Origin of the sequence: Planococcus sp. A6 (assembly GCF_028823615.1) — a bacterium.
GTDB lineage: Bacteria > Bacillota > Bacilli > Bacillales_A > Planococcaceae > Planococcus.
The window spans coordinates 1-51,220 of record NZ_JAPEHT010000005.1; the positions used below are offsets into that span (position 1 = coordinate 1).

Annotated in this window: 52 protein-coding genes, 1 pseudogene and 2 riboswitches; of the genes and pseudogenes, 5 read left to right on the plus strand and 48 right to left on the minus strand. The window is 49.8% G+C overall.

Annotated elements, in window-relative coordinates; all coding sequences use genetic code 11:
- Positions 1–91: 91 nt before the first annotated feature.
- The 3 genes from ON064_RS01470 to ON064_RS01480 all read right to left on the minus strand — a co-directional run bounded on the left by ON064_RS01470 (position 92) and on the right by ON064_RS01480 (position 3,003).
- Complete coding sequence (locus tag ON064_RS01470; RefSeq protein ID WP_274623324.1) at positions 92–574, minus strand: DinB family protein; 483 nt, start codon at positions 572–574, stop codon at positions 92–94.
- Positions 575–653: 79 nt separating this feature from the next.
- On the minus strand, positions 654–1,202 hold the full coding sequence (locus ON064_RS01475; protein ID WP_274623325.1) for a GNAT family N-acetyltransferase: 549 nt from the start codon (positions 1,200–1,202) through the stop codon (positions 654–656).
- A 1-nt stretch (position 1,203) separates the two neighbouring features.
- A complete protein-coding gene (locus tag ON064_RS01480) occupies positions 1,204–3,003 on the minus strand; it encodes a M3 family oligoendopeptidase (protein WP_274623326.1) in 1,800 nt (599 codons plus the stop codon).
- Between the two features lie 186 nt (positions 3,004–3,189).
- On the opposite strand from ON064_RS01480, the gene ON064_RS01485 reads away from it, so the two are divergent.
- Positions 3,190–3,930, plus strand: coding sequence for a tryptophan-rich sensory protein (locus ON064_RS01485; RefSeq protein ID WP_274623327.1), 741 nt, complete (start codon positions 3,190–3,192; stop codon positions 3,928–3,930).
- Between the two features lie 45 nt (positions 3,931–3,975).
- Here ON064_RS01485 and map read toward each other — a convergent pair whose 3' ends face one another.
- Together map and thiT are read right to left on the minus strand one after the other, a co-directional pair.
- A complete protein-coding gene (gene map / locus ON064_RS01490) occupies positions 3,976–4,728 on the minus strand; it encodes a type I methionyl aminopeptidase (RefSeq protein ID WP_211653615.1) in 753 nt (250 codons plus the stop codon).
- Between the two features lie 161 nt (positions 4,729–4,889).
- The gene (gene thiT / locus ON064_RS01495; protein WP_058381377.1) at positions 4,890–5,465 is read right to left on the minus strand and encodes an energy-coupled thiamine transporter ThiT; all 576 of its coding nucleotides are present in this window, start codon (positions 5,463–5,465) and stop codon (positions 4,890–4,892) included.
- Between the two features lie 65 nt (positions 5,466–5,530).
- Positions 5,531–5,630, minus strand: a riboswitch (TPP riboswitch).
- A gap of 139 nt (positions 5,631–5,769) precedes the next feature.
- Here thiT and ON064_RS01500 point away from each other — a divergent pair.
- Together ON064_RS01500 and ON064_RS01505 are read left to right on the plus strand one after the other, a co-directional pair.
- Positions 5,770–6,852 (plus strand): M20 family metallopeptidase, encoded by a 1,083-nt coding sequence (locus ON064_RS01500; RefSeq protein ID WP_274623358.1) that lies wholly within the window; start codon positions 5,770–5,772, stop codon positions 6,850–6,852.
- Positions 6,853–6,916: 64 nt separating this feature from the next.
- A complete protein-coding gene (locus ON064_RS01505; protein ID WP_167456542.1) occupies positions 6,917–7,066 on the plus strand; it encodes a hypothetical protein in 150 nt (49 codons plus the stop codon).
- A gap of 60 nt (positions 7,067–7,126) precedes the next feature.
- Here the strand turns inward: ON064_RS01505 and ON064_RS01510 are convergent, their stop codons facing one another.
- The 4 genes from ON064_RS01510 to ON064_RS01525 all read right to left on the minus strand — a co-directional run bounded on the left by ON064_RS01510 (position 7,127) and on the right by ON064_RS01525 (position 11,983).
- Complete coding sequence (locus tag ON064_RS01510) at positions 7,127–8,059, minus strand: SGNH/GDSL hydrolase family protein (protein ID WP_274623328.1); 933 nt, start codon at positions 8,057–8,059, stop codon at positions 7,127–7,129.
- 12 nt (positions 8,060–8,071) lie between these two features.
- Positions 8,072–9,295, minus strand: coding sequence for an aminopeptidase (locus ON064_RS01515; protein WP_121301238.1), 1,224 nt, complete (start codon positions 9,293–9,295; stop codon positions 8,072–8,074).
- Positions 9,295–10,407, minus strand: a complete 1,113-nt coding sequence (locus ON064_RS01520) for a DEAD/DEAH box helicase (protein ID WP_274623329.1) — start codon at positions 10,405–10,407, stop codon at positions 9,295–9,297. The genes ON064_RS01515 and ON064_RS01520 overlap by 1 nt, the downstream gene beginning before the upstream one ends.
- A 109-nt stretch (positions 10,408–10,516) precedes the next feature.
- Positions 10,517–11,983 (minus strand): MDR family MFS transporter, encoded by a 1,467-nt coding sequence (locus ON064_RS01525; RefSeq protein ID WP_274623330.1) that lies wholly within the window; start codon positions 11,981–11,983, stop codon positions 10,517–10,519.
- Between the two features lie 182 nt (positions 11,984–12,165).
- On the opposite strand from ON064_RS01525, the gene ON064_RS01530 reads away from it, so the two are divergent.
- A complete protein-coding gene (locus ON064_RS01530) occupies positions 12,166–13,005 on the plus strand; it encodes a TetR/AcrR family transcriptional regulator (protein ID WP_274623331.1) in 840 nt (279 codons plus the stop codon).
- A gap of 42 nt (positions 13,006–13,047) precedes the next feature.
- Here ON064_RS01530 and ON064_RS18375 read toward each other — a convergent pair whose 3' ends face one another.
- The 10 genes from ON064_RS18375 to ON064_RS01570 form a co-directional block, all read right to left on the minus strand.
- Positions 13,048–13,170 carry a hypothetical protein gene (locus ON064_RS18375; RefSeq protein WP_342455305.1) on the minus strand — a complete coding sequence of 41 codons (123 nt, stop codon included), beginning with the start codon at positions 13,168–13,170 and terminating at the stop codon, positions 13,048–13,050.
- Positions 13,167–14,468 carry an amidase family protein gene (locus ON064_RS01535; protein WP_342455306.1) on the minus strand — a complete coding sequence of 434 codons (1,302 nt, stop codon included), beginning with the start codon at positions 14,466–14,468 and terminating at the stop codon, positions 13,167–13,169. The genes ON064_RS18375 and ON064_RS01535 overlap by 4 nt, the downstream gene beginning before the upstream one ends.
- A gap of 69 nt (positions 14,469–14,537) precedes the next feature.
- Complete coding sequence (fbpA, locus tag ON064_RS01540) at positions 14,538–14,696, minus strand: Fur-regulated basic protein FbpA (RefSeq protein WP_083509116.1); 159 nt, start codon at positions 14,694–14,696, stop codon at positions 14,538–14,540.
- A gap of 126 nt (positions 14,697–14,822) precedes the next feature.
- Positions 14,823–15,248, minus strand: a complete 426-nt coding sequence (locus ON064_RS01545; protein ID WP_058381384.1) for a DUF1801 domain-containing protein — start codon at positions 15,246–15,248, stop codon at positions 14,823–14,825.
- A gap of 96 nt (positions 15,249–15,344) precedes the next feature.
- Positions 15,345–15,815 carry a GNAT family N-acetyltransferase gene (locus tag ON064_RS01550; RefSeq protein WP_274623332.1) on the minus strand — a complete coding sequence of 157 codons (471 nt, stop codon included), beginning with the start codon at positions 15,813–15,815 and terminating at the stop codon, positions 15,345–15,347.
- 48 nt (positions 15,816–15,863) lie between these two features.
- On the minus strand, positions 15,864–16,340 hold the full coding sequence (locus ON064_RS01555; protein WP_274623333.1) for a flavodoxin family protein: 477 nt from the start codon (positions 16,338–16,340) through the stop codon (positions 15,864–15,866).
- Between the two features lie 212 nt (positions 16,341–16,552).
- Positions 16,553–17,914, minus strand: a complete 1,362-nt coding sequence (gene rlmD / locus ON064_RS01560) for a 23S rRNA (uracil(1939)-C(5))-methyltransferase RlmD (protein WP_274623334.1) — start codon at positions 17,912–17,914, stop codon at positions 16,553–16,555.
- Between the two features lie 88 nt (positions 17,915–18,002).
- Entirely contained in the window at positions 18,003–18,113 is a 111-nt protein-coding gene (gene cydS, locus ON064_RS18430; RefSeq protein ID WP_374703198.1) for a cytochrome bd oxidase small subunit CydS family protein, read from the minus strand.
- Positions 18,114–18,127: 14 nt separating this feature from the next.
- A complete protein-coding gene (locus tag ON064_RS01565) occupies positions 18,128–19,156 on the minus strand; it encodes a cytochrome d ubiquinol oxidase subunit II (protein WP_101805304.1) in 1,029 nt (342 codons plus the stop codon).
- Positions 19,156–20,499 (minus strand): cytochrome ubiquinol oxidase subunit I, encoded by a 1,344-nt coding sequence (locus tag ON064_RS01570; protein WP_274623335.1) that lies wholly within the window; start codon positions 20,497–20,499, stop codon positions 19,156–19,158. Before ON064_RS01570 ends, ON064_RS01565 begins: the two co-directional genes overlap by 1 nt.
- Before the next feature lie 199 nt (positions 20,500–20,698).
- Between ON064_RS01570 and ON064_RS01575 the strand changes: the two genes are divergently transcribed.
- Positions 20,699–21,133 (plus strand): NUDIX hydrolase, encoded by a 435-nt coding sequence (locus ON064_RS01575; RefSeq protein ID WP_121301248.1) that lies wholly within the window; start codon positions 20,699–20,701, stop codon positions 21,131–21,133.
- Positions 21,134–21,187: 54 nt separating this feature from the next.
- On the opposite strand, the gene ON064_RS01580 is transcribed toward ON064_RS01575, so the two are convergent.
- From ON064_RS01580 to ON064_RS01720, 29 genes and pseudogenes are all read right to left on the minus strand, one after another.
- On the minus strand, positions 21,188–22,102 hold the full coding sequence (locus ON064_RS01580; RefSeq protein ID WP_058381391.1) for a diacylglycerol kinase: 915 nt from the start codon (positions 22,100–22,102) through the stop codon (positions 21,188–21,190).
- 100 nt (positions 22,103–22,202) lie between these two features.
- Entirely contained in the window at positions 22,203–22,370 is a 168-nt protein-coding gene (locus ON064_RS01585) for a hypothetical protein (RefSeq protein ID WP_274623336.1), read from the minus strand.
- Positions 22,360–22,752 carry a thioredoxin family protein gene (locus ON064_RS01590; protein WP_274623337.1) on the minus strand — a complete coding sequence of 131 codons (393 nt, stop codon included), beginning with the start codon at positions 22,750–22,752 and terminating at the stop codon, positions 22,360–22,362. The genes ON064_RS01585 and ON064_RS01590 overlap by 11 nt, the downstream gene beginning before the upstream one ends.
- 1,020 nt (positions 22,753–23,772) lie before the next feature.
- Entirely contained in the window at positions 23,773–25,203 is a 1,431-nt protein-coding gene (gene gatB / locus ON064_RS01595; RefSeq protein WP_274623338.1) for an Asp-tRNA(Asn)/Glu-tRNA(Gln) amidotransferase subunit GatB, read from the minus strand.
- On the minus strand, positions 25,200–26,669 hold the full coding sequence (gene gatA / locus ON064_RS01600; RefSeq protein WP_274623339.1) for an Asp-tRNA(Asn)/Glu-tRNA(Gln) amidotransferase subunit GatA: 1,470 nt from the start codon (positions 26,667–26,669) through the stop codon (positions 25,200–25,202). The genes gatB and gatA overlap by 4 nt, the downstream gene beginning before the upstream one ends.
- A gap of 18 nt (positions 26,670–26,687) precedes the next feature.
- Positions 26,688–26,978 carry an Asp-tRNA(Asn)/Glu-tRNA(Gln) amidotransferase subunit GatC gene (gene gatC, locus ON064_RS01605; protein WP_058381395.1) on the minus strand — a complete coding sequence of 97 codons (291 nt, stop codon included), beginning with the start codon at positions 26,976–26,978 and terminating at the stop codon, positions 26,688–26,690.
- Positions 26,979–27,078: 100 nt separating this feature from the next.
- Positions 27,079–28,209 carry a CamS family sex pheromone protein gene (locus ON064_RS01610; protein WP_274623340.1) on the minus strand — a complete coding sequence of 377 codons (1,131 nt, stop codon included), beginning with the start codon at positions 28,207–28,209 and terminating at the stop codon, positions 27,079–27,081.
- A gap of 12 nt (positions 28,210–28,221) precedes the next feature.
- A complete protein-coding gene (ligA, locus tag ON064_RS01615; protein WP_274623341.1) occupies positions 28,222–30,228 on the minus strand; it encodes an NAD-dependent DNA ligase LigA in 2,007 nt (668 codons plus the stop codon).
- A 15-nt stretch (positions 30,229–30,243) separates the two neighbouring features.
- Complete coding sequence (locus ON064_RS01620; protein ID WP_483879752.1) at positions 30,244–31,812, minus strand: 3'-5' exonuclease; 1,569 nt, start codon at positions 31,810–31,812, stop codon at positions 30,244–30,246.
- Positions 31,813–31,814: 2 nt separating this feature from the next.
- A complete protein-coding gene (locus ON064_RS18510; RefSeq protein ID WP_483879753.1) occupies positions 31,815–32,471 on the minus strand; it encodes a UvrD-helicase domain-containing protein in 657 nt (218 codons plus the stop codon).
- A 31-nt stretch (positions 32,472–32,502) separates the two neighbouring features.
- On the minus strand, positions 32,503–33,204 hold the full coding sequence (gene pcrB, locus ON064_RS01625) for a heptaprenylglyceryl phosphate synthase (RefSeq protein WP_274623342.1): 702 nt from the start codon (positions 33,202–33,204) through the stop codon (positions 32,503–32,505).
- A 129-nt stretch (positions 33,205–33,333) separates the two neighbouring features.
- Entirely contained in the window at positions 33,334–33,654 is a 321-nt protein-coding gene (locus ON064_RS01630; RefSeq protein WP_068489075.1) for a YerC/YecD family TrpR-related protein, read from the minus strand.
- 43 nt (positions 33,655–33,697) lie between these two features.
- A pseudogene (locus ON064_RS01640) lies at positions 33,698–34,746 on the minus strand (DUF3048 domain-containing protein).
- The gene (locus tag ON064_RS01645) at positions 34,743–36,482 is read right to left on the minus strand and encodes an adenine deaminase C-terminal domain-containing protein (RefSeq protein WP_274623344.1); all 1,740 of its coding nucleotides are present in this window, start codon (positions 36,480–36,482) and stop codon (positions 34,743–34,745) included. Before ON064_RS01645 ends, ON064_RS01640 begins: the two are co-directional and overlap by 4 nt.
- Positions 36,483–36,628: 146 nt before the next feature.
- Positions 36,629–37,219, minus strand: a complete 591-nt coding sequence (locus ON064_RS01650) for a GNAT family N-acetyltransferase (protein ID WP_058381403.1) — start codon at positions 37,217–37,219, stop codon at positions 36,629–36,631.
- A gap of 190 nt (positions 37,220–37,409) precedes the next feature.
- Positions 37,410–38,660, minus strand: coding sequence for a phosphoribosylamine--glycine ligase (purD, locus tag ON064_RS01655; protein ID WP_274623345.1), 1,251 nt, complete (start codon positions 38,658–38,660; stop codon positions 37,410–37,412).
- Between the two features lie 16 nt (positions 38,661–38,676).
- On the minus strand, positions 38,677–40,212 hold the full coding sequence (gene purH / locus ON064_RS01660) for a bifunctional phosphoribosylaminoimidazolecarboxamide formyltransferase/IMP cyclohydrolase (RefSeq protein ID WP_274623346.1): 1,536 nt from the start codon (positions 40,210–40,212) through the stop codon (positions 38,677–38,679).
- Between the two features lie 11 nt (positions 40,213–40,223).
- Positions 40,224–40,808 carry a phosphoribosylglycinamide formyltransferase gene (gene purN / locus ON064_RS01665; RefSeq protein ID WP_274623347.1) on the minus strand — a complete coding sequence of 195 codons (585 nt, stop codon included), beginning with the start codon at positions 40,806–40,808 and terminating at the stop codon, positions 40,224–40,226.
- Positions 40,798–41,859: a phosphoribosylformylglycinamidine cyclo-ligase gene (gene purM / locus ON064_RS01670; protein ID WP_274623348.1), complete on the minus strand. Its 1,062-nt coding sequence runs from the start codon at positions 41,857–41,859 to the stop codon at positions 40,798–40,800. The genes purN and purM overlap by 11 nt, the downstream gene beginning before the upstream one ends.
- 11 nt (positions 41,860–41,870) lie before the next feature.
- On the minus strand, positions 41,871–43,292 hold the full coding sequence (gene purF / locus ON064_RS01675; RefSeq protein ID WP_274623349.1) for an amidophosphoribosyltransferase: 1,422 nt from the start codon (positions 43,290–43,292) through the stop codon (positions 41,871–41,873).
- Entirely contained in the window at positions 43,268–45,493 is a 2,226-nt protein-coding gene (gene purL, locus ON064_RS01680; protein ID WP_274623350.1) for a phosphoribosylformylglycinamidine synthase subunit PurL, read from the minus strand. The genes purF and purL overlap by 25 nt, the downstream gene beginning before the upstream one ends.
- Positions 45,477–46,160, minus strand: coding sequence for a phosphoribosylformylglycinamidine synthase subunit PurQ (gene purQ, locus ON064_RS01685; RefSeq protein WP_274623351.1), 684 nt, complete (start codon positions 46,158–46,160; stop codon positions 45,477–45,479). Before purQ ends, purL begins: the two co-directional genes overlap by 17 nt.
- A complete protein-coding gene (purS, locus tag ON064_RS01690) occupies positions 46,157–46,411 on the minus strand; it encodes a phosphoribosylformylglycinamidine synthase subunit PurS (RefSeq protein WP_274623352.1) in 255 nt (84 codons plus the stop codon). The genes purQ and purS overlap by 4 nt, the downstream gene beginning before the upstream one ends.
- On the minus strand, positions 46,411–47,124 hold the full coding sequence (gene purC, locus ON064_RS01695; protein ID WP_274623353.1) for a phosphoribosylaminoimidazolesuccinocarboxamide synthase: 714 nt from the start codon (positions 47,122–47,124) through the stop codon (positions 46,411–46,413). Before purC ends, purS begins: the two co-directional genes overlap by 1 nt.
- A 15-nt stretch (positions 47,125–47,139) precedes the next feature.
- The gene (gene purB, locus ON064_RS01700) at positions 47,140–48,435 is read right to left on the minus strand and encodes an adenylosuccinate lyase (RefSeq protein ID WP_274623354.1); all 1,296 of its coding nucleotides are present in this window, start codon (positions 48,433–48,435) and stop codon (positions 47,140–47,142) included.
- A 16-nt stretch (positions 48,436–48,451) separates the two neighbouring features.
- Positions 48,452–49,576, minus strand: coding sequence for a 5-(carboxyamino)imidazole ribonucleotide synthase (gene purK / locus ON064_RS01705; RefSeq protein WP_274623355.1), 1,125 nt, complete (start codon positions 49,574–49,576; stop codon positions 48,452–48,454).
- A complete protein-coding gene (gene purE, locus ON064_RS01710) occupies positions 49,573–50,061 on the minus strand; it encodes a 5-(carboxyamino)imidazole ribonucleotide mutase (protein WP_274623356.1) in 489 nt (162 codons plus the stop codon). Before purE ends, purK begins: the two co-directional genes overlap by 4 nt.
- Before the next feature lie 136 nt (positions 50,062–50,197).
- Positions 50,198–50,298: riboswitch (purine riboswitch) on the minus strand.
- 85 nt (positions 50,299–50,383) lie between these two features.
- Positions 50,384–50,572, minus strand: coding sequence for an NETI motif-containing protein (locus ON064_RS01715; protein WP_058381416.1), 189 nt, complete (start codon positions 50,570–50,572; stop codon positions 50,384–50,386).
- Entirely contained in the window at positions 50,569–51,090 is a 522-nt protein-coding gene (locus ON064_RS01720) for a DUF2179 domain-containing protein (RefSeq protein WP_407951584.1), read from the minus strand. Before ON064_RS01720 ends, ON064_RS01715 begins: the two co-directional genes overlap by 4 nt.
- Positions 51,091–51,220: the final 130 nt, after the last annotated feature.

The window sequence follows — 51,220 nt, forward strand, 5'->3', positions numbered from 1 at the left end:
GGCTCGATTCCCGCCCGCGGAAAGCGAGCGATTAGCTTCGGAAAATACGACTTCTTAACTTTCTAGACAAGCTAAAAACCGCTGAGAAATCTCAGCGGTTTTCTTTTTGGAAATAAATATAATCAAGCGGGATTCCGGCTTTGCCGAACTGGCGCAATAAAGAAGTGATCTGCCCGCGGTGGTAGCTCGCGTGGTTGACGACGGTGAAAAGCATTTCTTCGCGGCTGTGGCGGAACTCGTCGCCTTTCATATTGCGGTAATCCAGCTCTTCTTGCCAGCTTTCTTCTGATAGTGAGGCGAAATACAATTCCATCTCCGCATGAAGCAAGAGCAAGGCATTTTTCGCTTTCTCGACCGTGTCTACGTCGAAATGTTCAAATTCCGGGCTCTTGACCCCATTCATCCGCTTGAACCACATCTTTTCGACGCCAATGACATGGGCAACCGTTTCACGGATCGATGGAAATGAATTTTCACCTGTTTTTGTGTAATACTCTTCGCCTGAGTCTCCCACCAATTGCAGCACCTTTTGGCTGGCCCATTGGTGATAGGCAAATAATTTCTCGGGATTCATCTGGCACCCTCTCCCTTCATTATCTTTCAAACCATCTCCGCATATCCTTCCACCATCTCAGATAGGCGGCCTTGCCCTTTCAAAAATCCTGTTCGAGCAATGCGTAATAATAATGGTCTTTCCATTCCCCATTGATGAACAGGAATTGTTTGAGCAAGCCTTCTTTTTCAAATCCCGCTTTTTCGAGCACGCGCAGTGAGCCGATGTTATCCGGGGCAACGTACGCTTCCACGCGGTGGAGGCGCAATTGCTCAAATCCGAAAGCCGTGATCAAGCGGACCGCTTCACTCGCAATGCCGCGGCCGATAAACTGTTCGTCCATCGAGTAGCCGACCAAGGCGCTGAGGAACGGCAAGCGCTTGATGCTGTATATGGAAATATGGCCAATCAGCTGATTGCTGTCGTGTGAGAAAATCCCAAAACTGTATTCCCGGTTTTCTCTCGCTTGGTAGATCGATTCACGGATTTTCTCGCGCTGTACGGCGATCGTGAAATAACTATCGCGATGCCTCGGCTCATAAATCGCCCAATAATCGCGGTTTTTCACCAGAATCCGCACCATGTCTTCAGCATCTTCTACGGTGAGTGTGCGCAGATAACACGTTTTCCCTTCAAAAAGCAGATTCATCTTATCCCTCTTCTGCAGTCAATTTGATGAATTCCTCAACATCTTTTGTACACAAGGCAATGCCTTTTTCCCAGAACCCTTTTTCGGTGATATCTTCTCCGAGATGCTTCATCGCCAGTTGTTCTGTACTCATGATCGCCGTGTCCCGGAGCAAGGCCATATATTTCTCTTCAAATCCTTGTCCTTCTTCGAGCGCTTTCGCATACACGCTGAGCGAGAACAAGTAACCGAATGTGTACGGGAAATTGTAGAACGGTACATCGGTGATATAGAAATGCAATTTCGATGCCCAGAAATGTGGATGCCCTTCCGATAAACTGCCGGCAAACGCTTCCTCTTGTGCCTGTTCCATCAATTCGTTCAAGCGGCTTGCCGGAACTACGCCATTCTTGCGTTCTTCATAGAATCTGGTCTCGAACAGGAAGCGGGCATGGATGTTCATGAAAAACGCCACGCTGCGCTGGATCTTGTCTTCCAGCAACGAGATTTTCTCTTCTTTGGTCACAGCATTCTTGACCGCTGCGTCGGCTACGATCATTTCCGCGAAAGTCGACGCCGTTTCGGCGACGTTCATCGCATAGCTGCGGTTCAAGTCATGCATCGGTTGCAGCGCGTGCGTATGGAAGGCATGCCCCAATTCATGGGCTAATGTCGCGACATTGGACATCGATCCGCTATAGGTCATGAAGATGCGCGATTCGCCGCTTTTCGGGAGCGATGTGCAAAAGCCCCCCGGCATCTTATGCGCGCGGTCTTCCGCTTCCACCCAGCCGTTTTCCAGCGCGTGGCGGGAGAATTTCTCCAATTCCGGGCCGAATTTCCCGAAATGGCGGATGATGAACTCCGACCCTTGTTCGTAGTCGAACGACTGGGAGTTTTCCACGACTGGCGCGTCGACATCGTACCAGGCAAGCTGGTCTTTACCAAGCAGTTGCGCCTTGCGCGCCAAGTAATCCGCAAATGGCTGTTTATGTTCGCTGATGGCTTGCCACATGACATCCAAGGTTTCCTGTTTCATGCGGTTCATCTGCAACGGCTCTTCTAGCACATTGTCGACGCCGCGTTTTTTATACATTTGCAGCCGGAATCCTGCGAGCGAGTTCAAAGTTTTGGCAAATAGCTCTTCTTTTTCGCCCCATGCCGCTTCCAGCTTGTCGTAGGCTTCCTTCCTTACGGTTGCATCCTGGTGGGAGCTTAAATTATTCGCTTGCCCCACTGACAAGGTCTTGTCTTCACCGTCAACATCCACTTGGACCGATACGGAGGCGATCAGCAAATCGTATAATTCGCTCCACGCGTGATAACCATCGATGCCGAGCGATGTAATAAGCCCTTCCTCTTGTTCAGACAATAACCGTTTCGCTTCTTTGCGCCATTCGTCCAAGACGAAGGCGAATTCCTGCAAGTCTTCAGTCGAAAGCAGCTCTGACCAGACATTCGGATCCGTCTCCATGAGCGCCTGCTTGAATTTCAAGAAAGCACTTTGGAAACGGGATCGCATCAATGCATGTTCACTTTGCAGCAATGCCGCTTTTTTGTCTTCGGTGTTTTGCGCCATCAAGCAGCCGATAAACGCTCCGGCTTGGCGAAGGTCCACCGATACATCACTGGTCTTTTCCAAGAAAGCCGCTATTAGTTGCGCATCGGCTGTTCGGTTTGGCACATCAAATGTAGCAGCAGCTTGTTCAAAATCGGCCAGTTTATTGCCTGTTGCGTCCAGATGCGTTCTCAATTCAGCTGAATCGCTTCCCCCTGAAAATAAACTATCGAGCTCCCATACTTCCGGATATGTATTCGTCATCTTTTTTCCCCCTGCAGTCACGAATTTTCAAAATACATTAATAAGTATAACATCTCCCTTCAAAGAACGGGAACGGCGACTGCCTGACACATTTCACGATATCGCCATTTTTCAAAAACTTCCTGCACTTTCTTGTTGGTCGTGCGGGCTGGCGAGTTTATACTGATATTTGAGGAGGGATTTCATATGATTCGCGTACTGCTGATGACGCTGGCATTTATCGCCGTCGTCACCATGAATGCCTTGGCGAATATACTGCCGATCAACGGTCAGACTACCGGTGAAATCTCCGACCGTGTGCCGGTCCTCTTTACGCCGGCCGGTTATGCATTTTCCATCTGGTCCGTTATATATATTTTATTGGCTATCTGGATCATCGGCTTTTGGCTGCGCTTGAAAAAAGGAGTGCACCCTTCAGCAAAAGTAACATTGTATTTCATCTTGAGCGCTGTTTTCAATATTGCCTGGCTGCTTTGCTGGCATTATGAGTTCTTTATTTGGTCGATTGCTGCAATGATTGCCTATCTATTGTCGCTGATCGCTTTGTACTTGGAATACGGAAACGGAGAACGGGGCTTTATGGAACGTTTGCCGGTCTCGGTCAATCTTGGCTGGATCAGTGTTGCGACTATCGCCAATATTAGCTATGTCCTGACTTTCTATAGCTGGAGCGGCTGGGGGCTGAGCGATCAGTTGTGGACGGTCATCATGCTGACCGTGGCGACCGCTTTGGCGCTTCATATACGTTTCCACCATTCAGATATCCCGCTGACTTTGGTCTTCATCTGGGCGTTCGTCGCGATCGCCGTACGCCACGGCATGGACGAGATGCTGGTCAGTACGGCAGCTTTATTTTTGAGCGGTGTTTTATTGACTGGCATCTTGTTGATTAAGAAGAAGCCCGCAAAAACAGGTATGACGCCATAAAAAAACAACCATCGGCTGATGGTTGTTTTTTTATATTCGATGATTTTATTTTTCGAGTTTCGTCAGCAAAATCGGCTCGCCTTTTGTGACAAGTACGGTATGTTCGATCTGTGCGACGAGCGATTGATCCGGCGTGATAAAGGTCCAGCCGTCGCCTGATTCGATGATATGTTCAGCCTTTTGGGAAATAAACGGCTCGACTGCGAGCACCATGCCTTCTTTCAAGATCGTCGTTTCCCATGCATCGTAATAATTAAGGATATATTGCGGTGCTTCGTGAAGCGATTTCCCGACGCCATGCCCTGTCAGGTTCTTGATGACGAACAAGCCCTGGTCTTTCGCTTCGCGTTCGACTGCCTTGCCGATCTGGTTCAGCTTGGCACCGGCTTTCACTTTCATCATGGCGCGTTCAAATGCGGATTCCGCCGCTTGGCAAAGCTTTTCTTTCGCTTCGTGCCCTTCACCGACCACGAATGAAATGCCGGTGTCCGCGAAATACTCCCCAAATGATCCGGACACGTCAATATTGACGATATCGCCGTCATTGATAACGCGCTTTCCTGGAATGCCGTGTGCCACTTCTTCGTTGACGCTGATGCATGTATAGCCCGGGAAATCATATTCCGATTTCGGAGCAGAGACACCGCCCCATTCTTTGAACAGGCGTCCGCCCAGTTCATCGAGTTCTTTCGTCGTAATCCCGGGCTTCACGGCCGCTTTCATCGTTTCACGGATTTCTGCCACCATTTGTCCGGCTTTTTTCAAACCTTCAATATCTTTTTCATTAGTCGCTATCATACTGACCCTTCTTTCAAACTATTCTATTTGGACATTATAACATAGAATAAGCCGCTCTCGCCTCTCATACCTTCCGATGATTTCCCATAAATAACCAATAAACAGCATTCATTATTTTCTTTATCCATCAAAAAAGCCGCCTATCGATAAGGCGGCTTTCATCATGAATCCGGCTGCGTCAAACGCGGCGCTGTAATGAACAACAAAGAGCACACAATCGCTGCGACAATCGCAACGGGAATCATATAAGTAGCGTTATAGACTGCTGAATAGACGAAGACATTGCCTTCCGCAAACATGCCGAAGAATAGGATCCCCGTAATGACATGGATCACATAACGGAGAAATGACCCGATCAATACGCCAAGCGCGACCATGGCAATGACTTTTCCGGTCTTTCTCGCACGCACGGCTTCCAAGTAGCGGCCGCGCATCATACCGGCCAAACCGACGACGCCATATGCCAGCAAATAATCCAAAATGACTTGCATGACCACAAAGCCGAACGACAGCGGCGCTACCGAGATAAAGCCCGTGACAATCTGCAGCAAGCCGACTAAAAGCCCCGTGATGACACCCGCTCCGATGCCCCTGCGGAATGCCATCAGCACGATTGGGATCATGACCAGGCTGACCGATCCCCCTTGCGGCATGCGAAAGGCGATAAAATCCAATACAAAGCCGAGAGCTGCAAAAATCGCAATTTCGACCATTAACAATACACGTTTATTCCTCATTCAAACTGCCTCCTTTTGGATTTGCACATCACCAGAAGGGCCGTTTTTAAAAACCATATAAAAAACGGTTTTTCCATCCACATCCCTGCGCAAGTGTTAACTTACAGGTTCGAAGGGTAAGAACTTACTCGTTCACTCTCAGCCAAAGCTCCCCTTGTGGTGTATACAATTATTCCGCTATTATGTGTATTGTACACAACGCATACTTGGCTTGCAAGGCCGTTTCAGCCAAACGGATTAGGGTAATTAGAAACTAGCAAACTTTGTGGAAGGTGGTGGAGGCAGTTTGAAAACTGCCGGATCAATGATTGATTTATTGAAGGATTTGATCAAAATCGAAAGCGATACGAAAGAAGGAGCGAACGAAGCGCTGATGTTCTGCTCTGAATGGCTCAAAGAGCGAGGCGAAGAAGTCGAAGTACACGATAACGACGGCTACCTCATGCTGACAGCAGCTAAAGGGCGAGGCGCCGAAAAGATCATCTGGAACGGCCATGTCGACGTCGTGCCGGGGCATAAAGAGCAATTTTCCCCAATCGAAGAAGGCGACAAACTATATGGCCGCGGGTCGGCAGACATGAAAGCCGGCGTCGCCGCGATGATGCAGGCATTTGTCGACCTCGATGCTTCTGCATTGCCGCGCGAAGTGCATCTACATATCGTCACCGATGAAGAGATCGGCGGGCGCAACACGTCGAAATGGCTGGTCGATCAAGGCCATTACGGCGACTTTGTCATTTGTGGTGAGCCAACCCATTTGAAGATCGGCTTGCAATCGAAAGGCATCCTGAGAATGGATTTGACATTCAAAGGCAAACCGGCTCACGGATCGCGCCCATGGGAAGGCATTAACGCCATCGAATCGGCGATGAAATTCCATGCCGGCATGAACGATTTGCCGTTCCGCAAAGAATCGACGGAATACTATGAGCAGCCTTCCGTTAACTTGCCGATCATCAATGCAGGCGACCGTTATAATGTAGTGCCTGAAATCTGCAAGATGTCCTACGATATCCGCTTCATGCCGGGACAGGACAAGGACGATATTGTCCGCCAAATGGAACAGCTGGCCAACACGCTCGATGTCGATATGGAATACAAGGCGAGCGGTTCGACCCCTGCCTTGACGACGACGGACGACCATCCGTACATCCAGACCTTGATGAAGGCCGTCGAGTCGACGCTTTCGGAACAGCCGGTGCTGTTCGGCCAGCACGGCGCTGCCGACACCCGTTATTACGCCGAGAAAATCGGCGGGCAAGGCGCTATCGAGTTCGGGCCGAGTGGAGACGACTGGCACGGCAACGCTGAATACGTCTCCATTTCAAGTGTCCATTTCTATAAGGATATCCTGATCGCACACGCCAATGCCCCGACAGAGGTTTAAAAAAGGCTGAAATCGGGAAAACTCTATTAAACCTCAATACGAAAAAATGAATGGAGCGATAAATATGGCTATTGGAAGACTTGTCAGATCTGCGATTAAATACGGGCCGATTGCATACCCGATCATCCGTAAAGTGATGAACAACCGCAAGAAGAACAATGCAAACAATGAAAACGATGCACGTAACCGCAGCGACTCACGAAAAAGCCGCTGAACAATAAAAGGCGGAGAAAATGATTCATTTTCTCCGGTCTTTTTATATTGCTTAAGCTTTTTAAATGAGCGGCAATGCCTGGCGAATCGCTAAATAATCCAGATCTTTGCCTTCAGAAGGCTTGGTGGCAGAATCGTCACTTGAAACATCTTCCGAATCGGCCTCTTCTTCATTCGCTTCACCTGACGGCTCTTCCTGTTCTTGCATTTGCTGGATTTCTTCGAACGTTACAGGCGCCGGTTCCGGAAGTTCTGCATCTTCTACTTTAAACCCTTCGCCGTATTGCTCGAAGAATGCGTTCGCCATCTCCTGATAGCCATCTACGTTCGGATGGACGTCTCCGGAATTTGGGACGAGTTCCACGGCATCCTCACCGAAACGGTCGGCTACATCGACAAATGTCGCGCCCGCCTGTTCTGCTTCCTGCTTGAGGATGTCGTTTAATTGCTCCAATTGCCCAGCCGTGCCTTGTTTTTGACTGTCACGGGCATGCGGGTAAGCAAAATAATAGCCCATTACATAGATATCCGCTGACGGCGCAAGCTCTTCCAGTTCAGAAAGAATCGTTTCGACATTTTCACGCGCCGCATTCAGTGCGTAATCCGCTTGGATCTCTTCAAAGCTCAACGCCCCTTCAGCGGCATTCGCTTGCACGAGGCGCAGCAAATCATTCGCTCCGGCAGACACCGTGATAATGTTCGCTTGGCCAAGCAGCTCTTTTGCTTCATCCGACTCGATGCTTTCCAGGACATCTCCTGTGGTGAATCCAGGGAAAGCCAAGTCTTTCGAATAGAACGCCAGCGGCTGGTTGCGCGTTAATTCCTGCGCAATCAAATCTGTATAACCGCTGTCGATTGACCGGTTCGGCGTCTGGCCTGCCGCCAGTGAATCGCCGATCGCCACATAAGCGGCAGGAATTTGCGGCTCCGCAGATGCCGTATTCCCTGCTATTAGCAATAGCCCAGCTGCTGCCGCACTCATTGTCTTTTTCATGTGCTCACCTCGTTAGAATGCCCAATTTCCTTTTCGGAAAATCGCTTCGGTCTTGCCGTCTTCTGTAATGCCGTCGATGTCCATCTCGCTCGAGCCGATCATGAAATCTTCATGGACGATCGATGTATTCAATCCGTAATCCTTTAATTGGTCGCGTTCCAAGTCTTTTCCGCCTTCGAGGCAAGTCGGGTAGGAATCGCCGATTGCCAAATGATTCGATGCATTTTCATCGAACAAGGTGTTGTAGAACAAAATGCCGGAAGCCGATATCGGCGATTCCACCGGCACAAGCGCCACTTCCCCGAGATATGCTGCGCCTTCGTCGGCTGAAAGCAATTCATCCAATAGTTCCTGGCCGATTTCTGCTTGAGCTTTTGTAATACGGCCATTTTCGAAGCGCAACGTGAAGCCATCGATGATATTGCCTTGGTAAACGAGCGGCTTCGTATTACGCACGGTGCCTTCAACTTCCAGTTTGGCCGGCACGGTATATACTTCTTCAGTCGGCATATTGGCGATGAACGGCACATGGTCCGGTGTGCGGGAAGCGCCGCTCATCCAAATATGGCCATCTGGCAAGCCGATCGTCAAATCGGTTCCTGGCGCACGGTAATGCAATTTCCGGTAGCGCCGTTCGTTCAATGCGGCCGCCCGTCGTTCCAGGTTGGCGATATGTTCCTGCCACAACGCGACTGCGTCACCGTCTCCGATGCGCACGGTCTGGAAAATCGCTTGCCACAGAGCAGCCATTTGATCCTCTTCGTCTGGGAACACTTTTTGCGCCCATTTTTCAGAGGGGATCGCAACGATCGACCAAGCGATCTTATCGGATCCGACAGCCTGGCGATAGCGTTCCAATGCTTTTCCAGCGGATTTTTGCGCATCGCTTAAGCGTTTTGCAGGAATGCCTGTAAGCAAATCCGGGTCTTCCGCATCGATCCACAAGAATGCACCTTTATGATCGATGATGGCGTCGCGCTGTTTGACGACCCAATCCGGAAATTCGTGAAACGCGGCGTCCGGTGCCAATTCGTAATGCGTCCGTATAACTGACGGGTCCGTGAACGCGACATGGACTTGCTTAGCCCCTGCTTCGTAGGCTTTCTCGACGACCAAACGCGTGAATTCCACGGTATCCGTCGTCGTCGCAATCAATAGCTCCTGCCCCGGTTGGACATTGACGCCGACACGGACAGTCAATTCCGCATATTGCGCTAACTTGTCCTGAAAGCTCATCATTTTTTCCCCTTTGCTGTAATGGTTTTGCTATTGCCTTCCACCAATTCGCCGCCATGCATGATTTTCTGCACCGGCTTATTCGGCAATTCTTTCGTCAATTTCTTATAATGCTTTTCATCGGCATAAGCCAGAAGCGTCTGCAAATATTGCTCGACTGTCATCGGTGCATCGACATGGATGACGTGCGTCAATTGGTCGATATCAAGCCCGCGCGCTGCCACTTCGGTCGCGATCAATACCGCCGTGTCGCCTTTACGGAAATCGTCCAATGCTTTCTTGCGTTCTTCTTTTTTCATTTCGGAATGCAAAGTCGCGATTTTGGCGTCGCGGAATTTCAGCTTACTTTCCTTCATCAACACTTGGTCGAGATTGTTGACGAATGCAAGTGCTTTTACGCCTGTCATATGCGATAGGCTGCGAAGCAAGTCGGTCTTGTCGCGTTCATCGACTTTAATGAACGAATGCGTCACTTTACCTTGTTTCGGCAACTGTTCAGCCGATACTTGCAAGCGTGTCGGCTGCTTCATCAGGCGTTCTGCCACCAATTCGATTTCTTCTGTAATGGTCGCCGATACCAATACGAGCTGACGATCTTGCTGCGTTCTTTCAATGAGGTCCTTCATGATGCCGCGGTGTTCCCGTGCCATCAATTGGTCGCCTTCATCAAGAACCATGATGCGTACTTCATGCATCTTAAGTTTCTTGGTTTTGACCAATTCGTTCAAGCGCCCTGGTGTACCCACGACGATTGTCGGTTTTTTCTTCAATTTGTCCAATTGGCGCTGGATATTCGCGCCGCCGATCAACGGCGTGACAGTGACATCCGTCCCCGTTGTCCATTCACGCAAGACGTTAACGATTTGCATCGCGAGCTCTTGTGACGGCGCAATGATCATCGCTTGTGTATTCGGTTTTTTCGGATCGACTCGTTCCAAGATCGGCAACAGGTAAGCCAGTGTTTTCCCCGAACCGGTCGGAGATTCCGCTACGATGTCGTTTCCTGCGAGCATTTCCGGAATCATCTGTTCCTGGATCGGCATCGCTTCTGTAAAGCCAGTTTGTTTCCATTTATCCTGCCAGACAGGACTTAGTTCTTCTATAAAATTCATGTGTCATTCCACCTTCTTTTCGATGCCTTAAGTGTACCATATCCGGCTCTTTGCCGCCTTTTTCGGCAAATGAAAAGGCGGTTCCTTTTTTAGAAGGAGCCGCCTCTTGTCAATCTGCATAGCGTTGTTTATAGACGCGTTCTTTTTGTCTTTCTGTCGCTTTCTGGTTGGGCTTTTTAATGAATAACGCCAACAGAAACGCAGCGAGTGCGATGTAAGTCGACACTGTAAACGAAAAGTTGATGCCTTCGAGCATGGCAGGAATGGTCGCTGCCTGCGCGCTTGTCCCCGAAGCGACCAGTTCTTGTGCCGTCGATTCGGTGCGCGTATTCATCAAAGTGACAAGAAACGCTGAACCGATTGCGCCGGAAACCTGCTGTAAAGTATTGTTGATGGCCGTTCCGTGCGGATAAAATTTCATCGGCAATTGGTTGAGCCCGTTCGTCATGACCGGCATCATGACCATTGATATGCCAAACATGCGCAATGTATAGATGGCCATAATTTCATAGTAACCCGTATCCAGCGTCAGATTGCTGAACAAATAGGTAGTAATGACAACAAGAGCCAATCCAGGCAATGCCAGCACTTTAGCTCCATATCGGTCAAAAATGCGGCCTGTAATTGGAGACATAACCCCCATGACGAGCGCTCCCGGCAGCATCATCAAACCGGATTGGATCGGGGAGATGCCTTTAATGGTCTGGATGTAGATCGGCATGAGGATCATGGCCGAAAACATTGCCATCGACAAAGTGACTGAAATAACCGACGACAATGCGAACATCGGATGCTTATAGACGCGCAGCTCCAATAGCGGTTCTTTTAACTTCATTTGTCGGAACGCAAAGGCTGTTAAGGACAATAGGCCGACCGCTATCGTTAAATAAACAGCCGGATTTTCCCAGCCGAGCGAGCCGGCCGAACTGAATCCGTAAAGCAACCCGCCAAACCCAAGGCTCGATAGCACGAGAGACAATGGATCAAGCGACAGCTCACGGTTTTGGAAGGTCAGGTTTTTCAATTTGAAGATCCCGAGCAATAACGGAATCAAAGCGACCGGCAATACGATAAAGAACAGGATTCTCCACGAATAGGTTTGGACGATAAAGCCCGAGAGCGTCGGGCCGATTGCCGGCGCTACGACCATGACCATCCCAAAGACGCCCATTGCCTGCCCTCTTTTTTCGACGGGAAACGCGGCGAGCATGACATTCATCAATAAAGGCATCATGAGGGCAGCGCCTGACGCCTGGACCATACGGCCAATCAATAGGACAGCAAATGTCGGCGCGAGTGCGGCAAGCAAAGTCCCGAGTGAGAACAAGGACATCGCGACAATAAAGATGGCCCGGTTGGAATAACGCTGGATCAAATAAGCGCTCGCCGGAATCAGGATACCGTTGACGAGCATATAACCCGTGACGAGCCATTGAGCCGTCGCAGCGTCTACGTTCAAGTCGGTCATGATTTCCGGGAGTGCAATATTCAAAAGGGTTTGATTGAAAATCGCTACAAATGCCCCGGTGAACAAAATGGCGATGATTGCATAAGGTGGTTTCGATGTTTCTTTCATCTTTCTTTCCTCCGTCTCGCCGATTTAATTCGGCTGATTATACTCTATTGACACATTTTATACTCATGGTATATTTTTTACAAGAAAGACGTCCTGAGAACAGTCTATAAGTTCGAAACATTGATTTCATCAGCTTTTGACGGTATGCTTTTTTTATACTATCAGTCCAAAAAGGGGATATTATGAATCCTAAAAAACAGCAAATCGTCCATGCCGCCCATCGCTTATTCATCCAGAAGGGCTATAACGCTTCATCTATTCAGGACATTCTGGATGAAGCCGGCATCTCCAAAGGAACTTTTTATAATTACTTCACGTCGAAATCGGAATGCCTGATCGCTTTGATGGAATCGATCAGTGAAGATATCCGCGCACAACGCATCGCCGCCGCTTTCGGGGAATCTCCATCCGACACCGACCTGTTTGCGAGACAATTAGCGATTCGCATCCGCATGAATCATGAGAAGAACCTATTCTCCCTGTACGAAAGCATCTTCTATTCACAAGACGAGGAATTGAAAGCTTTCGGGAAAAGCCAGTACATTGCGGAGCTCAAGTGGCTGAGCAGCCGCATTGTGGATATGTTCGGTGAAGAGGTGCGTCCTTATGCACTGGAAAATGCCGCGATGGCCAACGGAGCGCTCCAGCAATTGATGCATGTTTGGCGGCTCGGCACTGGCCAGCAGCTGCCGCTTGATGAACTAACGGTCTACATCGTCCATCGCATGAAACAAGCAGTAGAGGCCCAATTAAAAGACGGCAAGCGATTTTTATCCGAGCATCTGCTAGAGCAAAACGGGCAGTCGCCAACTTTAGCCGACAGATCAAAGCAATTGCAGGCGCTTGCCGCTGCTGAAAAAAATCCGGACTTGCAGCAAATGATCGCATTTCTTGCCGATGAACTTATAGCTCCAAACCCGCGTAAAGCGATCGTCAACAGTGTGCTGACTACTTTAGGCCAAAGCACGGACGATGCCGAACTGCAGATTTTCTTGGAACATGTATGGCGCCAGATCAAATAAAAAATCCCCTTCCTCGGATGAAATTCCAAAGAAGGGGATTTTTTATGAGGGGCGCCTCCGTCCCACTGTCGCTTGTTCAAACGCATAAGCATATTCAATCAACTTCGGTTCGTCAAATGCCTGTCCGGTAAACGTGATGCCGAACGGTTCTCCTGATTCCGTCATTCCAGACGGCACCGTGATCGAAGGGAACCCTGCAGCAGCCCCGATATTGCAGCCAAAATCCTGCGGCAGAACAAGCGCATCCGCCCCGGCTTGCCCGAGGCGCTTATGTTGCGTTCAAGCGCCTCGACGTACTCCCTCTCCGTCAAGTTTCCGCTCATGCCATTGGCCTGCTCCAATAAATTCTGGCCGAATTTCAACATCTGTTCCGCATGCTCTTCATTATATGAAATGATGTCACTCATTGAACGGATCCGGTGATCGGGATTCGAGCGCGCCAAATAGGCGTTTAAGTCTGATTTAAATTCATGGAGCAGCACCGCAAAACCGAGATCTTCCTGATCGGCGCCAAGATCGATTTCTTTGATGGTGGCTCCGCATGCCCGCAGCTGCTCCATGGCCTGCTCGAATGCGGCAGATTGCTGTCCCGTAATATCCGTGAACAATTGGCGGTCCATACCGAATACAGCCCCAGATAACCCGTCTTGTTTTAAATGCTGCTGCCAATCATAGCCCTTGAACTGCTCGGCAAACAGCGTGATTTCGTCATTCGGGTCTGACCCGACCAAAGCCGCAAACACCGTAACCGCATCTTCCACTGTGCGTGCAAGCGGCCCGGCAGTATCTTGCGTATGCGATAAGGGAATGATCCCTGCGCGGCTGATGAGGCCGATCGTCGGCTTAATGCCGACGAGGCTGTTCTGCGCTGCCGGGTTGATGATCGAACCGGAAGTTTCCGTCCCGACCGCAGCCGTAGCCAGATTCGAAGCCACTCCGGCCGCCGATCCTGAACTCGACCCGCCGACATCGAATGCGCCGTATGGGTTTTTCACTTGGCCGCCCCGCGAACTATAGCCGTTGGTCATTTTATCGCTCATAAAATTCGCCCACTCGGTCATATTGGTTTTTCCGAGAATGATCGCACCCGCCGCACGCAGTTTTTCCACCACTTTCGCATCGCGCAGCGCGTAATGGTCGGCCATGGCAAGTGAACCGGCACTTGTATGCATTTTATCGCCAGTGTCCATATTGTCTTTGACGAGCAGAGGGATGCCGTGCAGTTTCGAGCGCGGCCCTTTATACTTCCGTTCGAAATCCAGCGCTTGGGCAATAAGCAAGGCGTCGGGATTGATCTCAAGCACGGCGTGGGTATTTTTATCGCGCAGCGAAATATTTTCTTTATACATCAGCACGAGTTCTTCCGACGTCAGCTTGCCCGTTTCCATTTCTTTTTGCAACTGGGCAATCGTCATTTCGTCGAGCTTGTTTTTGCGGTAGTCTTCCAGTTTTTGATGATGCATGACTGTTCCTCCCACATGATGCAAAATTAACCCTTTTCCAGGGCCATAGATATCTAAAAAAGCCTGAGCTCATGAGCTTAGGCTTTTATCGGTATATTCCTTTAACAGTTCATATAAGGACAGTTCGTAAAGCTGCCTGCCGTTGATCTTGAAGACATTCTTCGAAACGAGCTCATCAATGACCATCGACCGTTTGTCTTCGAATTTTGACTCGGGTATGTGTTCCATCGTGCTTCTTCTCTCCTTGCAGATAGTATCACTATTTCTATACCCGAAACGATCACAGCCTAAAACCTGCCAAAAGAAAAACTGCCGATAATTTTTTGGTCCGCCCTCGTTTCGACAAATTTCAGCTCAGCCTTTGTCAGGATAGCGCTCCTGCAAATACGCTGCTGCATTTTGGATCAATTCTTTCAGCACTTCCGAATCGATATCGCTGAGTTTATTGATGTAGATGCAGGATTTGCCCGACGTGCATTTCCCCAGACGCTCGAGTGCATCCGGCTCTTTTTCTGCACAGCCTGTCAGGTATAAGCTGATTTTCGCTTTACGCGGGGAAAATCCAGCAAGCGGTGCATCGCCTTCATGGCCGGTTGCGTAGCGGTAATGATAAGAACCGAAGCCAATGATGCTGTCTCCCCACATTTTCGCCGGATGCCCGGTCGCTTGTTCAAAAATCTCCAGCAGTCGGTAAGCATCTTCTTTTTTTGACGGCTTTTCGACCGATTCGATGAATTCAATGACACTGCCTTCGTGTTCTTTCGTTTTTTGTTCGTACATCCCTACTCCTCCTCCAGAAAACTCCTGGTCTCTACTTCCACATATAATGTCCATTGTCCTGCCTCAACACCTAACGCCAGATACGGAACGTGGTGGTCATTTTCGTTCCTCTAAGGTGAAATCAAAATGAAATACATCTTCTCTTGTTCCAAGCGAGCTATATAGTTTCACGGCAGCCGTGTCCACAGGATCCGCTTGGACAAAGACAACCCACGCGCCTAAACCTTGCGCTTCCGCCTGGACAAACTGAATCAGTCCGGTTGCGACTTTTCTCCTGCGGTATTTGCTGGCCACCGCCAAATCATAGATGTATACTTCCTTCCGCTGCTGCTCGAATTTATCCAAGACGTACGCGACAAGCCCGCCTGCAAGTTCGCCGCCAGACAATGCAACACAAACGAGGACATGCTCTTTTGCCAATAAAGATTGGAGATAGCCATCGGGCGGCGGGTTTTCGAGATACGTTTCTTGTTCCTCAAAGGCATCCGCAAACAAAACATTCAACTCCCTGAACCGCTCCAGTGACTGTGCATCATCCGCCAGCCGTTTAAAGTGGATGTCTGACATGATTTCCGACTCCCTTTCTTGCTACTTGGCCTGCTCCCTTTCCATTGCCTACGCTTTGTATTGACTGCTGAAGCGTTCGGCCAATTCCTCGATTTGCTGTTCTCTTTTCTTATGGGACCAATTGATTATGGCCGTCGATTTGACCACTCCCCCTTTTGCTTCAAGCGATGTCGTCATTTTGGACATGGCCCTATTGCCGCCCATCCATTTATAGCGGAATTGCTGCGTCAAGAAACAAGATACCGGTGCTTGGCCGAGATCCGAAAGTTGTTCCGCATACTTTATAAACCCAGGACATAGCGTAAAGCCCTGCACCCATGCACCAAAAATCAAAGCATCATATCCTTTGATTTCCGGCAATGAATCCAATTGTACAGCTGTTGGATTTTTCGTTTCTTCATTCTCGAGATTTTGCATCCTCCTTAACTGCACTTTGTGGCCATCGCCCTGTAATTTTTCACGAAGCTGTTCCCCGACAAGCAAGGTATGCCCGGTCTGGGAATGCACGATAATGCCGATTTTCATACCGTTCCCTCCTTCGTTGAAGCATCCGCAATTCCATGGTCGCACTCCGTCACTGATGATTGATTACTTCCCTGTCCCGCAGAATATTCCTTCCTGCTAAAGTACAAATTTTCATTTTGATCCCCTATTGCATAAAAAAACCCCCAATGCTGTTCAAAGAACAGTCATCAGGGATGGGGTTTTTACATTTAATTCCATTAACTAATAAAGAATTAGCTTCTCGTCAGCCACGCGACACATTCAACGTGCGTCGTCTGCGGGAACATATCGACCGGCTGGACTTCCTGCGTCCGGTAGCCGCCGTCTTCCAAAATTCGCAGGTCGCGTGCCAGCGTCGCCGGGTTGCAGGAGACGTAAACGATGCGCTCTGGCTGTTGTTCGAGCATCGTTTGAAGGAGTGCTTCATCGCAGCCTTTGCGCGGCGGGTCGACGACAAGCACATCGGCTTCTTTGCCATCTTTATACCAGCGCGGAATGACTTCTTCGGCGGGTCCTGCTTCAAATAAGGTATTCGTAAAGCCGTTCAAATCGGCATTGCGTTTGGCATCTTCAATCGCCTGCGGGACGATCTCGACACCCATGACGAATTTCGCGCGCTGTGCAAGGAATAGCGAAATCGTGCCGATGCCGCAATACGCATCGATCACCGTTTCCGTTCCTGTCAGCCCCGCGTAATCTAGCGCCTGACCGTACAGCACTTCCGTCTGTTCCGGGTTGACCTGATAGAACGAACGCGCAGAGATCTCGAAACGCACATCGCCAATCCGGTCTTCGATGATGTCCTTGCCCCATAGATTGATCGTTTCATTCCCGAAAATGACATTGGTCTTTTCTGGGTTAACGTTCTGCATGATTGACGTCACGTCCGGCAATGCCGCACGGATCGCTTCCACGGCGCGCTCTGCTTGCGGGAATTTCTGCTTTTTCGTCACCAACACGACCATCAATTCGCCTGTCACGCGCCCTTTGCGCAGAACGACGTGGCGCAGCATGCCGCGATGCGTCTTTTCTTCATACGGCTCGATGCCCATGTCCTGCAAATTACGCTTGAGCGACGCCATCAAAATATCCGCTTCCGGTGTCTGAATCAAGCAGATATCGGTATCCGCAATACGGTGCGAGCGCGGCTGGTAGAAACCAGCGACGACACGCCCATCTTCTTGGCCGAACGGAATCTGCGATTTATTGCGGTAGCGCCACGGATTGTCCATGCCTTTGACCGGATGGACCGGCACGTCCGGCAATTTGCCGAGTCGCGCCATCGCATCGCGCACGACTTTCTCTTTGTATTTCAATTGCCCTTCGTAGGACAGGTGCTGCAATTGGCAGCCGCCGCAAATCTCAAACACCGGGCACGGCGCATCGATGCGGTCTGCGGATTTCTCTTCGATCGAGATGAGTTTCGCAAACCCGTAGGATTTCAATGTTTTCAATACATGCACTGTGACGGTCTCCCCGGGCAATGCATCTTTGATGAATAGCGGATAGCCGTCCACTTTGGCAACGCCGGCACCATCATGCGTCAAGTCTTCGACGTAGACGGACAAGCGGTCATTTTTCGTTACTGGTTTCATTACGTTCACTCCATTTCACATTGACTTATTGTAACATATCCGCTTTTTAAGCAGTAAAAAACTGCGGCGGGAAATTCCCGCCACAGTTTTATTTTTTGTCTTTCGTTACCGGGCCATCTTTCAGTGATATCCAGAAACCGACGGCAATCGCCAGGATGATCACCAGAAACGGCGCATAGAAAATGAAGAAATCATTCATCTTTCACAGCCTCCTTAGGCATGATAATCCGATTTCCCTTTGACGTAATCTTTGTCGAAGAGGAACAGGCGGAATAAGAGATAGAGCGACGGCAGCAATAGCCCAAGCCCTGCGATAAAGGCGATGATCAAGGCGATCGCCATCGATTCATTCGTGAAGCTATCGTAAATTGTCAAATGCGGATACAACAGGTACGGGTAATGCGATGCCCCGTAGGCAAAAAACGCGGTAAAGAACTGGCCGACGAGCAGGATGAACGCCAAGCCGTAATTGCGCTTTTTCCAGATCAAGAACACGGTACCCAGGAACAACAGGAACGACAGCGCGAACATCCACCACAAATCGAGCAAGCTCGCATAATGTTCTGGATTGTGCCCGCGAAGTTCAAAAATGATGCCGGTCGCCGTGACAATCGTCGGGCCTGCCCAAACCAATGCGTATTTGCGGACGAGCTGCGTCGCTTTTTCGTCTCCAGCTTTCCAGGCATACCAAGTCAAGAACACGGCAGAAATATACAATACTGCGGCAATGCTCAAGACGACAATGCTCCACATCAAGGGGCTTGTAAACAGCGCCCAGTAATCAAGCGAGGGCTGCCCGCCCTCAAGGCGCATGAAGCCGCCTTCTGAAATGGCCAGCACCGGCGACAGTGCCGCCGGAAGCAGTAGACCAGATAAGCCGTACATATAGATATAACCACGGTGATTGATTTTCGCGCCATAAGTAGCGAAGGCGTAATAGGAACCACGCACTGCCAGCAAAATAAGCGCAATGCTTGCCGGCACGAGAAGCGTCGTGCCGTAGTAGAACGCCGTCTGCGGGAAGAACCCGATGATGCCGACGAAGAAGAAAACGAAAAAGACGTTCGTCACTTCCCATACCGGCGACAGATAGCGCTGGATGATGCCTGTCAGAATATGCTGTTTGTCGGAAAAAGCACTGTAGGCGTTAAAGAATCCGGCGCCGAAATCAATCGACGCTACGATGACATAGAGGAACAAAAACAGCCAAAGAACGGAAATCCCGATAATTTCGAGTGTCATTATTCCTCACCGCCTTTTGCAGATTCACGCTGTGCCAATTCCTTCTCGACCGGATTACGTTTGTACATGCGTGACAAGACGACAACGGTCCCGATTCCGAGAATGACATAGAGACCGGCGAACATGACGATCATCAAATCGACTTGGCCACTTGCTGTCGCCCCTTCACTCGTCTTCATGTAGCCGCGCAAGATCCACGGCTGCCTGCCGACTTCCGTGAACCACCAGCCGGCCTGAATCGCGAGCATCGCGAGCGGCCCGCTCAGCACGGTCAGCCAGCGGAACCATTGTTTCGTGACAATGGACCAACCGCGCCACGCTCCGACGACGTACACGAAGGAGAAGAACGCCAGCCACATGCCGAGCGTGACCATCGTATCGAAGAGGTAATGGATCCACAGCGGCGGAATTTCATCTTCCGGGAAATCATTCAAGCCGATAACTTCACCGCTTGGTACACCGTGCGCCAAAATGCTGAGCGCATATGGAACGCGGATTGCGTATTTCGGCTCTTCGCCGTCCAACACACCGAACAACACAAGTTCAGCTTCCGATCCCGTTTCAAAATGCCATTCGGCAGCTGCCAGCTTCTCTGGCTGGTATTCGGCTAAGTATTTCCCTGAAAAGTCGCCGATGATAGCGGTCGCAACCGAAAAGATCAGCGCGAGCTTCATTGTCAGGAACAACGCTTTCTTGTGGTAAATATGATTCGACCCGCGCAGCAAACGGAAGGCAGCGATCGATGCCAACACGAAGGCGCTCGTCATGAACGCTGTCGACAGGACGTGTGCGACTTTCGTCGGCACGGCCGGGCTGAACATCGCAAGCAATGGGCTCACATTTACCAGCTCGCCGTTCAACACATCAAACCCTTGCGGCGCATTCATGAACGAATTGACGATAGTGATAAATACAGAGGAAGCAGCCGCTCCGAGTGCGACCGGAACCAGCAATAGGAAATGTTTGCGCTGGTCTTCAAAACGGTCCCACGTATACAAATAAATTCCGAGGAAAATCGCTTCAAAGAAAAAGGCGAAGACTTCCATGAACAGCGGGAGCGCAATGACATTCCCTGCCATCTGCATAAAGTTTGGCCACAACAAGGATAATTGCAGCCCGATTGCGGTACCGGTCACGACGCCGACCGCTACCGTGATGACAAACCCTCTCGCCCAGCGACGTGCCAGGAGGATATAATGCTCGTCATTTTTTCTAATTCCGACCCATTGGGCAATCATGATCATGAGTGGGACCCCCACACCAATCGTCGCGTAGATGATGTGGAATGATAGGGTCATCAAGGTCAGTATCCGGCTTTGTAAAGCCACATCTTCAAATCCCAAAATTCTCGTCCCCTTTACATAGGCCAAAGCACAGCCCGTTATATGTTTTATTGTACCTCAAAGGCCCTCCCATAAACTTCTGCGAGGCATCCGATTCCGCCCGATGTTTGAATAAGCTGTGACAAAATGAAAACATCCCCATTGAAATTTTGCTGAATTTTTAGTATTCTATAATGAACAAAAGAAAAGGATGATTCATATGGAAACAAGCAGAAAGGTATTTGCCTATATTACCAGAGGCGAAGAACACAACCGAGAATTGCTCGTATTCGAGTACAAAGGCGAACCCGAAGTCGGCTTGCAAGTGCCAGGCGGAACAATTGGGGAAGACGAATTATTGATCGATGCCCTATACCGTGAAGTGAAAGAAGAAACCGGCTTGCCGCGTGATGTGCTGGAATTCGTCGGGAAAATCCACAAATACAATTATTACCCGGCGCATAAAGATAAAGCGTACGAGCGCAACATCTTCCATTTTGAATACACGGGCGAGAAAATCGACGAATTCGAACACACCATCAAAAGCGAAGGGCGCGACAACGGCCTTATCGTACAGTATCGCTGGGAACCGATTGAAGGCTTGCCGAAGCTTGCGGCGGACCAAGACGAAGCGATCGAATTGCTGGAATACTGAGCTATCAAAAAAGCGATCCATTCACCCCATTATAGGGATGAGCGGATCGCTTTTTTATTTGCGGTCTTTTTCTTTGATATATTCCAGCGGCACGAACATTTCAATGTGACGCTCCAGGTTTTCGAAGGTAGCCGGCAAAATGCCGCCGAACTCACCGTCGAGGTTCAGCAATACGCGTTCATTGGAAGTCACGGAAATCTTGCTCGCTTTCACATACAACACATGCGGGTCAGATAAATGCTCTCCTCGAAGCGCAAGAGATGCCACACGGATAAATTCCGCCATGTTCAATTCCTTCAAAATAAGCAAGGTAAATTTGCCGTCGTTGATGCTAGCATCTGGCGCAAGTTTTTCAAAGCCGCCAACGGAATTCGTCAGTCCGATCAAAAACATCATCGCTTTGTCATCGAACACTTGGCCGTCGTATTCAATACGGACACGGGATGAGCGAATCGAAGGAATCATCTCGATGCCCTTCAAATAATACGCCAACTGTCCAAGCACCGTCTTGAGCTTGCTCGGCACTTCATACGTCAACTCCGTCAAGCGCCCTCCTCCGGCAATATTGACGAAATAGCGATCATCGTTCATAACCCCGATATCGACAGGGATCGATTCGCCTTTGATGATGATGTCGACAGCGCGATTGATATCACGTGGGATGCGCACGGCCCGTGCAAAATCATTGGTCGTGCCCATTGGAATCAAGCCCACTTTCGGGCGTACCGGGTATTTGGCGATTCCGGAGACGACTTCATTAAGCGTCCCGTCCCCACCGACTGCCACCACCAAATCAAATTTGCGCTCGACTGCATATTCCGCCGCTTTCACTGCGTCCCCTTCACAGGTAGTCGCGTGGCAGGACGTTTCGTATCCTGCGATTTCCATCTTTTCCAATACTTCCGGGAGGTGGCGGCGGAACAATTCCCTGCCGGATGTCGGGTTATAAATTATGCGTGCTCGTTTCATCGGATTCAGCCTTTCTGGACCATTCTATAGAAACAGGACATGACAGGGCTGCAGAAAGTTCCCGCGGACGGGCATTCTGCAGCCGGCTGTCTGTATAGTGTTAAGCCAAGCTTTTCTGCAAGCTCTTGCGAATGTCTTCATACGTATCTTGCCAGAGCTCCGGATCGGACGTGAAACGGTCGGATATCTCCCCGATTACCGTTTTCCAATGCAGCTCGTATTGGTGATCTTCTTTTTCCGGCAGTTTCGCTTTCTTTTCATCGACCATCTGCTGGACTTTCGGCGAACGCGGCCCCCATGCCCCCGCTTTCAGATAGGAAAATGTATTTCGGGATCGACTTTCCGCCATCCGTCAAATAACGGTCCATGAGTTCGGGGTTGTCATCACGGTAGACGCAACGGACTTCGAGATCCGCCAATTCTGCCAATTTCCGGAGAATCGGGTTGACCATCATCGCATCGCCGCACCAATCTTCGGTAATCGCCAAGATCTTCAATTGCTGCTGTTTCAGCATATCGATAAATTCCGGATCGGCCGGCAACTCGAATTTCTCATAGATCGCGTAGGTTTTTTCCTGATTGGATTCCATCTGCGCCATATATTTCTCCAGTGAGATGGCATGCTCAAAATATTCCAGTTCCGTCATCATTCTATCACGTCTCCTTACAAAACAGTTTACCTGTTCTTTTCCCTTTGCGGCAAACTTTTAAGCAAAAAGCTGTGGAATTGTTCCAATTAAGTCTACATTTCGCAGTCGGTTGCTGTTTTATAATGCAGAATGCGGAGCAGTAAGTTAGACGTGAGAGCGAGATGGATAATTCATTATACATTTTATCACGAGATAGCCGCCTCCCGCTTTGGGCTGGCCTCCCGCAATGAGCCGAGAAGTACGCTTAGCTGGACTTGATAGCGAAATGAATCGTCCGTTGATTATTTCATCATAAAACAGTCGCCTCCCGCTTTGGGCATACCTCCCGCAATGAGCCAAGAAGAGCACTTGTCTCATCGCTTCGGCTCGCCCGTGTGCGCGGTCCAGCTTTTAGATTTCATTGGATGTTACGTGCGAAGAAGTGTCACTGTTGATTGTCTTCATCCGCTGGTATCGTCGCTTAGCTGGACTTGATAGCGAAATGAATCGTCCGTTGATTATTTCATCGTAAAGCATTCGCCTCCCGCTTTGGGCTGGCCTCTTGCAATAAGCCAAGAAGAGCATTTGTCTTATTGCGTCGGCTCGCCCGTTTGCGCGGTTCGGCTGACAGATTTCATTGGGTGTTGTGCGCGAGGAAGTATCGCTGTTGATCGTCATCATCCATTGGTGGAGACGCCTAGTTAGACTAAATATTAATATTAAGGATGATTCATCTTTTCCGCGCATTTATCGAACAAATCAAAACTGTTCACATAATTCAATGCAGAAAACATTTGAATTTCCATTCTATACCTAGAGATGGAGCGGAAAGGGGCGACTCCGGGAGGATTAGCGAGACAATTGAGACCCTGCAGAGCGCGTAGCGATCGAAGCGGCTCAATGCGAGCCCTCCGGAAAGCGTCCCCTTGGAGCGGAATCTCAAGCAATAATATTCCTCATTAAACTTCGAACTTCCCGAATCCACTTCATTAAAATAATCTACAAAAAAAAGGATGGCTGAGTGAGCCATCCTTTTTCTGATTATCGTTTCGCGATTTCCTCGAGGAGGATTTTGTTCAAGAGCGGCGGGTTGGCCTGCCCTTTTGTCGCTTTCATGATTTGCCCGACGAGGAAGCCGATTGCGCGGTCTTTCCCGTTCTTGTAATCTTCGATCGACTGCGGGTTGGCGTCCAAAGTATTGGTGACGTATTCCAGCAATACCTTTTCGTCCGAGATCTGCACCAAGCCTTGCGCTTTGACGATCTTGTTCGGGTCGCCGCCTTTTTCGATCAATTCCTTGAAGACTTTTTTGGCAATCTTAGAAGAAATCGTGCCTTCGCCGATCAATTTGATCATGCCGGCAAGTCCTTCCGGCGTCAGTTCTGTATCCTCAAGCTCTTTATTCTGAGCATTAAGGTAAGCGGACACTTCGCCCATCAGCCAGTTTGATGCCAGTTTCGCATCAGCACCGGCTTTGACGGTCGCTTCGAAGAAATCGGAAATCGGCTTCTGCAAAGTCAATACCATGGCGTCATATGACGACAAGCCAAGTTCTGATACGTAGCGGGCTTTGCGGGCATCCGGAAGTTCCGGAATTTCTGCGCGCACGCGCTCGAGCCATGCGTCGTCGATGACGATATCAACCAGGTCCGGTTCTGGGAAGTAACGGTAATCATCCGAACCTTCTTTGATGCGCATGAGCAGGGTTTTGCCAGTTGATTCATCGTAGCGGCGTGTTTCCTGCTCGATGATGCCGCCTGCAAGCAATACTTGCTCTTGGCGGATCTGTTCGTGCTCCAAGCCTTTTTTGACGAAGTTGAACGAGTTCAAGTTCTTCAGCTCAGTTTTCGTGCCGAATTCATCACGGCCGTATGGGCGCAAGGAGATATTGGCGTCGCAGCGAAGCGAGCCTTCTTCCATGCGCACATCGGAAACGCCTGTGTATTGGATGATCGATTTGATTTTCTCCAAATATGCATACGCTTCTTCCGGCGTGCGGATATCCGGCTCCGAGACGATTTCGATCAATGGCGTGCCTTGGCGGTTAAAGTCGACAAGGGAATGGCCATTTCCGGTATGCGTCAGTTTCCCTGCATCTTCTTCCATATGAAGGCGCGTGATGCCGATGCGTTTTTTCTCGCCGTTCACTTCGATTTCCAGCCAGCCGTGTTCGCCGATCGGCTCATCGAATTGTGAAATTTGGTATGCTTTCGGGTTATCCGGGTAGAAATAGTTTTTGCGATCGAATTTCGTATGGCGTGAAATTTCGCAGTTCAACGCAAGTGCCGCTTTCATCGCCCAATCGACTGCCGTTTTATTGACGACCGGCAATACCCCAGGGTAGCCAAGGTCGATTACGTTGGTGTTGGTATTTGGTTCAGCACCGAAATGTGCCGGGGAAGGCGAGAACATTTTGGATTCCGTCTTCAGTTCGACGTGGACTTCAAGCCCGATGATCGTTTCGAAATTCATTGTGCTACTCCCTCCCATGTTTGCGGTGTTTCTTTATGGAACTCGGTCGCCTGCTCAAAAGCATCTGCGACGCGGTAGACGGTTTCTTCATCGAAATAATTGCCGATAATCTGCAATCCGAGCGGCAAGCCATTATCGAATCCGCATGGGACTGAAATGGCTGGAACGCCTGCCAAGTTGACAGGGATTGTCAAGATATCGTTCGCATACATTGTCAATGGATCATCGATAATCTCGCCGATCTTGAATGCCGGTGTCGGCGTTGTCGGTCCGACGATGACATCGAAGTTTTCGAACGCTTTATCGAAATCCTGCTTGATCAAGGTACGCACTTTTTGCGCTTTTTTATAGTAAGCGTCGTAATAGCCGGAGCTGAGTGCGTAAGTTCCGAGCATGATGCGGCGCTTCACTTCGTCGCCGAAGCCTTCAGAGCGTGTGTTCATGTAGAACTCAAGCAAGCTTCCGGCTTTTTCCGTACGGTAGCCGTAACGGATGCCGTCGAAACGGGACAAGTTGGATGATGCTTCAGATGAAGCCAAGATGTAATACGTGGAAAGCGCGTATTTGGAATGCGGCAAGGAAATCTCTTGCCATGTTGCGCCTTTTTCTTCCAATACTTTCAGTGCATCTTTCACAGCTTGTTTTGATGCTTCGCTGACGCCTTCTGCGAAATATTCTTTCGGCACGCCGATGCGAAGGCCTTGGATATCGCCAGTGAGTGCCGCTGTAAAGTCAGGTACTTCAACATTGGCGGATGTCGAGTCTTTTTCATCGTGCCCGGAAATGGCATTCAAAAGAAGCGCATTGTCTTTTACCGTACGCGTGATCGGACCGATCTGGTCAAACGATGACGCATAGGCAATCAACCCGAAACGGGAAACGCGTCCGTATGTCGGCTTCATGCCGACGACGCCGCAAAAAGCAGCCGGCTGGCGGATCGACCCGCCTGTATCGGAACCGAGTGTGAACGGAACTTCACCCGCTGCTACAGCCGCAGCTGAACCGCCCGACGAACCGCCTGGAACAGTTTCCAAGTTCCACGGGTTTTTCGTATTTTTATAGTAAGAGTTTTCATTGGAAGAACCCATGGCGAATTCATCCATATTCAATTTACCGACGATGACCATGCCGGCTTCGCGCAATTTATCCACAACCGTTGCATTGTAGATTGGGTTGAAGCCTTTCAGGATCAAGCTCGATGCTGTCGTCTCGAGTCCTTCCGTGACGATATTATCTTTCACGCCGATCGGCAAGCCGTAAAGCGGGCCGCGTTCCCCTGTATCCGTTTGATCCATTTCAGCTGCTTGCTTTGTCGCCTGCTCTTCATTCAAAGCCAAAAAGGCATCAACTTTCGGGTCCAATTCCTTGATGCGCTGGAATGTTGCTTCCGTCAACTCCGCAATCGTCAATTCTTTGCTATGTAGTAATTCCTGCAATTCGCTTGCAGTTTTATCAGCTAACTTCATCTTTTTCCCTCCTCACAATCAATCCAGAATCGTTGGCACACGCACTTGTCCGCCTTCATGTTCTTTTACGTTTTTCATTACCAATTCACGCGGCAAGCCTTCGATCGACTTGTCTTCGCGCATCACATTGACTAGCGGCAATACATGCGTCGTCGGTTCTACATTTTCCGTATCCAATTCATTCAGCAATTCCATTGCATTGGTGATCGCTTCCAATTGATCCGCAAAATGCACAGCTTCCTCATCGGTAATTGCCAAACGCGCCAAGTGGGCCACTTCGATTACTTCTTCTTTTGTCATTTTCGCCATTTTCTACACCTCCGGATTCAATAAACATACGGTCTATCATACCATTTTTCTAAAAAAATGAATAGAGACAGCCAGCTGGCTGCCCCTTTAAATTGCAGACTTACTCGTAAATATGGACAACCGGTTCCGTTTCCCCAGCTTTCCGTAGAATGAGTGCTTCCGCGCCATTGGTCGACGTGACGTTCACTTCAATCTGGACATCTTCCGGGAAATGATCGAGGATCAGGCCAGTGACATATTGCGTAAAGCCGATCACTTCAGCCGAGCCATAAAACTGGATCGGGATTTCGATTTTCATTTCCTGCAATTGGCCGCTTTGATAGAAGCCTTTGCCAATGACGCTCGTGAAATTCGAGAAATACAATTCGACGTCTTGCTTGAAGTTGCGGAACGCCGTATCGATATCCCGGTATTGCTCGTCCGTTCCGGAAGTCGGGAATACGACATACTCTTCGTCGACATCATTCCAATTCGCCACTTCCGTCTCGCCTTTCGGGGCAGCGCCGTAAGAGAAATATGTCCCGGGCGTCATCGCGTTGCGGCTGTTTTGTGCGAATAAAGCGACGAGGATCGGCACATCCGCCATGCCTTCTTTCTCCCTTAAGCGCTTGACGATTTCATCAGCCATCCGTTTGCCTTCTTCGGCGATCTGATCTTGAGGGATCGATTCTTCGTAGGGGATGTCGTCCGTCGAACTATAATAAACCGTATTCATGGCAAGCCCGATGGAAACCCCACCAAGACGGATTTTGTCTTCCTCGGTTTTGACAAGGTAATTTTGCTCAAGGATATGCGCCAGCAGTTCTGGTTGCGGGCGGTCGCCGCCGTCGGTCTCCGCTTGGCTGCGGCCATCCTCTGGGTTTAGCCCTTGCGGATTATCTTTGCTTTCGCGTTGGAGCCAAAGCGAAGCTTCTTCATCGGTGATTTTTTGGCCTTCCTGGAAATAATAATCATCCGGTGAGAACTGCTGCTGCGATAGGCGCAATAATCCGTGCTCCGCTTCCTTGATATCGTAGCGAGAATTCAGCCGGCTGACGATTTTTCCGCGGGTGGCGCTTTGCTTATACGGCAACAGCGTCCGGTAATATTGATCATCCAATTGCATGCTCGGGATGATCGCCGTTTCCGCCTCTTCTTCTTCTGTGTTGATCACTTCCGCCTCGTCATTTCCGGAAGGAACACATCCCGAAAGCAGCAATATGCTGATTGGGATCCACCAAATGCGTTTCATATGCTAATCTCCTTATTCGTTCAATTCCATAAGCAGGCGTTCTTCGTTCCACACTTCCACGCCGAGATCCTGCGCTTTGTCGAGTTTGGATCCGGCTTCTTCGCCGGCAATCAGCAGATCGGTTTTCTTGCTGACGCTGCCGGTCAATTTGCCGCCGAGTGCCTCGATCCGTTCGCCGGCTTCCTGGCGGGTCATGTTTTCCAACTTACCGGTCAGCACAATTTTCTTGCCGGCAAACGCATTGGCGCCTTCTTCTACGCGGACAATCGTGCCTGTATAGGATAAATTGACGCCCCGCTCGCGCAAACGTTCCACAAGTGAAGAAACTTCTTCCTTTTCGAAATAGGTGACGACGGCATCGGCCATCTTGTCGCCTATTTCATGGATGGCGATCAATTCTTCCAAATTTGCCTGCTTCAATTGATCCATTGAGCCGAAATGCTCCGACAAGATGCGCGCCCCGCGTTCGCCGACGTGGCGAATGCCAAGGCCGAACAATAAGCGTTCCATTGAATTGCTCTTCGAAGCCTCTATCGCCTCGATCAAGTTGGTGGCGGATTTATCGCCCATACGCTCCAGTTCCATCAATTGCTCTTTCGTCAAAGCGTAAAGATCCGAAATATCCTGGATCAGCCCTTCGCGGTATAATTGCTCGATTACTTTCTCACCGAGACCGTCAATATTCATGGCATTGCGCGACACGAAATGAATCATGCCTTCGACGATTTGCGCCGGGCATTTCGGGTTGACGCAGCGCAGCGCCACTTCCCCTTCAATTCGGACGAGTTCACTGCCACATGCCGGGCATTCGGTCGGCATTTCAAACGGCTGTTCATCGCCGGAGCGCATTTCAATCAGCGCCTTGACAACTTCCGGAATGATATCGCCCGCTTTTCGGATGATAACTTTATCATTGATGCGGATGTCACGTTCCCGGATCAAGTCCTCGTTATGGAGTGACGCGCGCTGCACCGTCGTTCCGGCAACAGCGACCGGCTCCAGGATGGCCGTTGGGGTGACAACGCCTGTGCGCCCGATGCTCAGCTCGATATCACGTACGGTCGTCATCACTTCTTCTGCCGGGAATTTATAGGCTGTTGCCCATTTCGGGCTTTTCGCCGTGAATCCAAGGTCTTGCTGGTGCAAAAAGCGATTGACTTTGATGACGATGCCATCGATTTCATAGCTCAACTGGTTGCGCCCATCTGTCCATTGTTCGATGTATGCCAGCACTTCTTCCACCGAGCGGCAAACTTTTCGTTCGCTGTTCGTTTTAAAGCCAAGATCCGTCAAATAACGGAGCGATTCATCATGGTCGTTCAAACCGTATGTTTCCCCGTCGCCACCGATGCCGTAGATGAAGACATCCAAATTGCGCTTGGCGGCAATTTTCGAATCCAATTGGCGCAAAGAACCCGCTGCAGCATTTCGCGGGTTGGCGAATAATTCTTCGCCGCGCTCTTCGCGGTCTTCGTTAAGTGCATGGAACGATTTTTTCGGCATGAACACTTCGCCACGCACTTCGATCGATACCGGCTCTTTTAACTTCAGCGGGATCGAACGGACCGTGCGAAGATTGACCGTGATGTCTTCTCCGACACGGCCGTCGCCGCGCGTCAAGCCGCGCACGAATTTGCCGTTTTCGTAATGAAGCGAAACGGCCAGGCCGTCAATTTTCAGTTCGCACACATATTCGACCGAGTCCCCGGCACCGCCGCGTACGCGTTTATCGAAATCACGCAAATCTTCTTCATTGAAGACGTTCGACAAACTGAGCATCGGCCGCTCGTGGCGGACTTTCTCGAAATTCGACAAGGGTGTGCCGCCGACCCGCTGCGTTGGCGAATCCGGGAAAATCAAATCGGGATATAGGTTCTCCAGCTCGATCAATTCATTGAGCAATTGATCGTATACGGCATCCGGCACTCGCGGCTTGTCGAGCACATAATAAGCATGCCCATAATCCTGGAGCAATTCATTCAATTCGATTACACGTTCTTCAGCTTTGATGCGGTCCATTCAAGTTCCTCCAGATCATTCTTTTTCGATCGGCGCAAATTTCGCGAGCAGCCGCTTGATGCCTGTCGGGCTCGGGAAGGCGATATCGAGTTCTGTTTGTTCGCCGTCGCCTTTGACATTGACGACAGTCCCAGTGCCCCATTTTTTATGCTTCGCACGGTCGCCTGTTTTCCAGCCCAGGCGGGCATGCTTATAGCTTGTCGCTGCGCCTGCACGGTGATTGGCGATGGTTTGTTCAATCAGCTCTTCCGAAATTTCGGAAATGAAGCGCGACGGCATATTGAAATTGCTCTTGCCGAAAATCGTCCGTGACGAAGCATGCGTCAAATACAGCCGTTGTTCGGCGCGCGTGATGCCAACATATGCCAAGCGCCGCTCTTCTTCCAATTCTTCCTCGTCGTTATTCGAACGCGAATGCGGGAAGACGTTTTCTTCCAGCCCCGCGATGAACACGACCGGGAATTCCAGGCCTTTCGCTGCGTGCATCGTCATGAGGATGATCGGGCCGTCGCCTTGTTCTTCTTCCTCGTCCAATGAATCGATGTCCGCAATCAAAGCCAAATCGGTCAGGAACGCTACCAGTGACTTGTCATCGCTTTGTTTTTCAAATGCTTGCGTCACCGTCAGGAATTCATCCAAGTTTTCGAGGCGGCTTTCGCCTTCGATGGTCTTGTCGTTTTGGAGCATTTGGCGATAGCCGGATTTCTTCAGCACTTCTTCCACCAATTCCGTCACCGACAAGAATTCCTGCATTTCGGTGAATCCGGCGATCATCGCCCGGAATTCAAGCGCGGTCTGGGCGGTTTTCGCCGTCAAGCCCATGAAATCCGCTTCCTGCAAGGAATCCATGATGGTGCGGTCTTGTTCAATCGCAAAACGCGCCATTTTCTCGAATGAGGTCGCCCCGATTCCTCGCTTCGGTTCATTGATGATGCGCGCTAGTGACAGGTCGTCTTCGTTATTGGCAATCAAGCGCAAATACGCGAGCAAGTCCTTGATTTCCTTGCGGTCATAGAATTTTGTGCCGCCGACGATCGTATAGCTCATATTCGATTTGACGAACATTTCCTCTAAAATACGCGATTGCGCATTGGTCCGGTAGAGAATGGCGAAATCAGAGGTTTTATATCCTTCTTCCTGCATAAGGTTTTGGATGGTCTGGACGATGTACTGGGCTTCCTGTCGCTCATCGCCCGCTTTATGGAGCGTAATTGCCGGCCCTTCGTCATTATCTGTGCGCAATTCTTTCGGATAGCGGCTCGTGTTTTTTTGGATGACGTCGTTTGCCGCCTGCAAAATGCGTTTGGTCGAACGGTAATTCTGTTCGAGCATGATCACTTTGGCGTCCGGATAATCCTTTTCGAATGACAGGATATTGGTGATATCCGCACCGCGCCAGCGGTAAATCGACTGGTCGGAATCACCGACCACGCAAATGTTCTTGAATTTTTTCGCCATTAATTGCACCAGTTGATACTGGGCGTTGTTCGTATCTTGGTATTCATCGACATGGATGTAGTGGAATTTATCCTGATAATATTCCAGCACATCCGGGACCGTTTCAAAGAGCCTTAAAGTCATCATGATCAAATCGTCGAAATCGAGCGATTGGTTTTTCTGGAGGCGCGTCTGCTTAAAGTCATCATGATCAAATCGTCGAAATCGAGCGATTGGTTTTTCTGGAGGCGCTTCTGGTAGCCTGTGAACACTTCTGCGACCGTTTTTTCATACGGGTTGAATTGATTGGCGTTCGCTGCAAAAGTTTCCGCATCGATGCATTCGTTTTTCGACGACGAAATGGCGTTCAACATCGTCCGCGGCTCGTATTTTTTCGGGTCCAGGTTTTGCTGCTTCAAGACATTCTTGATGACCGTCAATTGATCGGTCGTATCCAATATCGAGAAGCTTTTCGAAAAGCCCAGACGGTCGATATTGCGGCGCAGGATGCGCACGCACATCGAGTGGAAGGTTGACACCCACATGCGGTCGCCTGTTCCGTGGCCAAGCAGCCCATCGATCCGGTTGCGCATTTCGCGCGCGGCTTTGTTGGTGAAGGTGATCGCCAGGATATTGGACGGGTAGACTTGTTTTTCCAGCACCAAGTACGCGATGCGATGCGTCAGTACGCGTGTTTTCCCGGATCCCGCACCGGCCATGATCAATAGCGGGCCTTCTGTTGTTTTAACTGCTTCTTCCTGCTCGGGGTTCATCCCCCGCAGCAGGTTTTTTGTGATTAATTCCATTGTGCACCACCTCGAACGTTTGTTCCTATTATTATAACGATTGCTCAGCCGTTTCCGCAACTGCCTTGACGGTCGCAAGCGCTTTATTTAGATCTTCGTATATAATATTGCCGACAACGACCGTATCGCTCAGCTTAGCCATTTCCTTGGCACGCTCCGCCGAATCGATGTCGCCGCCGTAAAACAGCCGTGTATCAGACAGCACTGACGCGGTTTTTTCAACAAGTTCCGGATCACCGTACATGCCGCTGTATTCCAGATAAAAGATGGGGAGCCGGAAAAAATGCTCTGCCATGCGCGCATATCCGAGCACATCCTCTTCAGTCAAGGATGCATCCGCACCTGTTAAGCTTGCCGCTTTGCAGTCCGGATTCAAAATGCAATAGCCTTCCGGCACGATCTCGGTCCAGTCCATGATCTCTCCGTATTCACGGATCGCCTCGTGGTGAAGCCCTTTGATCCATTTCGGGTCGCTGCTATTAAGCACTGTCGGGATAAAATAATAATCGAATCCCGGCGTCACCGATTCGACCGTCGACACTTCAAGCGCCACCGGCACCGAATAGCGGCGCACGCGTGCCATCAATTCTAAGACATTGTCGAGTGTGACATCATCACTTCCGCCAATCAAGATGGCATCAGTCCCGGATTCGCAAATTCGTTCCAAATGTCCATCTGAAAGTTCTTTCGCAGGGTCTAATTTAAAGACATGCCGCCATGTTTGAAAGTCCACAGGTATTCTCCTAACTGTACTTTTGTTTTCATCTTTCCATTATAACAAAAGATCAGCCAACACTCCGTTCCCATCCATCCACAAATGAGCGAATTAGCGCATAAAAAACTGACCAGCGCCAATCGCTGGTCAGTCTTTTGGAAGTTCAATCTGTTTTTCTTCCGGATACAGCACGTCGAGCATTTCCTCGTACGCGTCATTGCCGTAATTCAAGCAGCGGCGTACTCGGGAAATGGTCGCTGTGCTCGCGCCCGTTTCGTTCTTGATTTTTTCGTAAGTCTTTTTCAAGCGCAGCATATGCGCCACTTCAAAGCGCTGCGATAATGATTGGATTTCACTGATCGTGCACAAATCATCAAAAAATCGATAGGCTTGTTCTTTGTTTTCCAATGCCAGCACCGCTTCGATCAATTGATCGGTCTGCGGCCCTCTAATCTTATCAACTTGCATGCACATTCAACGTCCTTTCATTGCTCTTCGATTGATCCCGCTTCTACGGGCTATACTGAACCGCCTGGCCAATTCCCGGTGAATCTGGAATTATGTGGACCCAGGTTTTTCCTTGCGTCAATTCGGCTGTCCCATTTTCGTCGACTGGCACAAGCATGCCATTTTCTGCGCGCCACGTGATTTCCTGCACGGTTCCTTCACGGAACAATAATGCCTGCCCCCGGAAGTCAGGTCGATTTCCTGGCGGCCTTTGGCATCGATCGTGTCATGCGCTGTTTCAATGACCAGCACATTGGCGATTGCGATCGGCTGCGAAGTTTCCTTATCTTCAGTCGCGGTTCCTCCCGATGACCGGGCGTAAAGCTGCGACTCAGCATCATAGGCATAGTTGCTCGCAAAAAGCGGATCTCCGCCATAGGTTACTTCTATAGAAGCAGCTTGTTCCCCTAGTTTATCATTACTGCCCGGTGCAGAGAAAGCATAAGGTGCTTTCATGCTGTAATTGGATGAAGCGTCTGTCATCTCCATCGCAAGTTCGACGTTTTCATAAGTGATATAGGAATTGTGCGGCGCCACACGGTCCAATGAACGCTTGAACAAAGTCCCATCATACTGCATGCCGTTGATATGGTCGACCACTCCCGAATCAAGCAATTGCTTTGCTTCCGGGCTATAGCCATGGGCAACAAAAAATGCATCATACGCATCGGCCAGTTCGACAAAATAATCACGCGCACTGCGCACCGGTCCGATGTTCACCGGAAACTGGCTTTGATACAAGGCCAAAAATCGCGTGATATTGTATTCCGCAATTAACTCGAATACCATATCAGCTTCCACTAGACCCGTTTGCGGACGCGCCGCCGGATGATTATTGATGACCGCCATCACCGCCCGGCTGTCATACGGCCCGTCTCCTTGCATGCCGGTGAACGGGGCGGTGGTGAGCACTTCCTCCGGCACCTCAGGCTTTTCCGGCGCTTGTGGGGTTGCGGGCATTTCCGGCTCTCCCGCTTGTTCTCTTCCGACCAGCCAAACAACCAAGACAGCTGCAACGATCAGCAAAGCAAGCAAGATCAGCCATTTTTTCATCCCTGGCCCCTCATGAATGCCGGAAATAGAATCGTTTTGTTCATGACGTCATAAATACCTTTTTGGGTAATGCGGACATACGGCAAATGTGTCGCCATCAAGAACAATAAAGTATAAACAGCGTCGCCGTGTTCATAGCCGCGCTCTTTCAACGCGCTCTTCAACGCAGTTTCCTGCTCCATCAACGGCTCCATCGGCAAATCAGACATGATGCCCCCGATAGGAAGCGGCAATTCGCAAACTATCTCGCCATCTTCAATCAAGACGATGCCGCCCTTGAGGCGCTTCACTCGTTCAAACGCTTGCCACATATCCTGGCGGCTTTTGCCGATCAACACGATATCTCCTGTGTTTGTGTAAGATGAAGCAAATCCATCGACTTCTGTCGCGAAGCCTTTGATCAATGTATTGACCCGCCATTTGCCGTTGCGGTCGATCAGCATCAGGAAGCTTTCGCCATGTTCTTTCGACAAGCGTTCGACGTTCGTGTCAACACTTACGGAATACGGTTTGGTGATGACGTCATTGACCATTTCTACGCCAAACGGCATTGAAAACTGGAAATCATCATCGGTCAATTCGAAATCGAGATCCAATTCCGGCAGCACCGACCAATCCACATCATCGAGCGAACGCACTTTTTGGCCGTCGCGCTTGAGCCAGATCCCTTTGGAAATCACACCGCTCGGCACCGGGTTATCGATCGAATCGAGAATATTCAAGTTCGCATAGCGCCCGGTCGCGATCAAACCGTGCAAGCTCGTCAAGTTGTAATAGCGCGCCACGTTATAAGAAGCCATCATATAGGCATCGATCGCTGGAACCCCGGCATCAAGCGCGATTTGGATGCACAAATCGATCACGCCGTCTTTATGGAACACCGGTGTCGAGCCGTCTGTCGTCATCATCAATTTATCGAACACATTTAATTCCCGCTCGACAATCCCTGACAATAGTTCCGGCAAATCCGGACGTATCGATGAATGGCGCAATGTCACGCCGTAGCCGTGCAATAGGCGCATTTCCACTTCATCGACAGTCATCGCTTCATGGTCCCCGTCAGCACCCAGCAGCTTCATGCGCGCCAAGGTCTTCTCAGAAGCTCCCGGGAAATGCCCTTCAATTTTCTTCAAGCTGATTTTTGCTTTTTGAATCCAATATAGCATCTGGTCGTCGCCAGCCAATAACTTCGGCCAGCCCGTCAATTCCCCGCCTAAGATGACATCCGGACGCTCCAGCCATTCGCCAACCGCTTTCGATGTGAATTTTTGGTCTTCCCCGACAAGTTCGGTCTGCGAATCGAATCGCGTCCACCAATAGAATGTGAACGGCAATTCCGCCATGCGATCCAGCAATGTAAACGCTTTCTCGTTTTCTAACGCTAAAAATAACGGCAAGTTGTCTGAGATGAACCCGGTCGTTCCACCTTGCGCAGCATAATCGGCAAATTGCTGGGGATTGTAAAGTTGATACGGGTGGACATGGGGCTCGATATAGCCAGGCACGATCCACTTGCCGCTGACATCCACAACTTCTGTCGAATCATCGATTTTCGGCATGTCTTGCCCTGCATAAATGATGCGGTCTCCATTGATCCATATATTTCCGGTCATCCATTTTTTAAATATCCCGTGCAGATATGTGGCATTCGTCAGCACAAGATCCGGGGACAATTCTTTCGACACAATCTTCAATTGTTTCCGTATTTCTGTATTTCTCCATAAAGGGTTTACCATCCGAAGGCACCTGCTCTCTCTTCAATATCCATACATCGTATACTAGCATAATTATGCATTTTTTTACAGAGAATGACGTGAAAATGCTCCTCTCTTGTGCCGTTCCAGACATAAAAAATCCACGTCTTTGAGACGTGGATTTTTGTTTATTTATTGACTGGATCGCTGAAAGGCTTCAAGATATCCTGCTGGTCTTGCTCTTTTCGCGTCAAGACATCAGAAACCGGATCGTACGACTCGCCGTAGAAATGCTCGTCTTTATACGTATGGATATCTTCATACATTTTCTTCATTGCTTCGAAAATCTCTTCTTCGGTTTCGCCATTCGGCGCCCAGTAAAGAATCTCCATCGAGTTTTCTTCGCCTGTCGCGAGTGAACGTCGGCAATAACCGATTGACGAGGCATGCTCGAAGCCTTCGCGAGCATAAAAGCGCAAGCGTTTTTCGGAATCCGTATCTTCGTAATCAACCGGTTCGACTTCCAAAATGATCGGCTTGTTCTTGTCTTTAAGCATTTGCAAAGTTTTCTTGCCGATGCCCATGCCACGCGATTCTTTCGACACGAATAAATAGTCGACGAATGAGAAGCTCGGGAATTCCGCATACATCAAGACGTGATACGGTCCCTCATCTTTGTAGTAGACACTGCCTTTTTCCTTCAGCAACGTGTCCATATGTTCTTTCGATTTCATTTCCTCCACTGGGAAATATTGATTCAGTTTTTCATACCAGTTCATCATTTTTGCTCCTTCCGAGTTTGAATGCCCTGCTGGTTTTGTTAGTTCCGGGGTAGTGATGGGTAAAAATTGGAGTTTAATAAAAGAGGTAAAAGTGGGCTTTTGAAAATCCTCTGCGGCAAGGGGCCGCATAAATAAATGACACAGCTTCGTGACGAAATTGTGTCATTCTATTATAGCAACTATTCACTTAGATTGCACGCCAACCGATATCTGTGCGGTAAAAGAAACCGTCCCACTCCAATTTACCGAGTGCTTGATAGACGGTAGACTGGGCATCTTTCAACGTTTCCCCACTGCCTGCGACAAGCAGCACCCGGCCACCGTTAGCAGTGAAGCGGCCTTCGGAGCGTTTCGTGCCGGCGTGGGTGACGGTTACATCCGATAATTCATCCAGTTCTGGCAAGGCCGCCCCTTTTTCCACAGTTCCCGGATAGCCGTCCGCTGCAATGACGACACCGAGCACAGGGCGTTCATCCCATTCAAGCTCCATTTCTTCACCGTCCAGAATGGTCGAAATAAACGCGCCAAGGTCGGTTTTCAGGCGCGGCAAGACCACTTGCGTTTCCGGGTCTCCGAAACGCGCATTGAATTCGATCACTTTCGGGCCCTTGGCCGTCAAGATGATGCCGGCATATAAAATACCGTTAAATGGTGTGCCTTCACTGCTCATTGCCTCTACCGTCGGGCGGACAATTTTCGCGAAAGTCTCCTCGACGACCGATTCCGAAATCTGCGGCACCGGCGAGTAAGCACCCATGCCGCCCGTATTCGGCCCCTTGTCGCCATCAAACGCACGCTTATGGTCTTGTGAGATAACCATCGGGTAGATCTTGCCATCTTGGACGAAGGACATAAAGGAAAATTCCTCGCCGTCCAAAAATTCCTCGATAACGACAGTCGATCCCGAGTCGCCGAATTTTTGGCCATCGAGCATGTCCTTTACGGCCTCGATTGCTTCTTGTTCGCTTAATGCCACGACGACGCCTTTTCCGGCTGCGAGCCCATCCGCCTTGATGACGATCGGCGCGCCTTGTTGCTTGATGTACTTTATAGCTGCCTCAGTATCTGAAAAACTTTCATAAGCTGCGGTCGGAATCGCGTATTTCTTCATCAATTCCTTAGCGAACGCTTTGCTGCCCTCGATGCGCGCCGCCGCTTTGTTCGGCCCGAAGATCTTCAAGCCGCGGTCTTCAAAGAAATCGACGATACCTTCTGACAGCGGCTGTTCCGGCCCGACGAATGTAAACTCGATCTCATTGTCCTTCGCGAATGCTGCCAAAGCTGCAAAATCCGTCTCGTTGATATCAACGAGCTGTGCATCTTGTTCCATGCCGTCATTGCCGGGGGCCACATAAACTTTCGCGACCGATGGCGAGATGGCGAATTGATGAGCAAGCGCGTGTTCACGCCCACCTTTGCCGATAACCAATACGTTCATAGCCGTGCACCTCCGATTAATGTTTGAAATGGCGGACGCCTGTGAAGACCATCGCGATGCCGTGCGCATTCGCCGCATCGATCGACTCCTGGTCTTTTTTCGAACCGCCCGGCTGGATGATCGCTTTGATGCCGGCTTTCGCTGCTGCTTCTACCGTGTCAGCCATCGGGAAGAAAGCGTCCGATGCCATCGCTGCGCCTTGCGCTTTGTCAGCTGCCTGCTCAAGTGCAATGGCGGCTGCCCCAACGCGGTTCATCTGTCCTGCACCAACGCCTAACGTCATCGACTCATCACACACGACAATGGCATTCGATTTAACATGTTTCACAACACTCCAGCCAAGTTTCAAGGCTTCGAGTTCTTGTTCTGTCGGCTGTCTTTCCGTCACGACACGGATATCTGCATCCCCATAGCCGAATGTATCCGGCTCCTGGACGAGCAATCCGCCTTCGACTGTCACCGTATTCCATTTGTCGCGGCGTTTCGTTTCAAACGGCACCGTCAACAAACGGATGTTTTTCTTTTTACCGAGTTCTGCAAGTGCATCTTCCGTGAACGATGGCGCAATGACGATTTCAAGGAAAATCTGCGACAATTGCTCAGCTGTCTCGAGGTCGACTTCGCGGTTCAAGGCGACGATGCCCCCGAAGATCGATGTCGAGTCCGCTTCATACGCTTTCTTGAACGATTCAGAAAGCGTAGCACCGGTCCCGACGCCGCACGGGTTCATATGCTTCACTGCGACACTTGCCGGCATCGTGAATTCCTTGATGATCTGCAGCGCAGCATTGGCGTCTTGGATATTGTTATAGGAAAGCTCTTTGCCGTGCAATTGCGTGGCATGTGCGATTGAGAAATCCGAACCGAGCGCGCTCTTATAAAACGCTGCTTTCTGGTGCGGGTTTTCCCCGTAGCGCAGCGCTTGGGACAATTCATATGTAAGGGTCAACTGCTCCGGATATTGTTCATCCGTCAGTTCCGTTAAGTAGTTGGAAATATAGGCATCATACGCCGCGGTATGGCGGAATACTTTCGCTGCGAGTTTCCGGCGCAGCTCAGGGCTCGTTGTTTGCTGCTCGTGCAGTTCTGCAAGCACCGCTTCGTAATCGCCTGAATCGACGATGACCGTCACGTAAGCATGGTTTTTCGCTGCCGAACGCAGCATTGTCGGGCCGCCGATATCGATGTTTTCAATGGCATCATCAACTGTCACATCCGCTTTTGAAATCGTTTCGCGGAATGGGTACAAATTGACGCAGACAAATTCGATCGGTGCGATGCCGTTATCGTTCATTTGCTGCTGGTGTTCGCTATCGTCGTGTTTCGCGAGCAAACCGCCATGGATCAGCGGATGCAAAGTTTTCACGCGTCCCCCGAGGATTTCAGGGAACCCGGTCACTTCGTCGACTGCTGTCGTCGGAACGCCATTGTCTTCCAAATGCTTGCGCGTGCCGCCTGTCGATAAGATTTCTACATCCATTCTTACTAGTTCACGGGCAAACTCCAAAATGCCGGATTTGTCCGATACGCTCATCAATGCTCTTCTTTTCATTCATGGACCTCCTAGACCGACTGCTGCCGGCTGAATAATTGCTGCAAACTCTCAGGGTATAATTGGTGCTCGATTTCATGGATTTTGCGTTCCACTGTCTCACGATCCGCGCCGTCTACAGGAAACGAGCGCTGTGCGATGATCGCTCCCGTGTCCATGCCTTCATCGACAAAATGTACGGTGACTCCAGCCTCTTTTGCCCCGGCTTCTAGCGTCTGTCCGATTGCGTCTTTACCCGGAAACGCCGGCAGTACCGATGGGTGGATATTGACGATGCGGTTTTCATAAGCCCCAAGCAAAACAGGTCCGACCAACCGCATAAACCCAGCCAGCACGAGCCATTCGACACCCGCTCCAGCTAATTTTTCCACCAGCATCGATTCATATGCCTGTTTGGACGCATACTCACGCGGTGTAAATGAAAATGCCGGTACTCCTGCTTGCTTCGCCCGTTCCAACACAAACGCGGACGGCTTATCCGCCACGACCAAAACGATGTCCGCATCGAGACGCCCGTCTTGAGTTGCTTCGTAAAGCGCTTGAAAATTAGAGCCGTTTCCAGAAGCGAAAACGGCCATTTTTGTTCTATTTTTCATGTAAAGTCCCGTCCTGACTGCCTTGGAACTGGACACCCTCGATCTCTGTCACTTTACCGATCACATAGGCTTTGTCTCCACTCGCTTCTGCTGCCTGGATCGCTTGTTTTGCATCCGCTTCAGAAACGGCCACTGCAAATCCGATGCCCATATTGAACACGGAATACAGATCACGGTCTGCCAGTTCGCCTTTTGCTTTCAATAGGTCGAATACCGGAAGCACCGGCCACGAGCCAAGATCGATCTCGACACCTAGCCCATCAGGCATCATGCGCGGCAAGTTTTCGATAAACCCGCCGCCCGTGATATGCGCCATGCCGTGGACGTCCGCCTGTTTGCGGATCGATTGGACAGTCTTAGCATAAATTTTCGTCGGCTCGAGCAGCAAGGATTCGAGTGTGCCGAGCTCTTCAAAGCCCGCTACTTTCTCGTCCAACGAACCTTCCTGGTCGCCGAATAAAATATGGCGGACGAGCGAATAGCCATTCGAGTGGATGCCGCTTGAAGCAAGCCCCACCAAGACATCGCCCGCTTGGATGCGCTCGCCTGTCACGATATCTGCTTTCTCGGCAGCACCGACCGCAAAGCCGGCGATGTCGTATTCATTCTCATCATAAAGCCCCGGCATTTCAGCCGTTTCTCCGCCGATCAATGCCGCGCCTGCATCTACGCAGCCATCGGCAACGCCTTTGACGATTTGTTCGATCTTTTCAGGAACCGCTTTGCCGCAAGCAATATAATCGAGGAAAAACAAAGGTTCCGCACCTTGTGCAACGATATCGTTGACGCACATCGCGACGCAATCGACACCGATCGTATCGTGCTTATCCGCCATGAAAGCCAGTTTCAGCTTCGTGCCGACACCGTCTGTTCCGGAAACGAGAACCGGTTGTTTCAAATTCAGCTCGGACAAATCGAACATGCCGCCGAACCCGCCGAATGCACCCAGCATTCCTGTACGCGCGGTGCGTTCGACATGGGATTTCATCCGCTTGACAGCTTCATAGCCCGCTTCGATATTGACGCCTGCTTTTTCATACGCTTTAGACACTTCGGTTCCCCCTATTTCACTTTTTCTTTTTCATGCGGCAAGACGGTATCCGGGTAGATATTCGTTGGATATTCGCCAGTGAAACACGCCAAGCAATGGCCGCATTTCGAGCCTGGGTCGGTGCGTCCGATGTTTTGGACCATGCCATCGACCGACAAAAACGTCAGCGAATCTGCACCGATGATTTCACGCATTTCTTCTACTGTATTGTTCGCGGCGATCAACTCGCCGGATGTGCTGATATCGATGCCGTAAAAACAAGGGTTCTTGATCGGCGGCGAGCTGATGACGACGTGAACTTCCGTCGCGCCTGCTTCTTTCAATAAAGCGACGATGCGGCGGGAAGTGGTGCCGCGCACAATTGAGTCATCAACCATGACGACGCGTTTGCCGTTGACAACTTGGCGCACTGGAGACAGCTTCATCTTGACGCCGCGCTCGCGCATTTCCTGTGAAGGTTGGATGAACGTCCGTCCTACGTAACGGTTTTTGATCAACCCGAGTTCGTACGGAATCCCGCTTTGCTCAGAAAAACCGATCGCTGCGGAAATACTGGAATCCGGCACACCCGTGACAACGTCCGCTTCGATGTGGACTTCTTTTGCCAATTGCTTGCCGAGACGTTTTCTCGCCGAATGGATATTGATGCCATCGATATCCGAGTCCGGACGGGAGAAATAGACATACTCCATCGTACAGATCGAGCGCTCTTCTGGATACGCAAAACGTTCCTTGCGCATGCCATCATCGTTGATAATCAAGAATTCACCTGGTTCGACAGAATGCACAAACTCTGCGCCGACAATATCGAATGCGCAAGTTTCAGAAGCGACAACCCAAGCATCCCCCATTTTCCCAATGGATAAGGGACGCAAGCCGTTCGGGTCGAGCGCCACAAACATGGCCTCTTCCGTCAAGACCAAGCATGCAAACGCGCCTTTCAATAGAGACAAGGCATTTTTCGCTTTTTCTTCAAAGCTTTCATAACCGCTGCGCTTGATCAAGTGTGCGAGCACTTCCGTATCCGATGTCGTTTGGAAGATGCTGCCTTGGCGCTCCAAATGCCCTTTTAATTGCGTCGCGTTGACCAAATTGCCGTTATGCGAAATTGCCAGGCTTCCTGTCGTCGAATTGAACAGCAAAGGCTGGACATTTTCAATGCCGCTGCCGCCTGCTGTTGCATAGCGGACATGTCCGATGGCAGCAGTACCGGTGATCTTCTCCAATTTCTCTGGAGTGAACACTTCACTGACCATGCCTTCACCTTTTAATGCGCGTAAAGCCTCTCCATCAGTCGAAACGATTCCTGCGCCTTCTTGGCCGCGGTGCTGCAAAGCATGAAGCCCATAATACGTAAGTTGCGCTGCGTTGGTGTGGCCCCAAATGCCAAAAATCCCGCATTCTTCGTTTAAGCCTCTGATTTCAGCAAGCATGGTATAGCCCCTTTCCAGGCGGAGCGGAGCGTTTCGACCGATTCATCGATCCAGACGGCTCCGTCTTCCCCTTTGACGATCATGCGATCACCCGTGACTTCACCGATTTTCCGTGCATCTTTCACTATATCCTCGAATGCTTGTGCTTGCTCAGGCGATACCGTGAGCAAAAAGCGCGATTGTGTTTCACTGAATAAAGCGGTCGTCTTGGAACCGGCAAGGTTTACGTCTACGCCAAGCCCGTTGCCGAAAGTCTTCTCAGCCAAAGCGACAGCGACGCCGCCTTCCGCTACGTCATGAGCCGACTGAACTAAACCTTGCTGAATGGCAGAAAGGATAGCGGATTGGCGTTGTGCTTCGACGTCCAAATCGATAGATGGCGCTTTTCCGAAAATACGGCCTTCTACCATTTTCTGCAATTCGCTGCCGCCGAATTCTGTCATGCTGCCGCCGACAAGATAGACGAAATCGCCTTGCTTTTTCGCATCTTGCGTCGTGACATGCTTCAAATCTTCGACAAGCCCGACAAGCCCGATCGTCGGCGTCGGATAAATCGCTGTGCCGTTTGTTTCATTATATAAAGAGACGTTTCCGCCAATAACTGGTGCGTTCAATTGAAGGCAAGCTGCCGACATGCCGTCAGCCGCTTTTTCAAGCTGCCAGAAAATCTCAGGTTTTTCCGGGTTGCCGAAGTTCAGGCAATCGGTGATCGCAAGCGGGCGCCCGCCTGAGACGACGACGTTACGCGCCGCTTCTGCGACAGCGATCTTGCCGCCTGTTTCTGGGTCAAGGTAAATATAACGAGAGTTGCAATCCGTTGTCATCGCAAGGCCTTTATTCGTTCCGCGCACACGGATGACTGCTGCGTCAGAGCCAGGTGAGACGACTGTGCTAGTACGCACTTGGTGATCGTATTGATTATAAACCCATTCTTTCGAAGCGATAGTCGGCTGCTTCAATAATGAAACCAAGGTTGCCTGATGGTCTTCCACTTCCGGCTCTTCGTTCGGCAAGCTTTGGAATTCGCGGTAATATTCCGGCACGCTCGATTTTTGGTGATAGACCGGCGCATCTTCTGCCAGTGCGTCGACCGGCACTTCCGCAACGATTTCGCCTTTATGCTTCAAGCGCAATGTGGAATCGTCCGTTACCCGTCCGACTGTCACGGCATCCAGGCCGTATTTTTCGAACAGCTCGACGATTTCCGGTTCGCGCCCTTGTTTGACAACGATCAGCATGCGTTCCTGTGATTCCGACAGCATCATTTCGTAAGCCGTCATGCCCGTTTCGCGTTGCGGTACATGATCCAAATCCATCTCGATGCCAGATCCGGCTTTCGACGCCATTTCCGCTGAAGATGAAGTGAGTCCTGCAGCACCCATATCCTGGATGCCGATGAGTGCATCGGATTTCACGAGTTCAAGGCATGCCTCAAGAAGCAATTTCTCCATGAACGGGTCCCCCACTTGAACAGCCGGGCGTTTTTCATCGGATGCGTCCGTTAACTCTTCTGAAGCGAAGGTCGCGCCGTGGATGCCGTCGCGGCCTGTTTTAGCGCCGACGTACATGACCGGGTTGCCGGTTCCTTTAGCGACGCCTTTTTGGATATCTTTATGGTCGATTAAGCCGACGCACATGGCATTGACAAGCGGGTTGCCATCATACGATGCATCAAATTGCACTTCGCCTCCGACCGTCGGAATGCCGATGCAATTGCCGTAACCAGCGATGCCTGCGACCACTTCCTCGAATAAATATTTGACGCGCGGTGTTTCAAGTTCCCCGAAACGCAAAGAGTTCAACAGTGCGATCGGACGAGCGCCCATCGAGAAAACGTCGCGGATGATGCCGCCGACGCCTGTTGCCGCTCCTTGGTAAGGTTCGATTGCAGACGGATGGTTATGGGATTCCATTTTGAATACAGCTGCCTGGCCGTCGCCGATATCGACGATGCCCGCGCCTTCCCCTGGTCCTTGCAACACATGGTCGCCTTGGGTTGGGAATTTAGACAATACCGGCTTGGAGTTTTTATAAGAACAATGCTCAGACCACATGACAGAAAACAAACCGGTCTCCGTATAATTCGGCGTTCTGCCAAGGATGTCTTCCACCATTTTAAATTCAGCATCCGATAAGCCCATCTGCTGGTAGATTTTCTGTTCTTTGATCTGTTGTGTGTTCGGCTCAAGCGTGACTGACATGTGATTCCCTCCACTGTTTGACGATTGATCTGAATAATGGCAAGCCGTCCGTTCCGCCGATCAAGTCGGAAACGGCGCGTTCCGGATGCGGCATCATGCCGAGCACGTTTCCTCGGTCGTTGATGATGCCCGCAATATTATTACGGCTGCCGTTGAAATCTTCTGCATATGTGAAAACGATTTGGTTATTGTCTTTCAAATGCTGGTATGTCGCATCGTCGCAATAATAATTGCCTTCCCCGTGAGCGACTGGAATGCGGATTTCTTCGCCTTCTTTGTATTCATTCGTGAACAAAGTGTGGGCGTTCTCTACTTTCAAGCTGACTGTGCGGCAAGTGAATTTCAAGTCTTTATTGCGCATTAGCATCCCCGGAAGCAATCCAGCTTCTGTTAGAATTTGAAATCCGTTGCAGATGCCGAGAACTGGCTTGCCGTCTTCGGCTGCTTTTCGCACTTCGTCCATGACGCCTGAAAAACGTGCAATCGCTCCTGCGCGCAAATAATCACCGTATGAAAAGCCGCCAGGAAGCAAGATTCCGTCATAGCCGCTTAAGTCATGAGTATCATGCCAGACGTATTCCGCTTCTTCTCCGAGTTCATCCTTAATGGCGTGGTACATGTCCAAGTCACAATTCGATCCTGGGAAAACAATCACTGCGAACTTCATTGTGAGACAACCTCCTCGATTTCGTACCTGTAATCTTCAATCACCGTATTCGCAAGCATCCGGTTGCAAAGTTCATCAACTAAAGCATCTACGTCGCGCTCACTTTCTCCAATGACAAGTTCCAAATATTTGCCGATCCGTACATCCTGAACTTCGTCATACCCCATCTTATGGAGCGATCCCATCACAGCAGAACCTTGTGGATCAAGTACACTTTCACGCAATGTCACATACACTTTTACTTTTTTCATCAGTTTTGTCCTCCCAGTCGAGATAAAATGAGTTCATAAGCATCGGTCAAGTTGCCAAGATTGCGGCGAAATACATCTTTATCGAGTTTTTGTTTTGTTTCTTTGTCCCAGAGCCTACATGTGTCCGGTGAAATTTCATCAGCCAACAAAATTTCACCGTTTTCATCACGGCCGAATTCGATTTTAAAATCAACTAAATCGACACCGATATCGTGGAAAAAGCCGATCAACACACCATTGATCTTCCGCGCTTTGTCTTTCAAGACCGCCACTTCCTGCTCTGTCGCAAGTTCAAGCATGGCGACATGATCATCCGTAATCAACGGATCGCCCAGCTCATCGTCTTTCAAGTAAAACTCCACGACCGGCTTTTCGATCTCTTTGCCTTCTTCGAGCCCAAGTCGTTTCGCCATGCTGCCGGCGACGATATTGCGGACGACGACTTCGATAGGTACGATGCTCACTTCGCGCACCAATTGCTCGCTATCAGACAACTGCTTCACAAAATGGGAAGCGATGCCATTTGCTTTTAATTTCTCAAACAGCAAAGAGGTGATTTGATTGTTCAAGCGCCCTTTGCCTGAAATCTCTTCTTTCTTCTCTCCGTTGAACGCAGTGGCGGAATCTTTGTATTCCACCCAAAGAATGCCTTGCTCGTCCGTTTTATACAGACGCTTCGCTTTTCCTTCGTACAATAGCTGAGCTTTTTCCATGATTGATGCCTCCGTTTAATTTAATTCGAGACGGTTGAAGATCATATCGACTTGCTGCAAGTGGTGGTTGTAATCAAAGCAATCGTCCAGCTCTTCTTTCGTCAGCTGAGAAGTGATCGTCTCGTTCGCTTCCACGACTTTACGGAACGAAGTCTGCGTTTCCCATGCTTCCATCGCGCAAGGCTGCACGGTATCGTATGCCGCTTCACGTGCCATGCCTTTGTCGATCAACGTCAGCAGTACGCGCTGCGAATAAATCAATCCAAGAGTCGAATCCATATTGCGCTTCATGTTCTCCGGGAACACCGTCAAGTTTTTGACGATATTGCCAAAACGGTTAAGCATATAGTTCAAAGCAATCGTTGCATCCGGCAAGATGACACGTTCTGCAGATGAATGTGAGATATCGCGTTCGTGCCATAGTGAGACGTTTTCATAAGCCGTCATCATATACCCACGGATCAAGCGTGCAAGGCCAGTCATATTTTCAGAACCGATCGGGTTGCGTTTATGCGGCATTGCCGATGATCCCTTTTGCCCTTTCGCGAAAAACTCTTCAACTTCACGGGTTTCGGATTTCTGCAAACCACGGATTTCCGTCGCGAATTTCTCGATGGATGATGCGATCAAAGCCAGCGTGCTCATATACTGTGCATGGCGGTCGCGCTGCAAAGTCTGTGTGGAAATGCGCGATGCAGCGATTCCTAAGTTTTTGCATACATATTCTTCAACAAACGGGTCGATATTCGCGTACGTTCCAACCGCACCGGACATTTTGCCCGTTTCGATCGATTTCGCTGCCGCTTCAAAACGCTCCAGGTTGCGTTTCATTTCCTCGTGCCAAAGCGCGAGTTTCAAACCGAATGTCGTCGGCTCTGCGTGGACACCGTGTGTACGGCCCATCATGACCGTCATTTTATGCTCTTTCGCTTTCACCGCTAAAATATCGATGAAGTTCGTCAAATCTTTGCGCAGGATTTCATTCGCCTGCTTCAACAGATAAGAAAGTGCCGTATCGACAACGTCTGTTGACGTCAATCCGTAATGCACCCATTTGCGCTCTTCCCCAAGTGTCTCGGAAACCGCACGCGTAAAGGCAACGACATCGTGGCGTGTCTCTTCTTCAATCTCTAAGATACGGTCGACTGAAAACCCTGCATTCTCACGGATTTTCGCCACGTCTTCTTTTGGGATATCGCCGATTTCTGCCCAAGCTTCACATGCAAGGATTTCTACTTCCAACCATGCTTGGTATTTGTTTTCTTCTGTCCAAATGGCACCCATCTCCGGGCGTGTATAACGTGCGATCATAATCTATATCCTCCAATTATTCCGGCCAAATGCCGGATGCGTCGATTTCGTTTAATGTTCGATCTATGTCTTCCGTCAAAATGGTCACATGCCCCATTTTGCGTTTATGTTTTGCTTCGTCCTTGCCGTATAAATGAATCGACCAGTCCGGATAATGCGCAATTTTCGTTGTGAGCGGCGCTACATGCTCACCCAGTACATTCACCATGACAGCAGGGCTCCACAGCTTTGGCTCACGCAGCGGCCAGCCGCAAATGGCGCGGATATGCTGATGAAACTGCGAAATATTCGTTGCTTCGATTGAATAATGCCCTGAGTTATGAGGGCGCGGAGCCAGTTCGTTTACCATGATTTCTCCATCCGGCAAAACGAACATTTCAACAGCTAAAGTTCCGATCATTTGCAGATGTTCGGCAATCGCTTCCGCAGCCTGTTTCGCTTTAACCAGCGTCTCTTCACTCACCCGTGCAGGAACAATGGTTTGGTGCAAAATATGGTGTTTATGGACATTCTCGCCAATCGGCAACAGTGCCGTTTCACCTAGCGTATTGCGCTGAATCACAACGGATATCTCCATTATAAAATCTACAAACGCCTCCGCTACACAATCCCCATTTTGGAACAAAGGCTCAGCATCTGCTAATTGCTTTTCGTTTTCTACAATTTGCTGGCCTTTGCCGTCATAACCGCCTCTAGCCGTTTTAACGACAAATGGATATTCCAGCTGGCCAATCTGCTCTTTCAACTCGCTGAAGGTAGAAGCTTCTATATAATCCGCTACCGGCACTCCAGCCTTCCTGATGGCCTGCTTTTCAAAAATCCGGTTTTGTGTAATCCCAATCAGCTCTGCCCCTTGAGGCACATAGGCGATCTCCGATAAATGACGAAGCCCTTCCACGTCAATATTTTCGAACTCATACGTGATGACGTCACTTACTTCCGCCAACTCTTCTAAAGCTTGTGCGTCATTAAATGGCGCAACAATCTGGATATCTGCCACTTGCCCGGTCGGGGAGTCCATACCTGGATCCAAGACGGCGATTTTAAAACCCGCTTCCTTCGCAGCTAACGTCATCATGCGGCCCAATTGCCCTCCGCCGATAATTCCGATCGTTTGACCCGGTAAAATTGTTCTCGTCATACTAAATCACCCGAACTTTCCAACACAGCTTCTGCAGTCCGTTTGCGCCGTTCTTCCAAAGCACGTACTGCATCATTATCAACTGTTCCAAGAATCTGTGCTGCCAGGAGACCCGCATTGATCGCGCCGGCTTTCCCAATCGCAACAGTTGCAACCGGCACGCCGCCAGGCATTTGAACGATCGACAATAAGGAATCCATTCCATTTAATGCTTTTGACTGCACCGGAACACCGATGACCGGCAAAGTCGTTTTTGCCGCCACCATCCCCGGCAGATGAGCAGCGCCGCCAGCTCCTGCAATAATGACATGCAAGCCTTTAGCGCGTGCCTCTTCCGCATAGCTGAACATAAGATCAGGCGTCCGATGGGCTGAGATCACCTTTTTTTCATAGCCGATCTCTAGTTCATCCAGCACATCGCAAGCATGTTTCATCGTTTCCCAATCACTCGAGCTTCCCATAATAATGCCGATTCGCGGATTCATTCAATAACCTCTCTTTCAAAAGTAAAAAGCCCTCAAATAAACTGCTCACATGACGTGAAAAGCAGTTTACTTAAGGACTTTGATTCAACGAAAACATACGTGATGGCATAAAAAAGCACATCCTCCGTTATAAGTACCATAAGTTGCTTTCCCGCATAGTCCGGACATTTACGGTGTCCTGGTAGAGACGCAGAGGCCAATTCCTCTGCATATATGGGGTTTCCTTATTAATCATAACAAGATGATTCAAGTGCGTCAATGGTAAAGTCGAACGATAACCAAAACACTTCTTTTAACGTTCGTGTTTTTTACCCATCATCTGCTATTTTTCGATTTTATTACCTTTAAACTTGATAATCTGGCGGACAGGTACAGGCTCTCCATTAATTTCTTCAAATAAGGGCTCTTCTTTACGGCCCACAGCCATATAACCCTCTTGTTTCATTCGGTTCAGACAGTCTTCCATCGTCTCGTGTTCCTGCACTTCGAACCAGATTGTCTTTTTACTCATTTAAATAATCTACCTCTTTTCACTTGTTTTACCCAGAATCCACCATGAATCGTTTTCGGTTCATAGGCTATAATAAAAGCTTTTGGATCGATCTCCTGAATAGTTTTATATAATTTTAATTCCCATTTCCGAGGAGTCAAAATCTGCATGGCTTGACGTCCACCATCTCTGCCATTTGCCTCCCAATCAGTTACTCCATAGCCTTTTTCACGCAACTTCTGGGGAAGCTCATCACTTTCATGGTTACTAATAACATTAACTGTTATATAGCCGAGCGCCATTTTCTCCTCGATTTTGGAACCGATAACAACTCCAGAGCCATAGCCAATCGCATAAGCAACTAAGTTCTGAATCTGATCTAGATTATCCAATACCAGTCCAAGCCCTACTATATATATAACCACTTCTATCATGCTGACAAGCGCTGCTAAATAACGGAAACCTTTAAGCGTCATAATCATCCGCACGGTAAAGAAAGTGACATAGACAATATTGATTGAAAATATTATGAGAACCATTAACCACGGATTAATATCCAATTTCTGCACCCTTTCCTTCGCAATTAAATTTCATATTAGGGTAATCAAAGTTCGAATGCAAGAGAGAATTGGCATTGTTTCGTGAAAAAAGCAAATGAAACAAAAAAAA

Coding starts and splice junctions, on each gene's coding strand:
- ON064_RS01470 (WP_274623324.1), bottom strand. CDS start 574: ATGAATCCCGAGAAATTATTTGCCTATCACCAATGGGCCAGCCAAAAG.
- ON064_RS01475 (WP_274623325.1), bottom strand. CDS start 1,202: ATGAATCTGCTTTTTGAAGGGAAAACGTGTTATCTGCGCACACTCACC.
- ON064_RS01480 (WP_274623326.1), bottom strand. CDS start 3,003: ATGACGAATACATATCCGGAAGTATGGGAGCTCGATAGTTTATTTTCA.
- ON064_RS01485 (WP_274623327.1), top strand. CDS start 3,190: ATGATTCGCGTACTGCTGATGACGCTGGCATTTATCGCCGTCGTCACC.
- map (WP_211653615.1), bottom strand. CDS start 4,728: ATGATAGCGACTAATGAAAAAGATATTGAAGGTTTGAAAAAAGCCGGA.
- thiT (WP_058381377.1), bottom strand. CDS start 5,465: ATGAGGAATAAACGTGTATTGTTAATGGTCGAAATTGCGATTTTTGCA.
- ON064_RS01500 (WP_274623358.1), top strand. CDS start 5,770: ATGATTGATTTATTGAAGGATTTGATCAAAATCGAAAGCGATACGAAA.
- ON064_RS01505 (WP_167456542.1), top strand. CDS start 6,917: ATGGCTATTGGAAGACTTGTCAGATCTGCGATTAAATACGGGCCGATT.
- ON064_RS01510 (WP_274623328.1), bottom strand. CDS start 8,059: ATGAAAAAGACAATGAGTGCGGCAGCAGCTGGGCTATTGCTAATAGCA.
- ON064_RS01515 (WP_121301238.1), bottom strand. CDS start 9,295: ATGAGCTTTCAGGACAAGTTAGCGCAATATGCGGAATTGACTGTCCGT.
- ON064_RS01520 (WP_274623329.1), bottom strand. CDS start 10,407: ATGAATTTTATAGAAGAACTAAGTCCTGTCTGGCAGGATAAATGGAAA.
- ON064_RS01525 (WP_274623330.1), bottom strand. CDS start 11,983: ATGAAAGAAACATCGAAACCACCTTATGCAATCATCGCCATTTTGTTC.
- ON064_RS01530 (WP_274623331.1), top strand. CDS start 12,166: ATGAATCCTAAAAAACAGCAAATCGTCCATGCCGCCCATCGCTTATTC.
- ON064_RS18375 (WP_342455305.1), bottom strand. CDS start 13,170: ATGACGGAATCAGGAGAACCGTTCGGCATCACGTTTACCGGACAGGCA.
- ON064_RS01535 (WP_342455306.1), bottom strand. CDS start 14,468: ATGCATCATCAAAAACTGGAAGACTACCGCAAAAACAAGCTCGACGAA.
- fbpA (WP_083509116.1), bottom strand. CDS start 14,696: ATGGAACACATACCCGAGTCAAAATTCGAAGACAAACGGTCGATGGTC.
- ON064_RS01545 (WP_058381384.1), bottom strand. CDS start 15,248: ATGTACGAACAAAAAACGAAAGAACACGAAGGCAGTGTCATTGAATTC.
- ON064_RS01550 (WP_274623332.1), bottom strand. CDS start 15,815: ATGTCAGACATCCACTTTAAACGGCTGGCGGATGATGCACAGTCACTG.
- ON064_RS01555 (WP_274623333.1), bottom strand. CDS start 16,340: ATGAAAATCGGCATTATCGTGCATTCCCAGACCGGGCATACCTTGCTT.
- rlmD (WP_274623334.1), bottom strand. CDS start 17,914: ATGAAACCAGTAACGAAAAATGACCGCTTGTCCGTCTACGTCGAAGAC.
- cydS (WP_374703198.1), bottom strand. CDS start 18,113: ATGAATGATTTCTTCATTTTCTATGCGCCGTTTCTGGTGATCATCCTG.
- ON064_RS01565 (WP_101805304.1), bottom strand. CDS start 19,156: ATGACACTCGAAATTATCGGGATTTCCGTTCTTTGGCTGTTTTTGTTC.
- ON064_RS01575 (WP_121301248.1), top strand. CDS start 20,699: ATGGAAACAAGCAGAAAGGTATTTGCCTATATTACCAGAGGCGAAGAA.
- ON064_RS01580 (WP_058381391.1), bottom strand. CDS start 22,102: ATGAAACGAGCACGCATAATTTATAACCCGACATCCGGCAGGGAATTG.
- ON064_RS01585 (WP_274623336.1), bottom strand. CDS start 22,370: ATGGTCGATGAAAAGAAAGCGAAACTGCCGGAAAAAGAAGATCACCAA.
- ON064_RS01590 (WP_274623337.1), bottom strand. CDS start 22,752: ATGATGACGGAACTGGAATATTTTGAGCATGCCATCTCACTGGAGAAA.
- gatB (WP_274623338.1), bottom strand. CDS start 25,203: ATGAATTTCGAAACGATCATCGGGCTTGAAGTCCACGTCGAACTGAAG.
- gatA (WP_274623339.1), bottom strand. CDS start 26,669: ATGAAGTTAGCTGATAAAACTGCAAGCGAATTGCAGGAATTACTACAT.
- gatC (WP_058381395.1), bottom strand. CDS start 26,978: ATGGCGAAAATGACAAAAGAAGAAGTAATCGAAGTGGCCCACTTGGCG.
- ON064_RS01610 (WP_274623340.1), bottom strand. CDS start 28,209: ATGAAACGCATTTGGTGGATCCCAATCAGCATATTGCTGCTTTCGGGA.
- ligA (WP_274623341.1), bottom strand. CDS start 30,228: ATGGACCGCATCAAAGCTGAAGAACGTGTAATCGAATTGAATGAATTG.
- ON064_RS01620 (WP_483879752.1), bottom strand. CDS start 31,812: ATGATGACTTTAAGGCTCTTTGAAACGGTCCCGGATGTGCTGGAATAT.
- ON064_RS18510 (WP_483879753.1), bottom strand. CDS start 32,471: ATGGAATTAATCACAAAAAACCTGCTGCGGGGGATGAACCCCGAGCAG.
- ON064_RS01630 (WP_068489075.1), bottom strand. CDS start 33,654: ATGCAAGTTGATAAGATTAGAGGGCCGCAGACCGATCAATTGATCGAA.
- ON064_RS01645 (WP_274623344.1), bottom strand. CDS start 36,482: ATGGTAAACCCTTTATGGAGAAATACAGAAATACGGAAACAATTGAAG.
- ON064_RS01650 (WP_058381403.1), bottom strand. CDS start 37,219: ATGAACTGGTATGAAAAACTGAATCAATATTTCCCAGTGGAGGAAATG.
- purD (WP_274623345.1), bottom strand. CDS start 38,660: ATGAACGTATTGGTTATCGGCAAAGGTGGGCGTGAACACGCGCTTGCT.
- purH (WP_274623346.1), bottom strand. CDS start 40,212: ATGAAAAGAAGAGCATTGATGAGCGTATCGGACAAATCCGGCATTTTG.
- purN (WP_274623347.1), bottom strand. CDS start 40,808: ATGAAAAATAGAACAAAAATGGCCGTTTTCGCTTCTGGAAACGGCTCT.
- purF (WP_274623349.1), bottom strand. CDS start 43,292: ATGCTTGCTGAAATCAGAGGCTTAAACGAAGAATGCGGGATTTTTGGC.
- purL (WP_274623350.1), bottom strand. CDS start 45,493: ATGTCAGTCACGCTTGAGCCGAACACACAACAGATCAAAGAACAGAAA.
- purQ (WP_274623351.1), bottom strand. CDS start 46,160: ATGAAGTTCGCAGTGATTGTTTTCCCAGGATCGAATTGTGACTTGGAC.
- purS (WP_274623352.1), bottom strand. CDS start 46,411: ATGAAAAAAGTAAAAGTGTATGTGACATTGCGTGAAAGTGTACTTGAT.
- purC (WP_274623353.1), bottom strand. CDS start 47,124: ATGGAAAAAGCTCAGCTATTGTACGAAGGAAAAGCGAAGCGTCTGTAT.
- purB (WP_274623354.1), bottom strand. CDS start 48,435: ATGATCGCACGTTATACACGCCCGGAGATGGGTGCCATTTGGACAGAA.
- purK (WP_274623355.1), bottom strand. CDS start 49,576: ATGACGAGAACAATTTTACCGGGTCAAACGATCGGAATTATCGGCGGA.
- purE (WP_274623356.1), bottom strand. CDS start 50,061: ATGAATCCGCGAATCGGCATTATTATGGGAAGCTCGAGTGATTGGGAA.
- ON064_RS01715 (WP_058381416.1), bottom strand. CDS start 50,572: ATGAGTAAAAAGACAATCTGGTTCGAAGTGCAGGAACACGAGACGATG.
- ON064_RS01720 (WP_407951584.1), bottom strand. CDS start 51,090: ATGGTTCTCATAATATTTTCAATCAATATTGTCTATGTCACTTTCTTT.